The following is a 57,671-nucleotide window of genomic DNA, read 5'->3' as shown; positions in this document are numbered from 1 at the left end:
TGGAACTTTTCCCGGTCCTCGTACGGGACGCCGAGCAGTTCGCAGATCACCAGCGACGGCACCGGCAGCGCGAACTCCTTGACCAGGTCGACCGGCGGGACCAGCGCGGCCATCGCGTCCAGGTGCCGTTCGGTGATCTCGACGATGTGGTCTTCGAGCTGCTTCATCCGTTTGACGGTGAAAGCGCCGGTGAGCCGCTTGCGCAACCGGCCGTGGTCCGGCGGGTCCATGGCGACGAACATGCCCGGCATCGGCGGGGAGGGCTCGGTCGGGGTGGGCATCCCCGGGGTCTCGTACGGCGCGTGGAGGATGCCGATGTCCTGGCGCGAGCTGAACCGGGTGTCGGCCATCAGCTGCCGGGCCTCGTCGTAGCCGGTGACGAGCCAGCCCTCGTGGCCGTCGGGGAAGACCATGGGACTCACCGGGCGGGCCTCGCGCAGCCGGGTGATCTCGCTGGGCGGGTCGAAGGGGCCCGCGTCGCGGTCCATCGGGAGGCCCTGCGGGATGGGAACCGTCTGAGTCATCGCTTCGCCTTTCGTGGTGGTTGTGACGACCACTCTCACCGCGCGGCCTGACATCGGGCTGACACGGCACTGACACCACCCGTGTCAGCGGCGTGGCGGGGGCGTGTCAGCGCGGCCGCCCAAAGTGGTGACCATGAACGACACAGCGATCGCGGTCTCCGGACTGCGGAAGACCTTCGGCGACAAGGTCGTACTCGAAGGTATAGACCTTGAGGTCCCCTCCGGCACCATTTTCTCCCTGCTCGGGCCGAACGGGGCGGGGAAGACGACGACGGTGAACCTGCTGACCACCTTGATGAAGGCCGACGGCGGGACGGCGAAGGTCGCCGGCCACGACATCGTCACCGAAGCCAAGGCGGTGCGCGCGGCGATCGGGGTCACCGGCCAGTTCGCCGCGGTGGACGAACTGCTGACGGGCCAGGAGAACCTCCAGCTGATGGTGGACCTGAGCAGGGGCACCGCCGGCAAGCGGGTCGTCGGCGACCTCCTGGAACGCTTCGACCTGGTGGAATCGGCACGGAAACCGGCGTCGACCTACTCCGGCGGCATGCGCCGGAAACTGGATCTGGCGATGACGCTCGTCGGCGATCCGCGGATCATCTTCCTCGACGAGCCCACCACAGGGCTGGACCCGCGCAGCCGTCGCACGATGTGGTCGATCATCCGCGAGCTGGTGGCGGGCGGCGTGACCGTCTTCCTCACCACCCAGTACCTCGAGGAAGCCGATCAGCTCGCCGACCGGATCGCGGTCCTCGACCAGGGCCGCCTGGTCGCCGACGGCACTCCCGACCAACTCAAGCGGCAGATGCCCGGCACGCACGTCCGGCTCCGGTTCACCACCGTCGCCGAACTCGACGCGGCGGCGCGGATCTTCCCCGGGGCCACCCGGGACGACGAGGCGCTCGCGCTGCGGGTCCCCAGTGACGGCGGGACGAAATCCCTGCGCTCGCTGCTGGACCGGCTCGACGAGTACGCGGTCAGCGCCGAAGAGTTCTCCGTCCACACCCCTGATCTCGATGACGTTTTCCTCGCCCTGACGGGCCACAACACGGAGGCAGTGCAGTGAAATCCCCCTCGACGGTGATGTTGCGCCGTAACTTCAAGCACCTCGTCCGGAACCCGACCTCGGTGTTCAACGCGATCCTGATGCCGGTCGTGATGATGCTGATGTTCGTGTACGTGTTCGGTGACGCGTTCAGCGTCGGCGTCGACTACATCGACTACGCGACACCGGGATTGATGCTGCTGGCCGTCTGCTACGGGCTCGGCGCGACCGCGACGGCGGTGAACTCCGACATGACCAAGGGCATCATCAACCGGTTCAAGGTCATGGACGTCTCCCGCGGCGCGGTGCTGAACGGGCATGTCGTCGCCAGCGTGCTGACCAACCTGATCGCCATCGCGGCGCTCACCGGCGTGGCCTTCCTGCTCGGCTTCTCCCCGGCGGCGGGATTCCTCGACTGGCTGGGCGTGGTCGGGATCGTCGTGCTGCTCGGTTTCGCGGCGGCCTGGCTCACCGTCGCGCTGGGCCTGGCGGCGAAATCCCCGGAGACCGCGGGGATGGCCTCGGTGCCGCTGGTCATGCTGCCGTTCTTCAGCAGCGCGATCGTTCCCGCGGAGAAGATGGGCCCCGGGCTCCGGGAGTTCGCGGAGTACCAGCCGTTCACGCCGATCATCGAGACCCTGCGCGGCCTTCTCAACGGGGCACCGGCCGCGGGCGACGTGTATCTCGCTCTCGGCTGGTGCGCCGGGATCGCGCTCGCCGGATACCTGTGGGCGTCCTCGACGTTCAAGAAGCGAGCGTGACCTCGACCAGTTGCTTCCAGTCCGCCTTGGTGCCCTCCTGCGCCGCCTCCGCGAATTTCGCTTCGCCGAGGCGGCGCAGCACCGTTTCCTCGATGCGGGCCACGTCCGGACGTGACCGATCCGGCAGTCCGCGTAGTTCGTCGGCCGCCCCGAGCAGCCGTGCTGCCCGTTCGGGATCGTCCTGGCGCAGGGCCAGATCCGCGACACCGACCATCATGTGGGCGATCAGGGGCACGTGCCGCACCTCGGCCGCCGCCTGCCAAGCCGCTTCCCGGTGGGCACGGGATTTCTCGAGATCGTCCGCGAAGTAGCCCCGAAGGTCGTGGCTGATGGCACGCACGTGTCCCAGGCCCGCTTCGTCACCCATCACGGTCATCGCGAAGGTGAGTTGCTTCGCCGCTTCCTCGGATTCGCCGCGCCAGTGGGCGAGTTCCGCCTCTGAAAGGGCCATCATGCCCAACGCCCCCGGCCACGTGACCTGCTCGGCGTACCGTCGCGCTTCGGCCATGGCGGACGCGCAAGCCTTCTCGTCGTCCATCAGCCAGTACAGCTGCGCCTGCCGCGACCGCAGCCGGATGAGGTCCTCGACCGAACCGACCTCGGTCACGACCTTGACCGCCTCTTCGTAGTACTCGCAAGCGGTGGCGAACTCGCCGCGGGTGGCGATGCGGTCCGCCAATTCGGTCAGGGCGAACGAGATACCGAACCGTTCGCCGAGCGCGCGGAACTCGTCGAGCGCCCGCTCGAGATACTCGTCCGCCTCCCGGCCGGGATGGCCGAGCGTGACCCGCATCTTGCCGAGGTGCAGCCTGCCCAGCGCGCGGACCCACGGGTTTTCGTCCTCCAGCACCGGTTCCCACGCGGACAGCGCTTCGTCCCCGGCCAGCATGCGTTCCAACGGGACGACGAGCCCGAGCAGTGGATGCTTGTTCTCACTGCGAATGCCCAGCCGGTACGACTCGTGGATCCACTTCGCCGCGGTGTTCTCGTCGGCGAAACCGGAACTCACGAACAGCGAAACGAGCCCGTAGACCACGGCCGCGACTTCGTCGGACACCTCGCCGGGCGTCCTGACGGCCGCACTGACCAGTTCCATGCCTTCCGTGCGGTGCCCGCTGAGCCACCAATACCAGCCGCAGGCCGCCGCGAGCCGCATCGCCTCCGGTGCCTCGCCCGCGGTGAGCGCGCCGCGCATCGCGGAAATGATGTTGTCGTGCTCGGCATTGAGTTTGGCGAGCCATTCCAGCTGTTCGGCGCGGCGGAGCATCGGCTCCGCGTCCTCGGCGAGCTCGGTGAAACAGGCCAGATGCGCGTGGCGTGCCAGCATCGTTTCGCCGGCCTCGGCGAGCCGTTGCGCGGCGTACTCCTTGATCGTGCCGAGCATCCGGTAGCGCGGCGCTTCGTCGCCCGCCGCGACCAGCAGCGATTTTTCGGTCAGCGCGGTGAGCAACTCCAGGACTTCGTACTGCTCGACGGCCTCGCTGACGCAGACCTGTTCGGCCGCCTCCAGGCTCGCCCCGCCCGAGAACACCGAAAGCCGGCACAGGACGGTCCGTTCGGCGTCGCTCAGCAGCTCCCAGCTCCAGTCGACCATGGCACGCAACGTCCGGTGCCGGGGCAGCGCGGTCCGGCTGCCGCCGGTCAGCAGGCGGAACCGGTCGTCGAGCCGGTTCGCGAGCTGGTCGACGGACATGGTGCGCAGCCTGGCCGCGGCCAGCTCGATCGCCAGCGGCATCCCGTCCAGCACCCGGCAAACCCGCGCCATCGTGGCCAAAGTGGCTTTGTCGGCCACGAAATCCTTGCGCACGGCACTCGCCCTGTCCCGCAGCAACCGGACGGCGGGGGAGGACTCGATCTCGCCGGGGCCGGCGTGCCGGTCCGGTACGGCCAGCGGCACGACATGCCACAACGTCTCACCGGTGATGCCGAGCGGCTCCCGGCTCGTCGCCAGTATCCGCAGACGGCGGCATTCCCCGAGCACTCGATGGGCGAAGGCCGCGGCCGCCTCGATCACGTGCTCGCAGTTGTCGAGGATCAGCAGGACTTCGCGCTCGCGGATCGCGGCGATGATCCGTTCGACGGGTTCGGCGCTCGACGAGTCGCCGAGCAGCGCGTCGCGTAGGCCTAGCGCGGCGAGCGTCGCTTGAGCGACATCCCCGCCGGGGTCGATGGCCGCGAGTTCCACCAGCCACGCCCCGTCCGGCAGATCGCCGAGCAGCGTACGCGCGGTTTCCGTGGCCAGCCTGGTCTTTCCCGAACCGCCGGGCCCGATCAGCGTGGTGAGCCGGTGCTCGGCGACGAGTTCGCGGACCTTGGCGACATCGGTGTCCTTGCCGACGAAACTGGTCAGCTCGGCGCGCACGTTGGTCTTGCGGTTCTCCTCCCGGCGTCCCAGCTCGCCCCGCAGGAGCGCGACATGCACCGCGGACAGCTCGGGCGAGGGATCGACGCCCAGCGCGTCGGCCAGGGCTTCCCGGGTGCGCTGGTAAACGAGCAAAGCCTCGGTGTCGCGGCCCGTCGCCGCGAGAGCCCGCATGAGCGCGGCGACGAGCCGCTCACGCAGCGGATGCGCGGCGACCAGATCCGTCAGCTCGGTGACCAGTTTCGCGCCGTGGCCGAGGTCGAGTTCCGCGTCGAACCGATCCTCCAGCGCCGTCAGGCGAAGCCCTTCGAGCCGGGTGACCGCGGCATCGAAAGCGCCGCTTTCCTGCAGGCCGACGTCCTGCATGGCCGCGCCGCGCCACAGGCCGAGTGCCTCACGCAGCCGCTTCGGCTCCTCGTCGCCGCGGGCGCTCTCGACGAGACGCTCGAACCGCACGGCGTCGACGTCGTCGGGCGTCACCTTCAGCCGGTAGCCGTCCGTCTGGCCGTCGACGACCCCTTCCGGCAGCACCTTCCGCAGCCGGGAAACCAAGCGCTGCAACGCGTTCGTCGCGTCGGCAGGCGGCTGTTCACCCCAGATCCAGTCGACGAGCGTTGCTTTCGAAACCACCCGCCCCGGTTCGAGCGCGAGGGCGATCAGCAACCCGCGCAGCCGGGCGCCCGGCACGTCGGCGAGGCCGCCGTCGTCCGTGCGTACCTCGAAGGGGCCCAGCATCCCGATCCGCATTGGGCCGATTTTGCCACGGGTGACCAGGGGACTTACGACTCGCCGGTGATCCTCGCCGAACCGATCGAGGCCGCGGTGATCGCCCTGGCGGCGGTCTGCGTCGACGAACTGGAGTTCAGACCGGTGAGCGAAGCCCGGTCGAGGGCGTGCACGACGAACTCGTAGGTGTTCACGGTGGAGGGTGAACACGGTCCCTGGTAGCCGTAGAGGCTCGCGCTCCCGCGGTAGTAGACCTGCCTGGAACCTGCCGGAACCGGCGGGCGGTAGACGTGCTGGACGTTCTGGGGGAGCGAGGCCGTGCTCGCCGGGATGTCGTAGATGACCCAGTGGATGAGGTCGGCGTTGTCGAGGTCGCGCATGACGATCGCGTAGCTCTTGGCCGCGGCGGGAGCACCCGACCAGGCCAACGGCGGCGACTCGTTCTTCTTGGCCGGATCCTGCCCGCCGCCGCTGGTGCACTCGTGGACTTTGGGCATGAGGCCGCCGTCGGCGAACGCGGTACTGGACAGGGTGAACGCGGTCTGTGCCGTCGATGCCGACGGCGAAAGGACGGTGGCGCCGACGGCGAACAAGGCGCAGAACACGATTCTCGTTGCTCTCATCGGAGACTCCCGAGGCGTTGGTGGTTCCCGTGCGCCCGATTCAGCGTAGGCAGCCGGGAAACCCGCGGCTAGCGCACTTTCCCGGCCGATCGAGGTGTTTTCGCCGTGTGATGTCCGTCTGGACACGCGTGTCGCGCCTCTGATCACGCGAGTTACGTCTCCAATCACGCGAGTTACGGGCCTGGACACGTGAGTCGCGGCTCTGAGCACGCGAGTTCCGGAGTCAGGCGGGCTGCCGGTACATGAAGGACCCCTTCACGTACTCGGGCGACGCGTGATCCCGCACGTCACACCCGTGATTGAAGGCGTAACTCACGTGATTGGAGGCGTAACTCGCGTGAGGGGCGGGTCAGGAGCGGACGAGTACGGAGAAGTAGATCGGCTTGTTGGCGGGGAAGAGTTCCCGGTCCTGTTCGTCGACCATCTTCCAGAAGATCTTGCAGTCGACGGGGGCGGTCGGCGGGGTGCTCACGGTGACGGTCACCTGCACGTGCCCCTGCGGGGCGGTGTCGTTGACCGGGATCCGGTCCGGGGTGCGGCAGGTGCCGGGCGCGACCGGGAGGTCGGTGCGGCGCAGGTACCGTTTCCGCCACTCCACCGTGCCGGTGTTCTGGAGCTCCCACACCTTCACGAACTGGGTGCCCGGTTTGACGACGGTGTCGTCGGGGATGGTCACGTCGGCGATGAACTTGCTCGAGTCGCCGGGATGCGGCGGTCCGGCCGCGTCCTGCCCGCCGGGCAGCAGGATGACGACGACGACGACGGCGGCGACCGCGGCGACGAGCACGAGGGCGAGCGGTATCAGGACACGCTTGGACCGCCATCGCGGAGCGGGCTCCGGTTCACGGTCGGCGGCGAGCACGAGCTGGACGCCCTGCCATCTGGCGTGCCACTCCTCCTCGTCGCCGTCGCAGGCGCGGACGAATTCCCGGACCGTCTCCCACGGCTGGAGCCGTTTGCCGGTGACGGTGAGGTGCAGGGTCGCGTGGGACACCGCGCCGGACTTCGCGGCCATCTTCCGGAACGACGGCTCACCGGCCCGCGTGCGCAGCTTCCGCAGCTCGGCCATGAACGCTTCCAGCTCCGGTGCCCGTTCGTCTGTTCGCGGTTCCGGCACGCTTCCCCTCGCGATCGTGTCTGATGTGACAACGATTTTCGTCACTCTGCGCGGCCAGGTGACTATATCGCGAAGAGTGTCCGGATCGCCGCGCTGACCAGCGGTATCGGCTTGGCCGAGGCCCTGTCAAACGCTGTCAACCTGCGCTTTTTGACGTCAGACGTTCCGTACAGGCGGTTCCGGCTGACACCGCCCTGGGGCCAGTGTCGATCACAAGCCGCTCACAGGGAGCAGCACGACGAGTGAAGGAGCAGTCATGCGCAAGGTGGCAACCGCCGCGATGTTCGCCGCTCTGTCCGGAGCCGCGCTGGGGATGACGGCGGCACAGCCCGCGGTGGCCGCGCCGTCGGTGAACATGGAGGCCGTGGTCAAGGCGGCCATGTGGGATCCGTACAAGGCCGACCAGTCGATCACGCCGGGTTCCGGTGAGAGCGTCAAGGCGGTCGAGCAGGCGCTCTCCGCGAAGAACCTTCTCGACAAGAAGCAGGTCGACGGTCACTTCGGCACGTCGACGGTGACCGCGTACCAGAAGTACCAGAAGTCGCTGGGGCACAGCGGCCTCGCCGCCAGCGGGCTGCCGGGCAAGGGCTCGCTGACCGAATTGGGCAAGGGCCGCTACACCGTGACCGCGCCGATCAGCGTCGGTTCGAAGACCAGCCTCGACGGCAAGACGGTGAACAAGCGCACCGCAGACATGATCGCGGCCGCGGAGAAGAAGGCCGGGGTCAAGTTCACCATCACCCAGGGCTCGTACAACGCCGGCGGCGTCGGTGCCTCGGGTGGCACGCACGACGGCGGGGGCGCCGTCGACATCTCGGTGAACAACATCTCGAACAAGACCGCCGCGGTGAAGGCACTGCGCGAGGTCGGCTTCGCCGCATGGCACCGCACCCCCAGCCAGGGCAACTGGGCCGAGCACATCCACGGGATCGCGATCAGCGACACCGACATGTCGCCGCAGGCGCAGGCACAGGCCGGTGACTACTTCAAGGGGCTCAACGGTCTGGCGAGCCACGCCAAGGACGACGGTCCCAAGGTGAAGAAGGTGACCTGGGAGGAATTCAAGCGCGGGTGACCCACCGCGTTCCGGACAGGGCGGGCGGCTTCGGCCGCTCGCCCTGCCGCGTCCGGTACGTCACCGCGGGCTCGTCCGCCGCCAGTGTTCGGCCGCCTCGCTCATGTCCTTGTGCAGATGCCGGAAGAACCGGCTGGTGGCGTCCAGCCGCGCACCCGCCGGGCCGTCGATCAGCCCGGCGCCCCGCCGGGTGACCTCCGCCCATTGGGTCATCGCTTCGAGGCTGGCCTGCCAGGCGCGATAGCCGAAGTCGTCTTCGATGACGTACCGCTGCCGTCTGCCTTCGCGTTCGCGGCCGATCAGGCCGCGTTGTTCGAGCCAGCCGACGGCTTTGGACACCGACGCGGGGCTGACCTCCAGCCGGGCGACCAGTTCGGCGGCGGTACTGCCGCCGGTGTCCGCGGTGAACAGGCAGGCCAGCACCCTGGCCATCATCGCCGGGACGCCGGTCGCTGCCATCGTCTCGGCGAATTCGGTTTCGAAGTCTCCCAACGTTTCCGGGGTCCGCGTGGTGACGGGCGGCGGGCCGGGTTTGCGGCGGCGTGCCCGCCATCGCGTGGCCTGTTGCGCTTGGCTCGCCCGGTAGCCGTGGGCGCCGCCGTTGCGCGCCACCTCGCGGATCACCGTCGATTTGGGGCGTTCCAGCCGACGGGCGATTTCGGCGTAGGTGAGGCCCGCGGCCAGTCCCGAGGCGATCTGCCCGCGCTCGTCGTGGGTCAGGCGGTTTCCCGGCACCCGTCCTCCGGTCCTGGTGCATTCAGCTCCATGGTCATTGCATCGATTGTAGGCCTTCCACCTCGATTAACCGTTAACTCGTGTTGCGGGAGCTCGAAAAGCGGTCCTAATGTTTCGTCGAGAGTGAAGAAAGGGGGACGCGGGATGACGGCCAAGGTATGCCTGGTCACCGGCGCTTCGTCAGGGATCGGCCACGCCACCGCGCTGGAGCTCCTGCGCGCCGGGCACAGCGTTTACGGCGCCGCGAGGCGCGTGGAGAAAATGGACGACCTCCGCGCGGCGGGCGGCCATCCGCTGAAGATGGACGCCAGGAGCGAGGACGATCTCCGCCGCGCGGTCGACACCGTTCTCGAGGAGCAGCAACGGATCGACGTCCTGGTCAACAACGCGGGCACCGTTCTGCACGGCGCCGTAGAGGACGTGCCGCTCGGCAGCGCGCGCGATCAGCTCGAAGTCAACCTCCTCGCACCCGCGAGGTTGGTCCAGCTCGTTCTGCCAGCCATGCGGGCCCAGCGGTCCGGCACGATCGTCAACGTCTCGTCGATCGGCGGCGAGATCGCTTTGCCGTTCGGTGCCTGGTACTACGCGTCGAAGCACGCACTGGAAGCCTTCTCCGACACGCTTCGCATGGAGGTCGAGCCCTTCGGCATCGACGTCGTGATCATCCAGCCGGGCATCATCAAGACCGAGTTCGAAGACCAGACGGCCGCGCAGCTCCGCGAGAATTCGGGCGGCGGGGCGTACCGGGAGATGGCGGAAGCCATGGCACGCCACGGCGAAACCGGGCTCAGTGACGGCTCAGACCCCTCCGTCGTCGTGGACGCCATCCGCCGTGCGATCGAGGCCGAGAAGCCGGAAACGCGCTACGCGGTCGGCCACCTCGCCGAGAAACTCCTCGAGCTCAACAGGACCCTGCCGGATCGCGAGTTCGACCAGCTGGCCATGCGCGCGACGAAGTAGCTCAACCGCGCGGCTCCTTCTGGACGACCTTGCGGCGGCGGGTGCGGGCGACGCCGATCCACAGCAGTACCGAAACGACGGCGCTCGGCGCCGCCGTCAGATACACCGGCCACGCGCGGAAGCCCGACAGCCACAGCATCGTGGCCAGGCCAAGGGTGATCAACGTCCAGATCAGGGCGATGCTGCCTCCTTTCCGCCTCCAATGGGCGGCAAGGCCATGCATCCTGTCCCTTACTCGGCTCACGCTGGTGAATACCCGCTCTTCGCCTGGTCAACCCAGGAAAATCACGCCCGGAGATAGCCGGTGATCATCGCCACGAGCTCGTTCTCGAGCCGGGTGACGTCGATGGAGCCGGGCGCGGCGATGAGCTGGTGCACGGTCAGTTCCACGGTGGACGCCACGAGCCTGGCCGCCGTGTCCTTGTCCTGTACGCGGACTTCGGGATGGCCGTCGAGGAGTTCCCGCAGGTCACCGATCATCTCCCATTCGAGCCGGGTGACCCGTTCCAGCAGTTCGCCGGAGCGGGGCGCCTGCTCCAGCATGATCTGCAGCAGCCGCGGATCGTCGAGATGGTTGTCGATCACCGTGCGCACGAACTCCCGGACGATGGTCTCGAGCGGTTCCGGCGACTGCTTGTACCGGCGGAGCGTCTCGGTGGCCCGGTCGCCGTCGAGGTGGCGGGTCAGCAACTCGGCCAGGATCGCGTCCTTGTTCGGGTAGTACTGGTACAGCGAGCCGATCGAGATCCGGGCCCGCTCGGCGATCCGGTTCGTGGTCCCCGCGGCGTACCCGTACTCGGCGAAAATGTGAGCAGCGGCGGTGAGGATGCGCTGCCTGGTCAGCTCCGCCCGCACCTGGCGCGGCCGTTTACGTGGCTGGATCCGTCGTTCCTCCGACGTCATGACACTCCCGGTGAAGCGGCGTGAAAGCGAGTAGCGAGCAGGCTGAGTAATTGCTCATAATTGTGCCATGACCAGCAGTGATCTCGCCAACGAGACGCGTCCGCGCCGGCTTTCGCCCGAGGAGGTGCGCGCCCGGCTCGGCGAACCCGAGGCCATGATCAAGGCCAAGGTCCACGACCGGGTCGACCGGCACGGCCGCCGGTTCATCGCCCATTCCCCGTTCGCGGCGATGGCGACGTCCGACGCGACGGGCCTGCCCGACTGCTCACCGCGTGGCGACTACCCGGGTTTCGTCAAGGTGCTCGACGAGCGCACCCTGGCGATCCCCGACCGGCCGGGCAACAAGCTCGCCGACTCGTTCCGCAATCTCGCCGAGAACGACGGGATCGGGTTGATGTTCGTGGTCCCCGGCGTGCGGGAAGTGTTCCGGGTCAACGGTCGCGCCTATCCCACCGACGAACCGGACGTCCTCGCCAGGATGCGCACCGAAGGCAAACCGGCGGAACTGGCGATCATCGTCGAGGTCGTGGAGACGTTCTTCCACTGCGGCCGCGCGCTGGTCCGGTCCCGGCTATGGGATCCCGCGAGCCAGGCACTGGCGGACGAGTTGCCGTCCGCCGGCGAGATGGCCGGCGAACAGATGGGGCTCGACGTCGATCCGGCGGTACTGGAGAACATGCTCGAAACCGCCTATCGGCAGTTGTACTGAGGTGATTTCGTTGATGCAACGGACCGTTCTCGACCGCGTGGAACCGGTCGCCGAGGGCACCGTCTCGCTCGTCCTGCGCGGCGCCGAGGGACCGCTGGCGCCCTGGGAGCCGGGCGCGCACGTCGATCTGGCGCTGCCGAACTGGCTGACCCGGCAGTATTCGCTGTGCGGCGACCCGGCCGATCTCGGCGGCTACCGGGTCGCCGTCCGGTACGACCCGCTGAGCCGGGGCGGCTCGGAGTACATCCATCTGTTCCTGCGCGAGGGTCGCACACTCGATGTTTCGTTGCCGCGCAACAACTTCCCGTTGCTGCCCGCGCCGGAATACCTGTTCATCGCCGGCGGCATCGGCATCACGCCGATGCTGCCGATGCTGGCGGCGGCGGGTCCTTCGGCCAGGCTGGTGTACGTGGGCAGGTCGGCGGCCACCATGCCGTTCGCCGCCGAACTCAAGGCAACGTACGGCGATCGGGTGAGTCTCTGCTTCACCGCCGAGCACGGCAGGCCCGATTTCGCCGCGCTGGCGGCCGGGCTCGGTCCGCGAGCACTGGTCTACTGCTGCGGCCCTGCCTCGATGCTCGACGCGGCCGAAGCGGCGTTCCCCGCGCAGCGGCTGCACCTCGAGCGTTTCCGGCCGGTGGCCAAGGAATTCGCGCCCGACGAACCATTCGAGGTGCACTGTGTCCGATCAGGACGGACGGTGCCGGTCGCGGCCGAAGAGTCCATGTTGGACGCTTTGCGCCACGCGGGGTACCCGATCCAGTCCGGCTGCCGCGAAGGGGTTTGCGGCAGTTGCGAGATCACCGTCGTCGGCGGCCGGCCGGAGCACCGCGACGACATCGGCGCGCCACCGGGACGCATGTACTGCTGTGTCTCCCGAGCGTCTTCGCGGCTTGAGGTCGACCTCTGATCGGACGTGAAGGAATTTCCCCGAATTGCCGGGGGAACGGGGCGGTGTAACCCTGGTCATACCGAACGACACCACCACCACGAAATACAGGAGTCGTTATGACCACCACCGAAATGCCCGCTGTCCACGAATGCACGGTCAGTGGCTGCTCGTACAACCACGACGGCTGTCACGCTTTCGCCATCACGGTCGGTGGCGGCAACGGATCGGCCGATTGCGGAACGTTCGTCCCGCTCAACACCAAAGGCGGACTCGATCGAGTGACCGCTCAGGTGGGCGCCTGTTCCCGGACCGACTGTCGTCACAATTCCGCGCTGGAATGCACCGCATCGAGTGTCCGGGTGGGACCGGGCGAGGGTGACCACGCCGCCAACTGCCTGACCTACGCCCCGTAGCCGTAGTCACGCGTGAAGGCCCCCTTCCCTCGGCGGTTTCGCGAGGGGGTCGTGAGTGATCTTTGTTGTTCTAACCCTCATTGCCACTCACGACCCTCCGCAGAACCGTGCATAGCGGCATCAATCAGACACTCAATCGCCTCGCGGTGTCCCTTGTGGACACTGAAGCCCGCCGGCGCCCAGAATCAGACCTGCCCACCTCGGCTCGCCCTTGATCAACGGAAGACCAGGGACGTTGAGTGTCCCCGATCTTCCGTCGATCAAGCAGGAATAGTCGCCTGACCTGCAGATCTCGACTTTGCCGGGACCCTGGGCTCAGCAGGGGGAAGGGGCCTTCACGCGCGATCAGCTTCCGGTCTGGGCGCAGCTCGCGGCGTCGGTGCCCAGTACCGGGTCGGTCACCGGGCGGGAGGTGATCGGAATGGTCTTCTGGGTGGTCAACGCGCCGTCGCGAAGGGTGTGAACGGTGCGCGTGCCCGAGTAGGTGAGCGGGTCGGCGCCGACGTCGTCGGCTTCGGCGGCGACGGTCTCGAAGGTGCGGCCGCCGCCGTCGAGCGGGGTGCACTGGTAACCCAGGTGGGCGGCGACGCCGCCACCTTCGGCGACCGACAGTGGCTTGCTGTCATTGCCGACGACCTGGCGGAGGTTGCGGCCGTCGTAGTGCAGTGCGGTGAAGAAGGTGGTGTTGGCGCCGACGGACTGGGTGACGATCAGTTCGGCGCGGCCGTCGCCGTTGAGGTCGGTGACGCGCGGGGCGTCGAGCGGGACGGAGCTGTCGGCGCCGAGGTGGATCGAGGTGAAGGTGCCGTGCACGGTGGCGGAGATGACCTGGTCGTTCTCGCCGGTGAGCTGGGCGGTGACGGTCTCGATCTCGCCGTCGCCGTCGAGATCGGCGACCGTGCTGACCGGGTCGGTGGACCGCGCTGCCAGGGGGCTTGCCAGCGCAGGCACGACGGCGGCCAGGCTCAGCGCCGCGGCGACGCCGGTGATGGTGGCGGTGCGGATGATGCCGTTGTGGTTCATGATGCTCTCCCTCCGACGCTTCCGGTGAACTCTTCACCGAAAGTGCTCTCATCAAGGGAGACGGTCGCGGATCATGGACGTGCAGTGAGAGTGTGATGGGCCACACGAACGCAACCCGGCGGCCCGCCCCCGAAGGAGCGGGCCGCTCGAGTCAGCCGATCTTCCACAACTGGAGCGCGGAGCCCGTGTCGGCCCGTTGCGTGACGGCGGCACCGTCCGAAGTGGACGCTGTCGTCAGCAGAAGACCGGAGCGGACGCTCGCGATCTTGTAGCTGCCGTCGGCCTGTTTCGCGGCTGTCCAGCGCTGATTGGCCCCGCCCGTGCACGTCCACTGGATGACGCGCGCGCCCGCGGCGGTGGCGCCGCCTTCGACGTCGGCGCACAGGTTCGAATGCGTGTTCGTCAGGGTGTACGAACCGTCGGACTGCCTGGTGAACAGCCATTTCTGGTTGGCGCCCTCGTTCGGCGTCCACGTGACGAGAGGGGTGCCCGCGGTCGTCGAGGAGTCCGGGTCGTCGAGGTTCTTGCCGGCCGCGGCCAGCGTGTGGACCCCGCCGAGAGTGCCGGCGCCGGCGTCGGTGAACTTCAGCGTCTGCTCGGCCGCGGTCCGGCCGCCGCCGACGGCGTTCCCGGTGGTGTCGGTCCACGAGCGTAGTGGTGTGGTCTCGGCCAGACGCGACGCCTTGCCGGACAGGCCGAGCACGAGCCCGCTGTAGCGGTTCACCAGCCGGAACGTTCCCTTGTCCACAGTGGACGGGATGATGAACCACTGCTGCCCGGTCGTCGAGGACGAGGTCACCGTGGGTTTCGCGCCCCACGCCCGGCCCGCCTGCACGGCGTCGACGCCGAGGAGCTGTCCGGTGGCGGCGTTGGTGACGCGGTACGAGCCGTCGCCGTCGGACGAGAATTGCCAGGCTTCACGGTCGGATCCGGTCGTGCTCGCGACCGACGTCGTCGCGGTTCCGGTGCCCTGCGCGAGAACCCGGCCGTCGCCGAGGCCGATGCGGTACTTCCGCGAAGTGTCCACAGGGGACGGTGCGGGTGCGGACGACGTGATGGTCTGGGTGGTGTACTCACCGCCCGCGTTGTTCGAACACGCCACCGCGCAGTACGACCGGAACTGCTTGCCGATGATGGTCGAGTTCGTCTTGTTCGCGGCGTCGACGAACCAGCGGTACCAGGATTGGTTCGTGTAGCTCCCGGTGTCGCCGATCAGCCGCCATTTCTGCGTCGTCAGATCGTCGGTCACGTAATAACGCTGGGGGACGACGCTGTCCACGGCTTCCGGCGCGCCGATGTAGAGACCGAGATGCGCGTTGTAGGCGATGTTCATGATGAACAGATCCGATTTGCGCGGCAGCTGTCCCGCGGCGATCTGCTGGCTGACGTTGCCGGTGTTGGCCGGGTCGTAGTCGTCCACGACGGGTGTGTAGCCGGTGTCGCCGGAAGCGGAGACGGGAACCATGTTGCTCTCGCGGCCGCCGACGCCGGGCTGGGTCCAGCCGCCGTTGAACCACTTCTGCCACGTGCCGGACGCCATCTTGCCCGAGATCGGCGCGCGGGCGACGTGCGCCAGCCCGGCCATCGGGCCGCCGGCGCCCGCCTTCGGCACGATGCGCGAGCCGTAGTAGACATAGAAGTAGCCGGAAGCGGTATCGACGAAAAGGCGCGGATCGCCGTCGCCGTAGTCGAACGTCTGATGCGGGAAGGCCGCCGTGTCCCCGCGTTTCGTGCTGTAGGGCGAGGTGATCGCGTGGTCCTTGATGGCCCAGGTCTTTCCCTGGTCCTTCGACACGGCCATGTCGATCGCGTCGTAATGGGAGAACGAATACGCGCCGAACGGCTCTGGCGTGAACTCGTTGTGGATCAGGCCGTACCAGTCGCCGGTGTCCGGGTCGACCCAGGTGCCGACGAGATCGCAGAAGTTGCGCTGCGAATAACCTGATCCGGCCGGTGGATCCGTGGATTCCTTGCCGGTGGGGCTGTTGTTGCAGCGCCAGGTGGTGTCGTCGTTGCGGTCGGCGGGATTGGCCGGGTTCACCGCGCTGCTGATGGGATTCTTGGTGAAGCTGTCGAAATCGCGTCCGCTGTAGAAGTCCCATTCGCGCGGCTGGTCCGCGCCGTAGAGCGCGGCCGCCTGCTGGAAGTAGAACGTGCCGTCCTTGTCGACATAGGTACTCGCCGGGGTGTCGGTGGTCGGGCTGAACGACTTCTTGGCGTCGACCGTGATGGTGTACGTCGCGTCCGGCGGTGCGGCGTCGGACGACACCGGTACCACCGTGGTCGCCGCCACGGCCAAGGCCGCGGCGCCGAGAAGAGGCAGGGTCCGCATGACTCTCTCCCAAGGGTGACCCGCACCACAGTTGGCGGGGCGGTCGCCGATGTTATGAATGTTCTTGCGCGTAAGTCAACGATTTCGCTCAACTTCACGCGTCGGTCATGCACTTATTGCGCGGAAAGTCCAAGCGGGGCCGTGCGGAAGTCCAAGCTCAGTCCGTCGGCACCAGCGGCGGGTCGTCGGGAGGGGGGACGCGCGAACTCCAGCCGCCAGGGACGGCCTGGACGCGTGACTCGCGGAAGCGGCCGGGGGAGATCCCGACGCGGCGAGTGAAAACCCTGCTGAAGTAGGCGGCGTCCTCGTAGCCGATCGCTTGGGCCACCTCCTGCACCGGCATCCGCGTGGTGGCCAAGAGTTCCTTCGCGCGATTCAGGCGAAGAGTCAGCAGGTGGTCCTTCAGCCCGGTCTCGGTGCTGCGGCGCACGGCCGTGCGCAGTTCGGGCAGCGTCATACCGCGGCGGGCCGCGATCTCCGCGACGCTGATCGGCAGCAGCGCGTCGTGCGCCAGCGCCTCCAGCAGGGAACCGCCGCTGGGTGTGCTGCCGGCGGCGGCCCGGCGCAGCGCGACCAGCAGATGGTGCACCGCCGCGGACGCGTCGACCTGGGCCAGCGGGCTGCCGCCTCGCGCGCAGCGCACGATCCGGCTCACGATGTCGCGGACGGCCTCGACGTCGCCCAGCGGCACCACCGGAGTCTCCGGCGTGACGTAACCGAGTTCCACGTAGGCGTCCACGGCACTGCCGTCGAAATCGACGAAACACTCTTCCCAGCCGTGTGCGGGATCGGGTGCGTAATGGTGCCCGACCCCGGGAACGAGCCACAGCAGCGCGGGCGCGACGACCTCCTGTCGTTCCCCGCCCGCGACGGCGAACCACCCGCGTCCCTTGGACACCACGACGGCCACGTAATGGTCGAGCACGCGTGGCCCCACGACGGGAAGCGCGCCGTGCTGAAGCCCGACACCGAGGCACACCAAGCCCAGCCGTCGGTGCACGGCGGACGGTGTGAAGTACCGCATCCAGGTCCGGTAACCCATCCCCGCATCCTTGCAGCAAGGTGTCCTCCGAATTCGTAACCCTCGAACGCCATTCCCGCTGATTCCTCAGCCACCGTGCCGGTGCCCGCGCCGTGGACGGAAGTTCCGGTATACGTGGAAGGGACAGCACCGTCGGGGAGACGGCATGGTGCGTCACGCAAGGGGGAAATAAATGTTCGACGAACGTATTGTCGCCGATCAAGTCAGTCCGGTCGCCAAGCCGAAGATCAGAATCCTGTTCTACACGGACCTGGTCGGATTCACCGGTAACGGCGGCTTCTCATTGGGGATCGTCCGCGATCTGCTCTTGGCGAATCAGCCTTTCTTCGCCGAGTTCGAGATCGATTTGATCAATCGGCACGAAGGCGGGCACGCCGCCAAGAAACTCACTCCGGAGGTTCTCGGCGGATACGAGCAGGTGTGGTTCTTCGGCATCCTGCCGTGCAATATGCCGGGAGAGCCGGAAAACGAACTCGTGGACGCGGAGGTCGCGGCGCTGCGGGCCTGGATGGACGCCGGTGGTGGCGTGCTCATCTCCGGTGACCACTCGAATCCGCGCCCGCCGGGAGCGGATCCGTCACTGCCCGAATACCTGAACCTCGGGCGGGCGCTGGGACACCGGGTCCCGCGCGCGGGTGAGCTGCGGGTGTGGAACGACCGGCCGGACGCGAGTATCGAGTTCAGCCACAACACCCACCAGCCGGATCCGTGGGGCAGCGACATCGACAACCCGATCCCGAACGATCTCGACCCGTACCCGCAGGAACTGATCCTGCGGAAGCGGTTCGGCAGACCGCATCCGTTGTTCCAGGGCAGACGGGGACCGATCACCGTCTTCCCCGACCACATGCACGAGGGGCAACTGCTCATTCCCGAGCGATTCCCGTCGGACGTGTGGCCGTCGGGGCCCGTCGGCCAGCCGAAGCCCGAGATCGTCGCGCACGGCACCGACAAACGCAACGGACAGGTCTACGGCGTGTCCAGTGTGTACGACGGTGCGGCCGCCGGGGTCGGGCGAATCGTCGCCGACGCCACGTGGCACCACTATTTCGACCTCAACCTGTGGGGTTTCGAGAAAGGCGGTGAGGTGCTCGACCGCCTCACCGAGTTCTACGTGAACCTCACGCTGTGGTTGACGCCGAAACCGGTCAAGGTTGAGGTGAACGCGCAGCTGCTGCATTGGCTTTCCCGCAACATGAGCGTCCGCGCGGTGTTGCCGGAGGGCTTCCGGGTGCCGGGGATCACCGCGGCGGGCCTGGTCCGCGAGGTCGGCGGGCAGGCAGTGCTCGACGACCTCGTCTGGCCGCTGGAAGGAACGCCGGTGGTGCCGCCGGAGCTGCTGCTGGGGGCCGTCGTGAAGGAGTCCGTCGCCGCGTTGAGCGGTGGCGACTTCGAGGCGTTCGACACCGTGGGCGTCCTTGAACGGGGTCTGCGCGCCGGGGCCGAAGAGTACGCCGCCGAGCTGCGAGCAGCGCTCGGCGACGTCGAAGGTCTTGGCGAGCTGATTTCGCAGGGGCTCCGCTGACCTAGCTGGCGGATCGTGAAGTACATGAAGGACTCCTTCATTGCGCTTAGCGCCGTGAAGGGGTCCTTCATGTACTTGGGCGACGCGTGATCCCGCACGTCACACACGTGATTGGGGGCGTAACTCGCGTGATTGGGGGCGTAACTCACCCTCAAGGGGCCCTTCACGGACCGGCGGGCACGTCCGACTGGTCGTCGGGCTTGAGGCCGAGCGCGAGGTGGAGCTGGCGTGCCCACCAGCGCACCTGGGCGGCCGAATCGTCCGCCGCGGCGCCGGCGATTCCGGCGCTGCGCCGGAAATCGCTTCCGTACAGGGTCTCCGTGGCCATCGCCTGGTGCAGGGCGGCGACGGCGAGGCGGGTGTCGTCGAGCGGGCTGCCGGGCGGCCGAAGACGGTGGAGGGCGTCGACGACCGGGTCGAGCATTCCGCTGCCCGGGTCGCGCCAGCCCGCCGAATGCAGTGCCACCGCGAGCTCGCCGTAGCCGTGCCGGTACAGAGCGTGGAGGGCTTCGACGAATTCGAGCAGGTCGGCGTCGTGGTCCAGCCAGCTCGCGAGGAGATCGCGAAGCGCGCCGCGAAGGCGGCGGCCGCCGTGGCGGAGGAGTTCGGCGAGCAGTTTTTCGCGGTTGCCGAAGTGGTGGGCGACGCCGGCGTCGGTCATGCCGACCCGTGCGGCCACGGCGCGCATCTGGACGGCGGCGACGCCGGACTCGCTGAGCAGCGAAGCCGCGGCGTCGAGGATCAGCCGCCGGGCCTCCTCGGGTGACCGTCTTGCTCGGGGTGTCGTCACGATCGGCATCGTACCTTGATATGCCAAGGTAGCTGCGTTACCTTGAGAGGCCAAGGTAACTGGGGAGGCTGCCATGACTCGGTTCGTGACCACCGAAATCCGTCTTGACCTGGGTGAAGTGACCCTGCGGGGCACGGCGACCGGCGTCGGCCCGACGGTCCTGCTGCTCCACGCGGGCGGCGAACGTCGTGAGGTCTGGGTGCCGGTCGCGGCGGTGCTGGCCCGGCGCGGCTTCCGGTCGGTGGCCTTCGACCTGCGCGGTCACGGGGACAGTTCCGGCCAGGCGACCACGCTCCGGGCCCTGGCCGACGACGTGGCCGAGATGGTCCAGAGCCAGCCTGCGCCGATCGTCCTCGTGGGTGCCTCGGTCGGTGGGCTGGCAGCCATCGCCGCCCTCGCGGATCCCGCCGTCGCGAAGCGAGCGGGCGGACTCGTGCTCGTGGATGTCGTGCCCGACCTCGAACCGGCCAGGGCGCGTTCGTGGCTCGATTTCCACGGGCTCGCCGACCGCTACACCCGGATCGTGGAGGACGTCCTCGGATCGGGATCCGCCCTGCTCGCCACGGCCGGGGCCCTGGACATGCCTATCCTGGTGGTGCGCGGCGGTCAGGGATCGCCCCTCGGCGAAGCCGATGTGCGCCGTCTTCGCGCGGCCAACCGGCGGGTCACCGTCGTCCGCGTTCCGGCGGCGGGTCACCTCGTCGCCAGGGACGCTCCGGAGGAGCTCGCGGACCTCGTCTCGGAGTGGCTCTGTGGCATCCGTCACGGGACGGTTTCGGCACCCGTGCCGGGCGGGCAAGATCTGCGGTAGAGCGGTCGCGGCGCAGGTGAACGACAAGTCGTGCACTCGGCGCTACCAGTTGGTAACTTATTGTCGGGCCATCGAAAACCCCATAAGAGAGCGCCTCATCGCGCTGCCTACAATGTCGGGCATGACCTACAGCGAACCAGCGCGATCAGCTGCCCCCCGCACCGGATCGCTGGCGTCCGCCTCCTCCTCGGCCGTGTTGGCGAGGGGAATCACCATTTATGGATGCGGACAGGACGAGGCCGCCTTGTTCCGGGAGATGGCTCCTCGTTTCGGCATAATGCCGACCATTGTCGAGGAACCGGTATCCGAGGCCAATATCGGGCTGGTCTCCGGAAACAGGTGCATCAGCATCGGTCACAAGACCAAGGTCACGAATTCCATTCTTCTCGCGCTCGGCGAAGCGGGCGTGAAATACATCTCCACGCGGAGCATCGGCTTCAACCACATCGATGTGGAATACGCGGCGAGCGTCGGTATCACCGTCGGCAACGTCGCCTACTCGCCCGACAGCGTCGCCGACTTCACGCTCATGCTGATGCTGATGGCCGTGCGGAACGCCAAGTCCATCGTCCTCCGCACCGACGTCCACGACTACCGGCTGGACGAGGTGCGCGGGAAAGAGCTGCGCGATCTGACCGTCGGGGTGGTCGGAACCGGGCGAATCGGGGTCGCGGTCCTCGACCGGCTGCGTGGTTTCGGCTGCCGGGTGCTGGCCTACGACACGGTCCTCACCGCGTCGGCCGATTACGTCCCGCTCGACGAATTGCTGGAGCAGAGCGATATCGTGACGCTCCATGTGCCGCTCAACACGGATACCTATCATCTTCTCGACCGGAAGAACATCGGTCGGATGAAGGACGGCGCGTACATCATCAACACCGGACGTGGTCCGCTCATCGAAACCGAAGCCCTCATTTCGGCATTGGAAAGCGGCAAACTGGGCGGCGCGGCGCTGGATGTCCTCGAAGGCGAGGAGGGGATCTTCTACGCCGACTGCCGGAACAAGCCCATAGAGAGCAAGACGTTGCTGCGGTTGGAAAAACTGTCGAACGTGCTCATCAGCCCGCATACCGCCTATTACACGGACCATGCGCTGAGCGACACCATCGAAAACTCCATCATCAATTGTCTCCAATTCGAAAGCGGGAAGTAGCATGGATAGGTTGAAAATCGGAATTCTGTTCGGCGGTCTTTCCGAAGAGCATCCTATCTCCATCAAATCTGCGCGTGAGGTCCAGAAGCAGCTCGACCTCGAGAAGTACGAGCCGTTCTACATCGGGATCACCCAGAGCGGTTCCTGGATGCTGTGCGACGGCCCCGCCGAGGATTGGGAGAGCGGGAACGTCCGCCCGGCCGTGCTGTCGCCGGACCGCGGTACGCACGGGCTGCTCGTCCTGGACGAGGGCAAGTACGAGACGATCGCCCTCGACGTGGTGCTGCCGGTACTGCACGGCAAGTTCGGCGAAGACGGTGCGGTGCAGGGCCTGCTGGAGTACTCCGGCATCCCCTACGTCGGCTGCGACGTCCCGAGCTCGGTCATGTGCATCGACAAGGCCCTCACCTACTCCGTCGTCCGCGGCGCGGGGATCGCGACGCCGACCTTCTACATCGTCACCCCGGACAACGACGTCGACCCGGACCAGCTGAACTACCCGGTCTTCGTGAAGCCCGCCCGCTCCGGCTCGTCGTTCGGCGTCAGCAAGGTCTCCGCGAAGGAAGAGCTGCCCGCCGCGCTGGCGGAGGCGCGCCAGTACGACGCGAAGGTCCTGATCGAAGAGGCCGTCGTCGGCAGCGAGATCGGCTGCTCGATCCTCGGCGACGGCGAGGACCTGTTCGCGGGCGAGGTCGACCGGGTCGCGCTGACCCACGGCTTCTTCAAGATCCACCAGGAGGAGAGCCCCGAGACCGGCTCCGAGAACTCCAGCTTCATCGTTCCCGCGGACATCCCGGACGAGTCGCGTGACCTTGTCCAGGAGACCGCGAAGGTCATCTACCGCGCGCTGGGCTGCAGCGGCCTCGCGCGGGTGGACCTGTTCCTCAAGGAGGACGGGAGCGTGGTGCTCAACGAGGTCAACACCCTGCCCGGCCTGACCTCGTACAGCCGTTACCCGCGCATGATGGCCGCAGCCGGCCTCTCGCTCGGTGACGTGATCGACCGGCTGGTGAAGCTGACCCTCGCGGGTCGTGCCGGATGAAGGATGATTTCGTCTTCGTGGACGAGGTCGTCTCCGGAATCCGCTGGGACGCCAAGTACGCCACGTGGGACAACTTCACCGGCAAACCGGTGGACGGGTACCTGGTGAACCGCATCGCCGGCACGCGTGCGTTCTGCGCGGCGCTGGAAAAGGCGCGGGACAGGGCCGGGGAGCTCGGCTTCGGCCTGCTCCTTTGGGACGGCTACCGTCCGCAGCGCGCCGTGGACCGTTTCATGCGCTGGGCGGAAGAGTCCGAAGACGGCCGGAAGAAGTCCAGGCACTACCCGAACATCGAGCGGCCCCAGATGTTCGAGCAGGGTTACGTGGCCACCAAGTCCGGCCACAGCCGGGGCAGCACGGTGGATCTGACGCTGTACCACCTGGACACCGGTGAGCTCGCCGAGATGGGTGGCGACCACGACCTGATGGACGTCGTCTCGCATCACGGGGCAGCGGGAGTCACGGAAGAAGCGACGAAGAACCGTGGACACCTCCGCGCTGTCATGGAGGGTTCGGGCTTCAACGCGTACGAGTACGAGTGGTGGCACTACAGTCTGAAGGACGAGCCTTACCCGGACACGTATTTCGATTTCCCCATCGAGTAGCCGGACTCGCGCCGCCCTCCGTCGGCGCGAGCCGGACGATCGCGATGCCGCGGGTGCCCTATGGCGCCCGCGGCATTCTTCTTTCCGGAGTTCCCTCGTGACTCGGGATCGGCTTCATTCCAGCCCGTATCGGCGTGTGCGCCCGGCACATTCTCGCTCACGTAGCGTATCTTCCTTGCGAGTGCGGCAGCGATCATGCGGGAAGCCAGACTCCGCCATTCGTGTGAACAAGTGACAAAGAACGGGACGCGGCCGACGCGTGCTGTGATCATCCTACGAATAGCGGCGGTCCCGCGAATGGCGTAGCAATTTCCGCGAACAGCCCAGCTATCGGCCCCTTGGCCGGTATGGGCCGGAGTGCTGTAGCCGTGGCGGGCGACCGAGTCAATACCGAGTGCGGACGACGAATATTGATCTTGCATGGTGCTCGCACTGCGGAAATCACACTATTCGTCAATTGCACGCCAAGGATTGACCGTGCCATGCTGATCTCGTGCGGACTCACTGGGGCTGACATGGTTCGCACTACTGGGGATCGAGGGGGATCGAGGGGGGGCGACGTTGTCTCGCGAGCACGAGGCTGTCATGGGTTCCGGTCGGTGACCGCTGATCTAAGCTGGAGCCGGGAACGCTAGATCGGAAATACGTCCCGAGACCTCGCGCTGCGGCAGGTATCGGCTTTTGTCGGGCTGCCCGGGTGCGGCCTTGCCGATCGATGTCGTCGAGCGGATGTCTTGTGGACAGCACAGTGCCACCGGTCGTCTGGGAGGCCGTGGCGGCCCGCGTATCCGGGTCCGCCGGTGGTGTTCGAGGGATCCTCACCGTCGAGGAGACCCGCCGTGTCACCGAAGTCGACGCTGGACGGGATCGCGATGTCCAACCATCGATGCTGAGCGGTTGGACGGTGAGGCTCCGTGTCATGTCTGAAAATTGACGAATAAGAGATTCAATGGGGGCTAGGTGGATCCGACGAGAGTTGACCTATCTGCTCTCCCGGTCGTCGAAATCGAGCTGTCGAGACTGTCTTCCGTGTACTCGCCGAGAACTTCGGGCGAGGATCCGGAGCATGTCGAAATGCTCTTGTCGGCAGAGTGGGAGCTTCCGCCTATTCTTGTTCACCGATCAACGATGCAGGTGGTCGATGGCCTGCATCGATTGACGGCGGCACGAGTTCGCGGTGATACGAAAATTCTGGCAAAGTTCATCGAAGGGACGGAATCCGACGCCTTCGTCTTGGCCGTGGAAGCGAATATCCGGCATGGCCTGCCGCTTTCGCTCGCGGACCGCAAACGGGCGGCCGTCCGGATCATCGGGACTCATTCGCAATGGTCCGACCGGCGGGTGGCCTCGGTGACCGGCATCTCCGCCGGCACGGTGGCGGACCTGCGCAAGCGTGGCGGCGAGGGGGGAAACGACGCCAGGATCGGCCGGGACGGACGTATCCGCCCCGTCGACAGTTCGGAGAGGCGAAGACTCGCGGCCGACCTCATTCGCAATGACCCTGGCCTTTCGCTCAGGCAGGTCGCCAAACAGGTCGGCATCTCCCCGGAGACGGTTCGCGATGTGCGGGGCCGGTTGGAGCGCGGTGAGAGCCCGACCCCGGACGGGAGCAGGAAAATGCGGACCAAACCGCATTCACTGAGCCTGACCGAATCCGATCTGGGGCAGTCCCTTGATCGAGAGCGAATCGCCGTGCTGGAGCGGCTCAAGGCCGATCCCGCCCTGCGGCTGAGCGAAGTCGGCCGGATCCTGTTGCGCATGCTCGCCATGCATTCCATCGACGGGCAGGAATGGGAAAGAATCCTGCGCGGTGTCCCGCCGCATCTGTATGGGGTGGTCGCCGGGTTCGCCAGGGACCACGCTCGGGTCTGGGCGGGTTTCGCGGATCACCTGGAGAGCCGGGCGACCGATCTGGCCGCCAGGTGATCGTTCGACGGTGAGCGACTTGCGGTGGGGGCTTTCTCCGTGCGTCAGGCGGAGAAAGTCCCCTTTCGCGATCTTCGGCGAGGCGGTGCGGACACGGTGGTCATAGTGGACAGTCTTCGTCCGCTTCGGCGGTGCCAAGGCCGGTCGCTCGACAGCGCTCGTCGTGCGGCTTAAGAAGTAGTGGTGACCATCGAGAAGGCGCTCGTAGTCGGTACCGGGTTGATCGGCACCTCGGTCGCGCTGGCCCTGCGTGACAAGGGCGTGGCGGTCCGCCTCACCGACGTCGACGTGCTCGCCCTCCGGCTGGCTGTGGAGCTCGGAGCCGGTGAGGTGTGGACCGGCGAGAAAGTGGACCTCGCGGTGATCGCCGTGCCGCCGCAACTCGTGGGGGAGCGGCTGGCGGACCTCCAGAAGCAGGAGGTCGCGCGGGCGTACACCGACGTGGCCAGTGTCAAGGCGGGCCCGATCGCCGACGCGGTGCGGCTCGGCTGCGACCAGACCTCCTATGTGCCGGGACATCCGCTCGCCGGCCGGGAGCGATCCGGCCCGGCCGCGGCCCGTGCCTGCCTTTTCTCGGGCCGTCCTTGGGCGCTTTGCCCCGGCAGCGAGACAGAAGCGGACGCTGTGCGGCTCGTCCGTGACCTGGTGTCGATGTGCGGGGCGAAGGCGGTGACCGTGAGCGCGGGCGAACACGACACGGCGGTGGCGCTGGTGTCGCACGCGCCGCACGTGGTGGCCTCGGCGGTGGCGGCGAGCCTGTCCGCCGGTGACGACGTCACGCTGGGCCTTGCGGGGCAGGGGCTGCGCGACGTGACCCGCATCGCCGCCGGGAATCCCCTGCTGTGGCGGATGATCCTCGCCGGGAACGCGGTGCCGGTGGCAGACGTGCTCGAACGGATCGCGGCGGAACTCGTCACGGCGGCTTCGGCGCTGCGGTCCGGTGATCTCGACGAGCTGACGGAGCTGCTGCGGCGCGGGGTGTCCGGCCACGCCAGGATTCCCGGAACACCGGTTTCGCCGGGGTAGTCCCTTGTGGACGGTGCGGGGACGAGCGGCGATCCCGGTGCCGCGGATGTTCGCCTGCGCCCACTCGTGGACAACGACACGATTCAGCACGATTGAGATCGCCGACTTCGCGTGTGAGAGGGGTGCCTGGATGGACGTAGTGATGCGCTTCGGGGGGGTGAAGAAGAGCGATGACGACCCCGACCCTTGGCAGACCAGGATCCGGCCGGGGACCCTGCGCAGGGTGCTCTCGTACTTCCGGCCGCATATCGGCAAGGTGGCGCTCTTCTTCCTCGTCGCCGCACTGGAGTCGTTGATCATCGTCGCGACCCCCTTGCTGCTGAAGGAACTGGTCGACGGCGGCATTCTCGAGAACGACCTCGGGACCGTGGTCTCGATGGCCGCACTGGCCGCCGGACTCGCCGTGGCAGGCGCGCTGCTGGCACTGGTGTCGGGCTACATTTCCGGGCGGATCGGGCAAGGGGTCACCTACGACCTCCGGGTTCAGGCGATCGACCATGTCCGGCGCCTGCCGATCGCGTTCTTCACCCGTACCCAGACCGGCGTGCTGGTCGGCAGGCTGCACACGGAACTGGTCATGGCGCAGCAGGCGTTCAGTTCCGTGCTGATGGCGGCGACCAGCGCGGTCACGATCGTGCTGGTGCTGGCCTCGATGTTCTACCTTTCGTGGCTCGTCGCCCTCGTCTCGCTGGTGCTGATCCCGGTCTTCCTCGTGCCATGGGTCTACGGGGGCAGGCTGATCCAGCGGCACACCCGGCGGCTGATGGAGGCGAACTCCTCTCTGGGCGGGCTTCTGCAGGAGCGGTTCAACGTTCAGGGGGCGATGCTCTCCAAGCTCTTCGGCCGTCCGGCGGAGGAGAAGGCCGATTACGAAGCCCGTGCCGAGCGGATCCGCGGGATCGGTGTCCGCCTGTCGGTGTACGGCCGGATGGCTTTCGTCATCATGGCGCTGATGGCCTCGCTCGCCACGGCGCTCGTCTACGGGGTCGGCGGTGGGCTCGTGATCGCCGGGGTATTCCAGCTCGGCACGCTGGTCGCCATCGCGACCCTGCTGGGACGGTTGTTCGGGCCGATCACCCAGCTGTCCGGGATGCAGGAGTCCGCGCTGACCGTGGTGGTGGCCTTTTCCCGGGTCTTCGAGCTGCTCGACCTGAAGCCGCTGATCAAGGAAAGCCCCGACGCGGTCGCGCTCGCCGGGAACAGGGCACCGGACGTCCGATTCGACGACGTGTCGTTCCGCTATCCCACCGCGGACGAGGTTTCCCTGTCGTCGCTGGAGCACGTGCGGGCCGAACGGGAAAGCGGGCAAAGGACGGCGGAGGTCCTGCGCGGCGTCAGCTTCCACGTGCCTGCCGGGACCCTCACCGCGCTCGTCGGCCCTTCCGGGGCGGGGAAGAGCACCCTCACCCACTTGGTGTCCCGGCTGTACGACCCGACTTCCGGGGTCGTCCGCGTCGGTGACCACGACCTGCGGGATCTCACCTTCGATTCGCTCCGTGAAACCGTGGGGGTGGTCAGCCAGGACACTTATCTCTTCCACGACTCCATCCGGGAGAACCTGCTCTACGCTCGCCCCACCGCGACCGAGGACGAGTTGATCGAGGCGTGTGAAGGTGCCCAGATCTGGGACTTGATCAAATCCCTCCCCAGCGGGTTGGACACCATCACCGGCGATCACGGCTACCGCTTGTCCGGTGGGGAAAAGCAACGACTGGCCATCGCCCGCTTGCTGCTGAAGGCGCCCGCGATCGTCGTGCTCGACGAAGCGACCGCTCATCTGGACTCCGAGTCGGAGGCCGCTGTCCAACGGGCATTGAAGACCGCTCTGCGCGACCGTACCTCGCTGGTGATCGCCCACCGGCTCTCCACGATCCGTGAGGCCGATCAGATCCTCGTGATCGACGGCGGGCTGGTCCGGGAGCGCGGTACACACGAGGAATTGCTGGCCGAGGGCGGTCTTTACGCGGAGCTGTATCACACGCAGTTCGCCAGGCCGGACCGGAACGGAGCCCGGCCGGAAAGTGACGGGGCCGGGCTCGACGACGAGCCCGAGCCGGTGCATCACGCGGTTCGTGGGGGATGACGATGAGTTCCGCAGCGCAGGCCGCATCGACGGTGCCGGCTCTCTTCGCCAGGCAGGTGGGCCGGGCACCCGGCGCGGTGGCCGTGGTCGACGGGGAGCGGATCCTCACGTACCGGGAACTCGACGACCTCGCGGGCAGGCTGGCCGCGCGGTTGATCGGCCGGGGCGCCGGCCTCGGCGGACGGGTCGCGGTCATGCTGGACCGCTCGGCGGATCTGCTGGTGGCGCTGCTCGCCGTCTGGAAGGCGGGCGCGGCGTACGTACCGGTGGACGCTTCGTATCCCGCGCCGCGCGTGGCGTTCATGGCGGCGGATTCGGGCGCGTCGCTGATGGTGTGCTCGGCCGCGACACGCGATCGCGTTCCGGAAGGCACGGAGTCGCTTGCCGTCACGGACGAAGCGGGCGACGTCGCGGTCATCCCGGCGAGCCCGGAAGACCTGGCGTACGTGATGTACACGTCCGGTTCGACGGGCACTCCGAAGGGTGTCGCGGTCCCGCATTCCAGCGTCGCGGAGCTGGTGGGGAACCCCGGCTGGGGAATGGAACCCGACGACGCGGTGCTCATGCACGCGCCGCATTCCTTCGACGCGTCCCTGTGCGAGATCTGGGTGCCGCTGGTGTCGGGTGCCCGGGTGGTGATCGCCGAGCCGGGGCCCGTGGACGCGCGGCGGCTGCGGGAGGCGGTCGTGGCCGGGGTGACGCGGGCGCATCTGACCGCGGGCAGTTTCCGTGCGGTGGCGGAGGAAGCGCCGGAATCGTTCGCGGGGCTGCGCGAGATCCTGACCGGTGGGGATCTGGTGCCCGCGCACGCGGTGGAGCGCGTCCGGAAGGCCGCGCCCGGCGCGCGGATCCGGCATCTGTACGGGCCGACGGAAACGACGCTGTGCGCCACGTGGCACGTGCTCGAACCACACGACGAGCCGGTTTCGGTGCTGCCGATCGGCCGCCCGCTGCCCGGCCGCGAGGCCTGGGTGCTCGACGAAACGCTGCGGCCGGTGGCGCCGGATGTGGTCGGCGACCTCTACCTCTCCGGTGCCGGTCTGGCCGACGGTTATCTCGACCGCCCGGGGCTGACGGCGGAGCGATTCGTGGCGGATCCGTTCGCGCCCGGCAAGAGGATGTACCGGACCGGTGATCTGGCGAAATGGACACCGGACGGCGAATTGCTCTTCGCGGGCCGCGTCGACGATCAGGTGAAGATCCGCGGGTTCCGCATCGAACCCGGCGAGGTCGAAGCCGCGATGACCGCGCAGCCGGACGTCCACGAGGCCGTCGTGGTGCCGATCGACGGCCGCCTGATCGGTTACGTGGTGGCGGAGGTGGACCCGGCTCTCGTTCGCGAACGGCTCGCGGCGGTACTGCCCGAACACCTGGTCCCGGCCGTGGTGATGACGGTGGACGCGTTGCCGCTGACCGGCAACGGCAAGGTGGACCGGGCGGCGTTGCCCGCCCCCGGCTTCACCGCGAAGGCCGACGGCCGCGAGCCCGCCACCGAGGCGGAGCGTGTCCTCTGTGGACTGTTCGCCGAGGTGCTCGGCACGGAGCGGGCCGGGGTCGACGACGGTTTCTTCGAACTGGGCGGGGACTCGATCCTCGCGGTGCGCGTGGCGGCCCGTGCGGCCAAAGCCGGCCTGCTGGTGACGCCTGCCCAGATCTTCGGGGAGCAGACCCCCGCGCGGCTGGCCGCTGTGGCTGGCGCCGTCCAAGCCGAGAAGCCCGCGGACGGCCCCCTGATCGAGCTGACCCCGGAAGACGAGGCGGAACTGGCGGCCGTGGTCCCGGACGCCACGGAGGTCTGGCCGCTGGCGCCGCTCCAGGCGGGACTGCTCTTCCAGACGACCCTCGACGACCAGGGCCCCGACATCTATCAGACCCAGTGGATCGTGGAGCTGACCGGTCCGCTGGACGTGGCCAGGCTGCGATCGGTGTGGGAGGCGGTCTTCGCCCGGCACGCCGAACTTCGGCTCACCTTCCACCGGCTCGCGTCGGGCAAGGCGGTGCAGGCCGTCGCCGGACACGTCGAGCTGCCGTGGCGCGAGGTCGATCTGACCGGTGCGAGCGATGTCGAAGAGGCCATGAAGGCGCTGTCCGCGGCGGAACAGCGCGACAGGTTCGATCTCGCCAAGGCACCGTTGTTCCGGCTCGTGCTGATCCGGGTCGGCGAAGACCGGCACCGGCTGCTGGTCGTCAACCACCACATCCTCACCGACGGCTGGTCGGTGGCGGTGATCCTCAACGAGGTCTCGGCGGCCTACACCGCCGGTGGATTCCCGGGCCGGACGGCCGCCTCGTATCGCGACTATCTGGCTTGGTTGGACAGGCAGGACAAGGACTCGGCTCGCGAGGCCTGGCAAGCGGAACTGTCCGACATCGACGCGCCCGGGCTGGTCGCCAAGTCGGACACCGCGACGGAATACGACTACCGCGTCACCCATCTCTCGCCGGAGCTCTATACCCGGCTGACCGAGTTCGCCCGTGACCACGGGCTGACGCTGAACACGGTGGTGCAGGGCGCGTGGGCGCTCGTACTGGCGCGGCTCGCGCGGCGGACCGACGTGGTGTTCGGCACCACGGTCGCCTGCCGTCCCGCCGAACTCCCCGGCGTCGAATCGATGCCGGGGCTCATGATGAACACGATCCCGGTGCGGGTCTCGCTGGACGGCGGGCAACCGGTCGTGGACATGCTCGCCACGCTCCAGCGCCGTCAGGTGGCCTTGATGCCGCATCAGCATCTGGGGCTGACGGAGATCCAGAAGACGGCCGGACCCGGCGCGATGTTCGACACGCTGCTGGTGTTCGAGAACTATCCGCGGGACTTCGCCGACCAGTTCACGTATCTGGGCACGGTCGAAGGAACCCACTACCCGGTGACCGTCGGCGTCATCCCGGGAGAGCGGTTCCGGATCCAGCTCGCCTACTGGCGCGGGCAGATCGACGAAGCCGTCGCCGACGGGATGTTGGACTGGTTCGTCGGCGCCCTCGGTGAGGTCGTCGAGGACCCATCCGCTCTCGTCGGGCGGACCGATCTGGGCGAGATCCCGTTGCCGCGCTGGGAACCCGCGTTGCTCGACGGCGAGCCGTTGCCGTCGCTGATCGGGCGGATGGCGGCCGAACGGCCGGACGCCGTGGCGGTCTCCGACGGCGAGGGCGACCTGACCTACGCGGAACTGTGGGAGCGGGCGACGAAGTTCGGCGCCGTCCTGCGGGCGGCCGGGGTCGAGCGTGAGCGCCGGGTCGGGCTGGTGGCCGGGCGGTCCGCGTGGTGGCTGGTCGGGATGCTGGGCGTGTCACTGGCGGGCGGCGTCTTCGTCCCGGTGGACCCCGCGTACCCGGCCGAGCGCGTGAAGCTGATCTTCGACAGCGCGGATCCGATGCTGGTGGTGTGCCAGGGAAAGACCCGCGGAGCGGTGCCGGAGGAGTTCGCGGACCGGGTCGTCGTGCTCGACGAACTGGATCTGGCGGACGCTTCGAGCGCGGTCCTGCCGCGTGTCGGCATGCGCGACGCGGCGTACGTGATCTACACGTCGGGATCGACGGGAACGCCGAAGGGCGTCATCGTCACGTACTCGGGCCTGGGCAACCTGGCGATGGCGCATATCGAACGCCTCGCCGTGACGCCGTCGTCCCGCGTCCTGCAGTTCGCGGCGCTCGGCTTCGACACCATCGTCTCCGAGGTGATGATGGCGTTGCTTTCGGGGGCGACGCTGGTGATGCCGCCGGACGAGGATCTGCCGCCGCAGGCTTCGCTGAGCGACACGCTGGAACGGTGGGAAGTCACGCATGTGAAGGCCCCGCCGTCCGTGCTGGCCACCGTCGACGTGTTCCCGGACGGGGTCGAAACGGTGACCGCGGCGGGTGAACTGTGCCCACCGGGCCTGGTGGACCGGCTGTCGGCCGACCGCCGGATGCTCAACGCCTACGGGCCCACCGAGACCACGATCTGCGCGACCGTGAGCATGCCGCTCGCGCCGCACGGAGAGGTGATCCCGTTCGGCGGGCCGATCGCGGGTGTTCGCGGCTATCTGCTGGACGCGTTCCTGCGCCCGTTGCCACATGGGGTCGTCGGTGAGCTGTATCTGGCCGGGATCGGGGTGGCGAGGGGCTATCTGGGCCGCGCCGCGCTGACGTCCGAGCGCTTCGTCGCCGATCCGTTCGTCGCCGGTGAGCGCATGTACCGGACGGGTGATCTGGCGTACTGGACGGATCAGGGTGAGCTGGTGTCCGCCGGCCGGGCCGACGACCAGGTCAAGATCCGCGGGTTCCGCGTCGAGCCGCGTGAGATCGAGTTCGCGCTGTCCAACCATTCTCGGGTCACCCAGGCCACGGTGACCGTCCGCGAGGGGCGGTTGGTGGCCTACGTGTCGCCGGGTGACGTCGATCCGGAGGAGCTCCGGAAGGGTCTCGCGGAGCGGATGCCCGCGTACATGGTGCCCGCGGCCGTGATGGCGCTGGACGTCCTGCCGCTGACGCCGCACGGCAAGATCGACCGGAAGGCGTTGCCCGAACCGGACTTCTCGTCGAAGACGGTCGGCAGGGCGCCCGCCACCGACGCCGAGCGGATCCTGTGCGAGGTGTTCGCCGAGGTCCTCGGGCTGGCGCGGGTCGGGGTCGAGGACAGCTTCTTCGAGCTGGGCGGGGATTCGATCTCGTCGATGCAGGTCGCTTCCCGCGCGCGCCGCGACGGTCTCTCGCTGACCCCGCGGCAGGTGTTCGAGCACCGGACCCCCGAACGGCTCGCGCAGCTGGTGGCGCTGGTTCCCCAGCAGGATCCGGGCAGGGCCACCGATGGCATCGGCGAAGTGGCGTTGACGCCGGTGATGCGGCTGTTCGGCGACGGTGTCGCGGCGCCGCGCTTCGCGCAGTGGATGGTGCTGGGCGCGCCCGCGGACCTGACGGAAGAGACGTTGAGCGCAGGCTTGGCGGCGGTGCTGGACACGCACGACATGCTGCGGGCACGGGTTGCCGACGGGCGGCTGGTGGTCGGCGAGCGCGGCTCGGCCGGGATCTTCACCCGCGTGAAGGTCGAAGGCGGCTCGCTGGACGCAGCCGCCGGCGAAGCGGCGCGGGAAGCCGTCGAACGGCTGGATCCGGCCGCGGGCGTGGTCGTCCAAATTGTGTGGTTGGACGCCGGACCGGACCGCGTGGGCCGGTTGGTCGTGGCGGCGCACCACCTCGTCGTCGACGGGGTTTCGTGGCGAGTCCTGGCGTCCGACCTGCGAGCGGCGTGCGAAGCGGTGGCGGCGGGGCGGGAACCGGAACTGGAGCCGGTGGGCGTGTCGTTCCGCCGGTGGGCGGGCCTGCTGGAGGAGTGGGCGGTCTCCGCCGAGCGGGTCGCGGAACTGCCTGCGTGGCAAGCGATCCTCGGCCAAGAGGAGCAGCCTGAGCGGGCACCGGCGGGGAAGGTGCGGTCGCGGTCGTGGGTGGTGCCCTCGGCCGAGACGTCGGTGCTGGTAGGGCGGGCCCCGGTGGTCTTCCACTGCGGGGTGCACGAGGTCCTGCTCGCCGGGCTCGCGGGAGCGGTGGCCCGATGGGGCGAGCGCGACACGGTACTGGTGGACGTCGAAGGCCATGGTCGTCATCCAGCCGAGGGAATGGACCTGTCCAGGACGGTCGGCTGGTTCACCAGCACGCATCCCGTGCGCCTCGACGTCTCCGGGATCGACCTCGCCGGTGTGGTGGCCGGTGACTCGTCGGCCGGGACGTTGTTGAAGGTGGTCAAGGAACAGTCGCGCGCGGTGCCCGGCGACGGGCTCGGCTACGGATTGCTGCGTCATCTCAACGGCGAGACCGAGCCGGTCCTGGCGGCGCTGCCGTCGGCGCGGATCGGGTTCAACTACCTCGGCCGGTTCGTCGCCGGTGACGAGAGCGACGTCCGGGCTTGGCAGCAGGCGGGGGAGATCGGCGGCTCGATGGACGCGAACACGCCGGTGCCGCACGGCCTGGACGTCAACGCGATCGTCCAGGATCTGCCGGACGGGCCGGAACTGATCCTCATGCTCGAATGGCCGGACGAGTCGTTCGACGAAGCCGCGATCGAACGATTCGTCCGCGAACTGCTGGATGTGTTGTCCGGACTGGCTTCCCAGGCGGAAGACCCCGCGGCGGGCGGGCACACCGCATCCGATTTCGGTCTCCTCGAATTGGACCAGGACGAGATCGAGAGCTTCGAAGCACTAGCAGCGGAACTCAGCGAAGGCCGGGCATCGTGAACACTTCGACCACCTCTTCAGGATCGGCCCCTTCTGGATCGGCACTGGCGGAAGTCTGGCCGCTCTCACCCATGCAGGCGGGAATGCTCTATCACGCCTCCTTGGACGACGAGGCGCCTGACATCCACCTCATCCAGCAGACGCAGATCATCGACGGACCCCTGGACACGGAACGCTTCCGGAGATCCTGGGAGATCGTCGTCAGCAGGCACGCGGCGCTGCGGGCGAGCTTCCAGCGGCGGAAGAACGGCGAGACGATCCAGCTCATTCCCCGGGACGTCAAGCTTCCCTGGGCCGAACGCGATCTGTCCGACCTCTCCGAGGAAGACGCGCTGGCCGAGGCGAGCGTGATCGCGGAGAAGGAACGCGCCACGCGGTTCGACCTCACGCGGCCACCGCTGCTGCGGCTGGTGCTGATCCGGCTCGGCCCGGACGAACACTGCCTGGTGACCACGAGCCATCACCTGCTCATCGACGGATGGTCGCGGGCGATCATCGAGGCGGATCTCCTCGAGATCTACGCGGCGGGTGGCGTCGGGACGCGGCTGCGGCCCCCGGGTTCGTACGGGAACTACCTGGCCTGGCTGGGAAAACAGGACAAGGGGGCCGCCAAGGCGGCGTGGCGCGCGGAACTGGACGGCGCCGACGGATCGGCGCTCGGACTGCCCGAAACCCCCGGCAGGACCCCGGGGCTGCCCGCGAGCGAAGTGGTCCGCCACTCGCCGGAGTTCACCTCCGCGCTGGCCGATTTCGCCCGCGGCCACGGGCTGACGTTCAACACGCTCATCCAAGGGGCGTGGTCACTGGTGCTGGCGAGGCTGGCACGCCGTCGTGACGTGGTGTTCGGCGCGGTCGTCTCCGGGCGGCCCGCCGAGTTGCCGGGCGCGGAACAGACCGTGGGGCTGTTCATCAACACCGTGCCCGTGCGGGTGCGGTTGGACGCCTGCCAGTCCGTTCTCGGGATGCTGACGGATTTGCAGGGCAGGCAGTCCGAGATGATGGCGCACCACCATCTCGGCCTGCCGGAGATCCAGAAGCTGGGCGAGGCGGGATTCGACACGATCGTCGTGTTCGAGAACTACGCCGACCGGGCGACTGACTCGCCGTCCGAGCTCAGCCTGACTTTGCGGGACTTCAACCAGGCGACGCCGTACGCGATCACGCTGGGTGTCATGCCGGGCGAGAGCCTCGAAATCGAACTGCAGTATCACGCGGACGTCGTCGCCGATTCCGTCGCCAAGTCGGCGCTGGCCGGGCTCACCCTGGTGCTGGAGCGGATGATCGCGGAGCCGGGGACGGCCGTCGGCAGGCTGGACGTGCTGGACGACGCCGGCCGCGCGCTGGTGGTCGAGCGCTGGAACGAAACGGACGACCCGGTGGACGCGCCGTCGGCCGTGGAACTGTTCCGCCGTCAGGTGGAACGGACGCCGCACGCGACGGCGTTGACGGACGGGAGCCGGAGCTGGTCGTTCGGTGAGCTCGACGAGTGGTCCGGTCGGCTGGCGACGGCGCTGAGGGCACAGGGCGTACGGCGCGGCGACCGCGTCGGGGTGATGCTGGAGCGGTCGGCGGAGGTGCCGGCGGCCTGGCTCGCGGTTTGGAAGGCGGGAGCGGCCTTCATCCCCGTCGATCCCGGCTACCCCGCTGACCGGGTGGCCTACATGCTGGCCGACTCCGCCGTCGCGGTGGTGATGTGCCGAGCGGAGACCTCGGGTGCGGTGCCCGCCGGGTATCGGCGGATCATCGTGGACGACGCTCTCGGCCACGAGACCTCCGTTGTCCCGATCGGGGCGGACGATCCGGCGTATGTGATGTACACGTCCGGATCGACCGGTGCCCCGAAGGGCGCGGTGATCTCACACGGAGGCGTGGCGGCGCTGGCCGGGGATCCCGGGTGGGGCGTCCATGCCGGTGGCGCGGTGCTGATGCACGCTCCGCACACCTTCGACGCGTCGTTGTACGACGTGTGGGTGCCGCTCGTATCGGGTGCGCGGGTGATCGTCACCGAGCCGGGCGTGGTCGACGCGGAGCGGCTGTCCGCCCATGTGGCGGACGGTCTCACCGCGGTGAACTTCACCGCGGGGCAGTTCCGCGCGCTGGTGCAGGAGGCGCCGGAATCCTTCCTTGGCCTGCGCGACGTGGCGGTCGGTGGCGACGTGGTGCCGCTCGACGTGGTGGAGCGGGTCCGGCGATCCTGCCCACGGCTGCGTGTCCTGCATACGTACGGCCCGACGGAAACCACGCTGTGCGCGACCTGGAAACCGATCGAACCCGGTGAACGGACAGGGCCGTTGCTGCCCATCGGACGGCCACTGCCCGGACGGCGGCTGTACGTACTCGATGTCTTCCTGCGCCCGGCGGCGCCGGGAGTCGCGGGCGACCTGTACATCGCGGGCGCCGGGGTGGCACAGGGTTATCTGGGGCGTACGGCGTTGACGGCGGAGCGGTTCGTCGCCGATCCGTTCGCGCCGGGTGAACGGATGTATCGCACCGGGGACGTGGCGTACCGGACCGGCGAAGGCGAGCTGGTCTTCGCCGGGCGGGCCGACGACCAGGTCAAGATCCGCGGCTACCGAGTGGAACCGGGGGAGATCGAAGGGGTACTGGCGGATCAGCCGGGCGTCGATCAGGCCGTGGTGGTGGCACGCGACGGACGGTTGATCGGGTACGTCGTGTCCGATCAGGAGGTGCATCCGGGACGGCTGCGAGAGCAGGTCGCCCGGGTGTTGCCGGATCACCTGGTGCCGGCGGCGGTGATCGTGCTGGACGCGTGGCCGGTGACGGCGAACGGGAAGATCGATCGAGAGGCGCTGCCCGCGCCCGACTTCGGTGAACGCGTTTCCGGCCGGGAGCCGGTCACGGAAATCGAGCGGGTGTTGTGCGGGCTCTTCGCCGGCGTGCTCGGGCTGGAACGGGTCGGCGCGGACGACGGATTCTTCGAGCTGGGCGGCGATTCGATCACTTCGATGCAGCTGGCGGCGCGGGCCCGTCGCGAAGGAATGGCCTTCGGCGCGCGGGAGGTGTTCGAGTACCGGACACCGGCGGGACTCGCGTCGTTCGTCGAACTGGGGGAGGAACCGGACGAGGTCCCCGCGGCCCGCCGTCCCGCCGCAGACTTCGAACTGGTCGACATGGGGCGGGACGAGATCGAGGAATTCGAGTCCGAGTTCGACCCGGTGTAGGTGCGGTCGCTTTGGGGTCGTGAGTGGCAAAGAGGGTTAGAACGACCATTGCCACTCACGACCCCTTTCGCTGCGTCTGATGTGGTGATGGACGCCTTCGGACCTGGTTGGACGCGGGTCATGACGCGTACGACGACTCTTCACGACCCGTTTGGCTTTCCGGTGGCGCTTGGGCAACGTCTTCGGCCAGGCGCGCCAGGAAAGAGCCGTGCTGTGGTGACGTTGGGTAAGAGGTGTGTGGGAACAGGGACACTCAACGTCCCTGTTCCCGCACACCTCTCGCCGCAGTCCCTTTCAGCGCAGAAAAACGCGCCCGTTGGACATGTTGTTCGTGCAGACCCTTCGGGTGACGATTCTGCGGGGGGACATGCCGTATTCGACGTCGGCGCCTCGGCTTCGCGCAGGGGAACCCGAGCTTGGTTCGCCGAAGAACTTCGTTGATCGAGGGAGATATTGATGGCTCAGTCGCGGATCGAGGACATCTGGCCGCTGTCGCCGTTGCAGGCAGGGCTGGTCTTCCACGCGGTCTACGACGGTGACGGGCTCGACGTCTACATTGGACACTGGGTCCTGGAGCTCGACGGCCCGGTGGACGCGGCGAGGCTCCGCGCGGCGTGGGAGGCCTTGCTGGCCCGCCATGCTTCGCTGCGGGCTTGTTTCCGGCAGCGCAAATCGGGTGAGACCGTACAGATCATCGCGCGGCAGGTGGAACTGCCGTGGCGCGAGATCGATCTGTCCCATCTCGACGACACCGAAGCGGCTGTGCGGGAGCTGGCCGAGGAGGACCGGACGAAGCGGTTCGACCTCGCGACGGCACCGTTGCTGCGGCTGACGTTGATCCGGCTCGGCGACGACAGTCACCGGCTGGTGGTCACCTGCCATCACGCGATCATGGACGCCTGGTCGCTGCCCATCGTGTTCGACGAGTTGTCGGCGCTGTACGCGGCGGCGGGGCTGCCGGAAGTGACGCCGTACCGCGAATACCTCGCGTGGCTGAGCCGCCAGGACAAGACCAAGGCGCTTTCGGCCTGGACAAAGGAACTGGGGGACCTGGAGGCGCAGACCTTGGTGGCGCCCGCCGATCCGGGACGCGCGCCCGGTATCCCCGAGAGTGTCACGGTCGAGCTTCCCGCGGATCTCACGCGATCGCTGGAGGAGCTGGCCCGCGGTAACGGCCTGACGCTGAACACGGTGGTGCAGGGCGCGTGGGCGCTGGTGCTGGCGCAGCTGACCGGCCGGACGGACGTCGTGTTCGGCGCGGTCGTCTCGGCGCGTCCGCCGGATCTGCCCGGCGTGGAGGGGATGGTGGGGCTGTTCCTCAACACCGTCCCGGTGCGCGCGCGGCTGCGTGGGGTGGCGCCGGTCGTCGAGATGCTGGCGGAGTTGCAGAAACGGCAGTCGGCGCTGATTCCCGGCCAGTTCGTCGGGCTGGCGGACATCCAGCAGGCGGCCGGACCCGGCGCGAGCTTTGACACCTTGATCGTCTTCGAGAACTTCCCCCGTGAGCTCGGCGGACCGGATTCCGCCGCTCCCTTCGGCATTCGCGTCAACCAGGGCCAGGAAGCCGCCCACTATCCGCTGACGCTGGTCGCCGTCCCCGGCGAGTCGATGCTCGTCAAACTCGACTACCTCACGGATCTTTACGATGAGGCCGCCGCGCTCGCCATCGTCGAGCGGTTCACCGGTGTGCTGCGCCGGCTGTCGGCCGATCTCACCGTCGCCGACATCGACGTGACGAGCGCGGCCGAGCGCGAAAGGGTCGGGCAGTGGGGTGTCTCGGCCGAGCCGACACCGGACGTCCTGGCGCCGGATCTGTTCTCGCGCCAGATCGAAAGCGCGGTCGCGGTCGTCGCCGGTGACGAGACGCTGTCGTACGGCGAGCTGGCCGAACGCGCCGAGCGGCTCGCGGGTTACTTGAGCGGCAAGGGAGTCCGGCGCGGCGACCGGGTCGCCGTGGTGATGGACCGGTCACCCGACCTGATCGCGACGCTGCTCGCGGTGTGGAAGGCGGGCGCGGCGTACATCCCGCTGGACCCCGCGTATCCGGCGGAACGCGTGAAGTTCATGCTGGCGGACGCGGAGCCGGCCGCGGTGGTGTGCACGGAAGCGCACCGGGACGCCGTGCTGGACGGCGGTCTCGCACCGATCGTCCTCGACGATCCGGAGACCCGCCGGGCGGTCGCGGAGTCGGCCCGGCTGTCGATCGGTGCGACGGCACAGGATGTCGCGTACGTGATGTACACGTCGGGCTCGACCGGCACGCCGAAGGGTGTCGCGGTGTCGCACGGCAACGTCGCGGCGCTGGTCGGCGAACCGGGCTGGGATGTCGGTCCGGACGACGCTGTGCTGATGCACGCCTCGCACGCTTTCGACATCTCCCTGTTCGAGATGTGGGTGCCGTTGCTGTCGGGCGCGCGGCTGGTGCTCGCCGGCTCGGGTGTCGTGGACGGCGAGGCGCTGGCCGGTCACGTCGCGGCCGGGGTCACGGCCGCGCACCTGACGGCCGGGAGTTTCCGGGTGCTGGCCGAGGAAGCACCGGAGTCGGTCGCGGGCCTGCGCGAGGTGCTGACCGGCGGCGACGCGGTGCCGCCCGCGGCGGTCGAGCGGGTGCGGCGGACGTGCCCGGACGTGCGGGTGCGGCATCTCTACGGGCCCACCGAGGCCACGCTGTGCGCGACGTGGTGGCTGCTCGAACCCGGTGACGACATGGGGTCGGTGCTGCCGATCGGCCGTCCGCTCGCGGGACGGCGGGTCTACGTCCTCGACGCGTTCCTGCGGCCGGTGCCCGCGGGGCTGCCCGGCGAGCTGTACGTCGCCGGAGCCGGTGTGGCGCAAGGCTATCTGGGTCGCTCGGTGCTGACGGCCGAGCGGTTCGTGGCCGATCCCTTCGCTCCCGGCGAGCGCATGTACCGGACCGGGGATCTGGCGTACTGGACGGACGAAGGCGCGCTGGCGTTCGCCGGTCGCGCCGACGACCAGGTGAAGATCCGCGGCTACCGCGTGGAGCCCGGGGAGATCGAGGTGGCGCTCGCCGCGCTGCCCGGCGTCGCGCAGGCCGTGGTGCTCGCCCGTGATGAGCACCTGATCGGTTACGTGGTCGCCGAAGCGGGACAGGACGTCGATGCCGAGCAGCTGCGCGGGAAGCTCGCCGACACGCTGCCCGAGTTCATGATCCCGGCCGCGATGCTGGTGCTGGACGATCTGCCGCTGACCGTCAACGGCAAGGTGGATCGCCAGGCGCTGCCCGAACCGGACTTCTCCTCGAAGGCCGCCGGCCGCGAACCGTTGACCGAAGACGAACGAGTCCTTTGTGGAGTGTTCGCCGAGGTGCTCGGGCTGGAGCGGGTCGGCGTCGAGGACAGTTTCTTCGAACTGGGCGGCGACTCGATCTCGTCGATGCAGGTGGCCGCCCGCGCCCGGCGTGAAGGGATCTCCCTGACGCCGCGGCTGGTGTTCGAGCACCGCACTCCCGAGCGGCTGGCGGCGCTGGCCAAGGAGGACCGGCCGACACCCTCCACAGTGGACAGTAGTGTCGGCGGGGTCGGCGAGATCCCGATGACGCCGGTGATGCTCGCCCTCGGCGAGAACGCCGTGCGAGCCGGCTTCGCGCAGGCCAGGGTCCTCGTGACCCCGCCGGGATTCGACCAGGACGCGCTGGTGAAAGCCCTGCAAGCCGTGCTGGACACCCACGATCTGCTGCGGGCACGAGTGGAATCGGGACAGCTGATCGTGCCCGGGCCGGGTGCGGTGGACGCGGCCACCCTCGTGACGCGGGTGGTGGCCGAGAATCTGGACGAGGCCGCCGAACTTGCGGTCCGGACGGCGACGGGCACCCTGGACCCCGCAGCCGGGACCATGCTGCGCGCGGTGTGGATCGACTCCCCGGAGACCGGTCAGGGCCGATTGGCGCTGGTGGCGCATCACCTGGCCGTCGACGCGGTTTCGTGGGGGATCATCCTGCCGGATCTGCGCTCGGCCTACGAAGACGCCACCTCCGCTCTCGAGCCCGTGACGACGTCGTACCGGCAGTGGGCGCGGAGGCTGGCCGAGCAGGCCCGCGACGAGCGCACCGTGGCCGAAACCGAACAGTGGATCGCCCTTCTCGACGGTGCCGAACCGGCCGTGGAACTGAGCCCGGGGAAGACGCACTCGTGGTCTTCGACGCTGTCCGGCGACGTGGTGAACGACCTGCTGACCCGGCTGCCCGGAGCCTTCCACTGCGGGATCCAAGACGTCCTGCTGGCGGGTCTCGCCGGTGCGGTGACGCGGCTGCGCGGGACCGGCGGCGCGCTGCTGGTGGACGTCGAAGGCCACGGCCGCGAGGCCGCCGACGGCGAGGACCTGCTGCGTACCGTGGGCTGGTTCACCAGCGTGCACCCGGTCCGCTTCGAGGTCGGATCGGGACAGCTGCTGAAGACCGCCAAGGAACAGATCCGCGCCGTCCCCGGCGACGGACTCGGCTACGGGCTGCTGCGCTACCTCAACCCCGACACCGGCGCCAGGCTGGCCGCTTTGCCGTCCGCGCAGATCGGCTTCAACTATCTCGGCAGGACAAGCCTTTCCGCCAAGGACCGGGCGTGGCAGCCGTCGGGCGAAGGGCCGCTCGGCGGTGGCCCGGACCTGATCCTGGCCCACCCCGTGGAGGTCGGCGCGGAGGTACAGGACACGCCGGACGGGCCCCGGCTGGGGCTCGCCGTCGACGGCCGGGATCTCGACCCCGCCACGGTGGAACGTCTCGGCGAGGCCTGGCTGGAGGCGCTGGCCGGCCTCGCCGCCGATCCCGCCGCCGGCGGGCACACGCCGTCCGACTTCGCTCTCGTCGAGCTGGCACAGCAGGACGTGACCGAGCTGGAGGCCGCGACGCCGGGGCTGACCGAGATTTGGCCGCTTTCGCCGCTCCAGGAAGGCATGCTGTTCGAACGAGCCGTCGCCGATGGCGGCGTCGACGTCTACCAGAGCCAGCGGATCTTCGACCTCGACGGGCCGCTTGACGCGGGACGGCTGCGGGCAGCGTGGAACCAGGTGGTCGCCCGGCACGATTCGCTGCGGACGAGTTTCCACCAGCCTGCTTCCGGCGAGCCGGTGCAGGTCGTCACCGCCGAGGCGGAAATCCCTTGGCGCACGGTCGATCTGTCGGAGGCCGGTGAGTCGGCCGCGGCCGCGGAGACCGAACGCCTGCTCGCCGAGGACCAGGCGGAGCGGTTCGACGTGACCAAGGCGCCGCTGCTCCGGCTGATGCTGATCAAGCTCAGCCCGGTGCGGCACCGGTTCGTGCTGACGTCGCATCACGTTCTCCTCGACGGCTGGTCCACGCCGCTCGTCCTTGGCGAGGTCTCGACCGCGTACGCGGGTGGGCAGGGCCCGTCGAGGCCACCGTCCTATCGGGACTATCTGACGTGGCTGAGCCGCCAGGACGAGCAGGCGACCCAGGCGGCGTGGCTGGCCGAACTCGCCGGTTCGGACGAGCCGACCGTGGTGGACGCCGACGCGGACAAGACGATGGTCGTGCCGGGTGAGCACACCGAATGGCTGCCCGAGGCGGCGACACGGAACCTCACCGGCTTCGCCCGCGGTCACGGCCTGACGGTGAGCACGATCGTGCAGGGCGCGTGGGCGCTGGTGCTGTCGCGGCTGGCGGGCCGGACGGACGTCGTCTTCGGGACGGTCGTGTCCGGTCGTCCGGCGGAGGTGCCGGACGTGGAACGGATGGTGGGGATGTTCATCAACACCGTCCCGGTCCGCGTGCGCCTCGACGGCGATCTGCCGGTGCTGAAAATGCTCCAGGATCTGCAAGCCCGGCAGTCCGCGTTGACCGAGCACCAGTATCTGGGGCTGTCGCGGGTGCAGCGGGCGGCAGGGGCGGGCGCGCTCTTCGACACCATCGTGATGGTCGAGAACTACCCGCACGACGCCGCCGGTCTCGGCGACGACGGCGGTGTTTCGATCAGCTCGGTCGTGACCAGGACCGGCACCGGTTATCCGCTGACCATGAGCGTTTCCCCCGGGAAGAGCCTGCAGATCCGCGTGGCCTACCGGCCCGACCGCATCGGCGAGGGAACGGCGGCCGAGGTCGCCAGGCAGGTCGTGCGAGTACTGGAGCGCGTCTCGACGGAGGCGTCGCTTCCCGTGGGCCGCCTCGGCGTAACGAGCGAATCGGCGCGTGCTTCCGTGGTGGAGCGCTGGAATTCGACGGGCGAGGCGACGTCCGGGACCACGGTGCCGGAGCTGTTCCGGCGGCAGGCCGGGAAAGCCCCGGACGCGGTGGCCGTCGTCGACGGGGAACGCACGCTGTCCTATGCCGAGCTGGACCGCGAATCGGACCGGCTGGCCGGGTACCTGGCCGCGCGGGGCGTGCGGCGTGGTGATCGCGTCGGTGTCGTGCTGGAACGCGGCGCGGAGCTGCTCGTCGCGCTGCTCGCGGTCTGGAAGGCCGGTGCGGCACAGGTTCCGGTGAACGTGGACTACCCCGCGGAACGGATCGAGCGGATGCTGGCCGATTCCGGTGCGGCGCTGGCGATCTGCGTGGCGGCGAGCCGCGACTCGGTGCCGGAGGGCGTCGAGCCGGTGGCCATGGACTCGGGGCCTTCGCACGAGGCGCCGTTGGTCTCTGTCGGCGTGCACGACACGGCCTACGTGATGTACACGTCGGGATCGACCGGCGTGCCCAAGGGGGTCGCGGTGCCGCACGGCAGTGTCGCGGCGCTGGCGGGTGACCCGGGTTGGTCGCAGGGCCCCGGCGATCGCGTACTGCTGCACGCTTCCCACGCTTTCGACGCGTCACTGGTCGAGATCTGGGTACCGCTGGTGAGCGGGGCCACCGTGATGGTCGCGGAACCGGGCGCGGTCGACGCGCAGCGGGTGCGGGAGGCGGTCGCACGTGGCGTCACCACCGTCCACCTGACGGCCGGGACTTTCCGTGTGGTGGCCGAGGAAGCACCGGAATCCTTCACCGGCCTGCGGGAGATCCTGACCGGCGGGGACGCGGTGCCGCTCGCCTCCGTCGAGCGGATGCGCCGCGCCTGCCCGGACGTGCGGTTCCGTCAGCTGTACGGCCCCACCGAGATCACCCTGTGCGCCACCTGGCTCGTCCTCGAACCCGGCGCCGAAACGGGCAGTGTCCTGCCGATCGGCGGACCGCTGGCCGGCAGGAAGGCGTACCTGCTCGACGCGTTCCTCCAGCCGGTGGCGCCGGGCGTGACCGGCGAGCTGTACCTCGCCGGTGCCGGTCTGGCGCACGGCTATCTGGGCGCCCCGAGCGCGACTGCGCAGCGATTCGTCGCGAGCCCGTTCGCGGCCGGTGAGCGCCTGTATCGCACCGGAGACCTCGCGCGCTGGACGGACGACGGCGAGCTGCTGTTCGGCGGCCGGGCCGACTCCCAGGTGAAGATCCGCGGCTACCGCGTCGAACCGGGGGAGATCGAGGCGGCGCTGACCGACGTGCCCGACGTCGCGCAGGCGGTCGTGGTGGCGCGGGAAGAACGTCCCGGCGAGAAGCGGCTGATCGCGTACGTCACCGCGGAATCGGGACAGGCACTGGAATCCGACGACGTCCGAGCGCGGATCGCGGAGCGGCTGCCGGAGTTCATGGTGCCCGCCGTGGTGCTCGTGCTGGACACCTTCCCGTTGACGCTCAACGGAAAGATCGACCGCGCGGCCCTGCCCGCCCCCGAATTCGCCGGGAAACCCGCCGGTCGCGAGCCGCGGACCGAGGCCGAACGGGTGCTGACCGGCCTGTTCGCCGAGATCCTCGGCCTGGACCGGGTCGGCGCGGACGACAGCTTCTTCGAACTGGGCGGCGACTCGATCCTTTCGATGCGGCTGGCCGCCCGCGCCCGGCGCGAGGACTTCGTCTTCGGGGCGAAGCAGGTCTTCGAGCAGAAGACCCCCGCGGGGATCGCGGCGGTCGCCGAACGCGGCGTGCGCCAGGCCGAGGTCGCCGACGGCGTCGGCGAGGTGCCGTGGACGCCCGTCGTGCGGGCGCTGCTCGAGCGCGATCCCGGTGCGATGGCGCGGGGCGCGCTGGCGCAGTGGGTGACCGCGGGTGTGCCCGGCGACCTGTCGATCGAGGCGCTGACGGCCGGTCTGGACGCGCTGATCGACACCCATGATCTGCTGCGGAGCCGGGTGATCGATTCTCGCTTGGTCGTGGCCGAACGCGGGACCGTGGACGCGGCGGCGCTGCTTCAGCGGGTCGAGGTGGGCGACGGTGACCTCGACGAGATCGCGGAGCGCCACGCGCACGAGGCCGCCGGACGGCTCGACCCCGTCGCGGGCGTGATGTTCCAGGCCGTTTGGGTGGTTGCGGGATCCGAGGGGCGGCTCGTGCTGGCCGCCCATCACCTCGCGGTCGACGTCGTGTCGTGGCGTGTCCTGCTGGCGGATCTGCAAGCGGCCTGCGAGAAACCGGTGCTCGATCCGCCGCCCGTCTCGTTCCGGCGCTGGGCGCGGACGCTGGCAGGCCAGGCGGCGTCGCGGACCGGGGAACTGGAGACCTGGAAGGAGATCCTCGACGGCGCGCAGGCGCGGATCGGCGAGCTCGACCCCCGGCGCGACACCATCGCGACCTCGGGACGCCGGTCGTGGACCTTGCCTCGGGACCGCGCGAGTGTGCTCGTCGAGAAGGCCACCACGGCCTTCCACTGCGGTGTCCACGAGGTCCTGCTGGCGACGCTGGCAGGGGCGGTGACCCAGTGGCGCGGTGGTACCGCCGTCGTGGTGGACGTCGAAGGCCACGGCCGTCAGCCGCTCGACGACATGGACCTTTCGCGGACGCTCGGCTGGTTCACCGATGTCCATCCGCTCAGGTTGGACACCGCCGGGATCGACTCCGCCGAGGCGGACGCACCTGGTCGGTTGCTGAAGCAGGTCAAGGAGAACGTGCGAGCGGTGCCCGACGGCGGGCTCGGCTACGGGATCCTGCGGTATCTCGACGACGAGACCGGGAAGGCACTGGCGGCGCTGCCGTCGCCGGAGATCGGGTTCAACTACCTCGGCCGGTTCTCGCCCCGGCCCGACGGCGACGCGGAACCCTGGCAGCTGGCCGGGACCATCGGCGGCACGGCGGAGGACGACCTGCCGCTGCGGCACGCCGTCGAGATCGACGCGGTCGTGCTGGACGGTGCGGCCGGACCGGAGTTCACGCTGACCGTGACCTGGGCGGAGCGGCTGCTCGGGGAGGCCGACGCGGAGTCGCTGGCCCAGGCATGGCTGGACATGCTGACCGGCCTCGCCGCCTACGTCGGCACCGACGAGAGCGCCGGGGGACATACGCCGTCGGACTTCCCGCTCATCACGCTGACGTGGCAGGAAGTGGCGGAGGTCGAGGATCTCGTCCCGAACGTGGACGACATCTGGCCGCTTTCCCCCCTCCAGGAAGGGTTGCTGTTCCACGCGGTCGACGAGCGCGGCCCGGACGTCTACGCGGGCATGCGGACGCTCGCTCTCGACGGCCCGTTGGACGTCGCCCGGTTCCGGGCGTCATGGCAGACCCTGCTCGACCGGCATCCCGCCCTGCGGGCGAGCTTCCATCAGCTCGGGTCGGGAACGGCCGTCCAGGCGGTCGCCCGCGAGGTGGCGTTGCCCTGGCAGGAGACCGATCTGTCCCACCTGCCGGAAGACGAGGCGCTGGCGGAGTTCGAGCGGATCGAGGCGGAGTCCTATTCCGCGCGATTCGAGCTGACCCGAGCACCGCTGGTCCACCTGCACCTCGTGCGGTTCACCGAACGAAGGCACCGGCTCGTGCTCAGGTCGCACCACATCTCGGCCGACGGCTGGTCGCTTCCGGTCTTCCTCGGCGAGGTGATGGCGGCGTACGAAGCCGGCGGCGACGGCCGGACGCTGCCCGCCCCGACTTCGTACCGGGAGTACCTGTCCTGGCTCGCCCGCCAGGACAAGGCGGCCGCCAGGGAGGCGTGGCAGACCGCGCTCGCCGGGCTCGACGAAGCGACCCACGTCGTGCCACCGGACACGATCACCACGCCCATCGAACCCGACCGCGTGCGTTTCGACCTCGACGCCGAGCTGAGCCGGCGCCTGGTGGAGTTCACCCGCGGGCACGGCGTGACGATGAACACCCTCTTCCAAGGGGTCTGGGCGCTGCTGCTGGCCCGGTTGACGGGACGCGACGACGTGGTCTTCGGGACCACGGTGGCCGGACGCCCGCCCGAGATCCCCGGCGTCGAATCCGCGGTCGGCCTGTTCATGAACATGCTGCCGGTCCGGGCCCGCCTCATCGGCGCGGAGCCGTTCCTCGACATGCTGTCGGACCTGCAGGACCGTCAGGTCGCGTCGATGTCGCACCAGCACATCGGGCTGGCCGAGATCAACCAGCTCGTCGGTCCGGGTGCGGCGTTCGACACGATCGTGGTGTTCGAGAACTACCCGCCCCCGCCGCCGCCGTCCGACGACCCGGACGTCCTCGCGTTGCGACCCGCCGGAATCCCGGACGACACCGGGCACTACCCGCTGTCCATCCGCGCGTCCGAAGGAGGCGGCGTCCACGGCGAGATCATCTTCCGCCCCGACGTGTTCGACCGGACACGGGTCGAGGAGATCCTCGCGTCGATCGTCCGGGCTTTCGAACAGGTCGTTGCCGACCCTCGGATCGCGGTGGGGCGCGTCGAGCTGATCGGTCCGGAGCAGCGTCACCTGGTGGTGAGGGAATGGAACCGGACGGACGAGGCGCTCGCCGCCGAGACACTGCCCGCCCTGTTCCGTGCCAAGGCCGGGCGGACACCGGACGCGACGGCCGTGGAGGACGGGGCGCGGAGCCTGTCGTTCGGCGGGCTGCTCGCCGAGGTGGAAACACTGGCGCGCGTGCTCGTGGGGCTGGGCGTGCGGCGCGAAACCCGGGTCGGCGTACTGGTCGAGCGTTCGGTCGAACTGGTGGTCGCCCTCATGGGCGTCACGTTCGCGGGCGGGGCTTTCGTACCGGTCGATCCGGACTATCCCCGTGAGCGCGTCGAATTCATGCTGGCGAACTCGGCACCCGAAGTGCTGGTGTGCACCGAGGCGACCCGGGCGGTCGTGCCTGCCGGGTTCGCGGGCACGGTGCTGGTGCTGGACGAACCGCCCGCCGCCGAGCCGGACGTGGCCTTGCCGCCGGTGGCCGCCGAAGACGCGGCCTACGTCATCTACACGTCCGGGTCGACCGGAGTGCCCAAGGGCGTTGTGGTCCCCCATTCCGGCCTCGTCAACCTGGGCCACGCGCATATCGAGCGGATGGCCGTGACTTCGTCCTCGCGGATCTTGCAGTTGTCCGCGATCGGATTCGACGCCATCGTCTCCGAGCTCTACATGTCCCTGCTCGCCGGCGCGACCTTGGTGCTGCCCGATTCGGCGAACATGCCGCCCAGGGTGACGTTGGGCGACGCGATCCGCCGGGCGCGTATCACCCACCTGACCGTTTCGCCGAGTGTGCTGGCAAGCGAGGACGATCTGCCCGGCACGCTGCGGACCGTGCTGACCGGCGGCGAGGCCCTGTCCGCCGCGCTCGTGGACCGCTGGTCTCCCGGCCGCCGGATGATCCAGGCCTACGGGCCGACGGAGACGACCATCTGCTCGACGATGAGTGCCCCGTTGGCTCCGGGGCACGATGTCGTCCCGCTCGGCGGGCCGATCCGGAACGTGCGGCACTACGTGCTCGACGCCTTCCTTCAGCCGGTGCCGCCCGGGGTGGCGGGCGAGCTCTACATCGCGGGAGTCGGGCTCGCCCGCGGTTACCTCGGACGTCCGGGGCTGACCTCGGAACGGTTCGTCGCCGACCCGTTCTCACCCGGCGGCCGTATGTACCGCTCCGGCGACCGGTTCCGCTGGGGTTCCGACGGCAGGCTGTACTTCGTCGGCCGCGCCGACGCGCAGGTCAAGGTGCGCGGCTACCGGGTCGAACCCGCCGAGATCGAGGCCGTGCTGGCGGAACATGCGTGGGCCGCCCAGGTGGCGGTCGCCGTCCACCGGGACGGCCCGGGCGACAAGCAGCTGGTGGCGTACTTCGTGCCCTCGGCCGATGCCCCCGCCAGGGGCGGCACGACGGCTTCCGCGTTGCGCGAACTGGCGGCCGAACGCCTGCCGGAGTACATGATGCCCGCGGCGTTCGTGGCGCTGGAGAAGATGCCGCTCACCCCGAACGGCAAGCTCGACCACCGGGCGCTCCAGGCGCCGGACTTCGCCGGGATGACCTCCGGGCGGAACCCGCGCACGGCCTTGGAGGCGAAGCTGTGCGGACTGTTCGCGGAGGTACTCGGGCTGGAGCGGGTGGGTGCCGACGACAGCTTCTTCGAACTCGGCGGCGACTCGATCACCTCGATGCAGCTGTCGGCCCGGGCCCGCCGCAACGGGCTGGAACTGAGCCCGTGGCAGGTGTTCGAAGAGAAGACACCGGAACGGCTGGCGACGCTCGTCAAGGAGATCCCGGCCGAAGGCGAGACCACCCCGGAGCCGGAGCCCGCCGGGGGCTCGCTCGTCGCCCTTTCCCCAGACCAGCTGGACCAGCTCGAGGCCGGATTCTCGTGATCAGACACGGAACTCATGTGCTTGGAGCCGTAACTCACGTGCTTGGAGGCGTAACTCGCATATACGGCTCCGATCACGCGAGTTACGGCTCTGATCACGCGAGTTACGCCCTCAAGCACGCGAGTTCGCCCCACCCGCCCAACGCGAACGCGAGTTCACTCACCCACCCAGCAAGGAGCAGATCGTGACCGTTGACGACACTCGCGCGAAGCCACGTTCCAGCGTGGAGGACGTCTGGCCTCTTTCCCCGCTGCAGGAGGGAATGCTCTACCACACCGTCCTCGACGGCGAGGGGCCCGACACCTACACCGTGCAGACCGTCTACGGCATCGACGGCCCGCTGGACGCCGCGTTGCTGAGGGCGACGTGGCAGGCGCTGGTCGACCGGCATGCCGCGCTGCGGGCCTGTTTCCGTTACGTCAGCGGCGCGCAGATGGTGCAGGTCATCACGCGGGACGCGCAGATCCCTTGGCGCGAAACGGATCTCACCGGGCTGCCGGAGGACATCCTCGACAGCGAGGTAGACCGGCTGGCCGCGGACGAGCTGGCCGAGCGGCTCCGGATCGAGGTGGCGCCGCTGATGAAGCTGCACCTGATCCGGCTCGGCCCGGACCGCCACCGGCTCGTGCACACGCTCCACCACGTGCTGACCGACGGCTGGTCGATGCCGATCATCCACCGCGAGCTGGCCGCGATCTACGCGGCGGGCGGGGACGCGTCCGGGCTGCCGCCCACAGTGTCCTATCGGGACTATCTCGCCTGGCTCGGCAAGCAGGACAAGGAAATCGCGCGCGCGGCCTGGCGGGAGGAGTTCGCCGGGCTGGACACGCCCACCGCGGTCGCCCCGGCCGATCCTGGCCGCGTGCCGGAAATCGACACGACGATCGTCGAGCTCTCCACGGAGCTGACGGACGGGCTCGCCAAGCTGGCGCGCGGCCACGACCTCACGCTGAACACCGTCGTGCAGGGCGCGTGGGCCGTCGTGCTGTCGCAGCTCGCCGGCCGGACCGACGTGGTGTTCGGCGCGACCGCTTCGGGGCGTCCCGCCGAACTGGCCGGTGTGGAGTCGATGGTCGGCCAGCTGCTCAACACCCTGCCGGTGCGGGTCCGGCTCGACGGCGCGCGGCGGGCCGTCGACCTGTTCGCCGAACTGCAGCGCGACCAGTCCGCCCTCATGGCCCACCAGCACCTCGGCCTCCAGGACGTACAGGCCGTCGTCGGACCCGGCGCGGTCTTCGACACGCTCGTCATCTACGAGAACTTCCCCCGCAAGGGACTCGGGCAGGCGCACGACGGTCTGACCCTGCGTCCGGTCAAGCGCGGGCGCAACTCGTCGCACTACCCGTTCACCCTGATCACCGGTCCCGGTGAGCAGATGCCGCTGATCCTCGACTACGACCGCGGTCTGTTCGACGAGACGGTCGCCGGATCGGTCGTCGGCGCGCTGGCCCGTGTGCTGGAGCGCCTGGTCGCCGAGCCCGACGTCCTCGTCGGCCGTCTGACGCTGTTGAGCGAGACCGAACGCGCGCTGGTGGTGGACGAATTCAACGCGACCGCGGGCCCGGTGCCGGGAGACTCCGTCGTCGAGCTGTTCGCGCGGCGGGTCGCCGAAGCGCCCGACGCGGTGGCGATCACCGACGCCGCGGGCGCGGACCTCACCTACGCCGAGGTCGACCAGGCGTCGAACCGGCTGGCGGCGCACCTCGCCGCCCGTGGTGTCGGCCGCGGTGACCGCGTCGGGGTGGCGATGGAGCGGTCACTGGACCTGCTGATCGCGTTCCTGGCGATCTGGAAGGCAGGCGCCGCATACGTTCCGGTGGACGTCGAGTACCCGGCCGAGCGGATCTCCTTCATCCTCGGCGATTCCAAGGTCTCGGTCGTTCTGTGCACCCAGGCCACCAGCGGCGTCGCCCCGGCGGACGCGATCGTCCTCGACGCGCCGGAAACGCGGGCCACCATCGACGCTTTCGCCGCCACAGCACCGGAATTCCGGCCGAGCGCGGAAGACCTGGCGTACGTCATGTACACCTCCGGATCCACTGGTCTGCCCAAGGGCGTGGGCATTCCGCACGGCGCTGTGGCGGGCCTGGCGGGTGACCAGGGCTGGCAGATCGGCCCCGGCGACGGCGTGCTGATGCACGCGACGCACGTCTTCGACCCTTCGCTCTACGCGATGTGGGTGCCCCTTTCGACGGGTGCCCGCGTCCTGCTCACCGAGCCGGGCGTACTCGACGCGGCCGGAGTGCGGCAGGCCGTCTCACGCGGCGCGAACTACGTCCACCTCACCGCCGGTACTTTCCGCGCACTGGCGGAAACGTCGCCGGAGTGCTTCGAGGGCCTGGTCGAAATCGGCACCGGCGGGGACATCGTTCCCGCGCAGTCCGTGGAGAACCTGCGGCGGGCCCAGCCAGGTCTGCGGGTGCGCAACACCTACGGCCCGACCGAGACCACGCTGTGCGCGACGTGGCTCCCGATCGAACCCGGTGACGTGGTCGACCGGGAACTGCCGATCGGTCACCCCATGACGAACCGCCGGATCCACCTCCTCGACGCCTTCCTGCGGCCGGTCGCGCCGGGTGTGGCCGGCGAGCTGTACATCGCGGGTACGGGGCTGGCACGCGGATACCTCGACAGCCCGGGCCTCACGTCCGAGCGGTTCGTGGCGTGCCCGTTCGTCCCGGGCGAGCGGATGTACCGCACCGGTGATCTGGCGCGCTGGACCCGCGACGGCGAGATCGTGTTCCTCGAACGCGCCGACGACCAGGTGAAGATCCGCGGCTACCGCGTCGAACTGGGCGAGGTCGAGTCCGTGCTGGCCGCCCAGCCGGGCGTGGTCGAGGCCGTCGTCATGGCACGTGAGGACCAGCCGGGCGAAAAGCGGCTGGTGGGGTACTTCGTCTCCGACGGCGGGGACGCGGGGCCGGAGGAGATCCGGCGCCAGATGGGCTTGGTGCTGCCCGCGTACATGGTTCCGATGGCCGTCGTCGCGCTGCCCGGTCTGCCCGTCACGCCCAACGGCAAGGTGGACCGCCGTGCCCTGCCCGCCCCGGATCTCGCGGGCCGCGCGTCGGAAAAGGCGCCGGAGAGCGAATCCGAAAAGGTCCTCTGCGAACTGTTCTCGGAGATCCTCGGCGTCGACAACGTGGGTGTCGACGACGCCTTCCACGATCTCGGCGGCAGTTCGGCGCTGGCCATGCGGCTCATCGCGCGGATCCGCGAGGTGATCGGCGTGGATCTGCCCATCCGGCAGCTGTTCTCCTCGCCGACGCCCGCCGGGGTCGCCAGGGCGCTCGCCGCGAAGTCCCGTCCCGCGCTGGAACCCGTCGAGCGGCCGGAGCGGCTCCCGCTCACCGCACGGCAGCTCCGCGCGTGGCTGCTGGCCAGCCCCGGCGAGGAGACCGCGGGCCTGCACATCTCGGTCGCGCTGCGACTGCGCGGCAGGCTCGACGTGCCCGCGCTGGCGGCGGCGCTCGGCGACGTCGCGACCCGGCACGAGGTGCTCCGCACGACATTCCCGGGCGACGCGCAGAGCGTCCGGCAGGACGTCCACGAGGCCGCGGCCATCGAGTTGTCCCCGGTCCCGGCCACGGAGGAGGAACTGCCCGGCCTGCTCGCCGGGCTGCGCGCGTCGGTCTTCGACCTCACGCGCGAAGTGCCGTGGCGCTGCGACCTTTTCGCGCTGTCGGAAAAGGAACACGTGCTGCATCTGCGAGTGCACCGGATCCTGGCCGACGACGACTCGATGGACGTGTTCTTCCGCGACCTGGCTGCCGCGTACGGCGCGCGGCGTTCGGGCCGGGTCCCGGAGCGTGCGCCGCTGGCACTGCAGTTCGCCGACTACGCGATCTGGGAACAGCGGCTCCTCACGGACGAGGACGACCAGGGCAGCCTGATCAACGAGCAGGTCGTCTTCTGGCGGGACACCCTCACCGGGATCGACGGGGAGACGGTGCTCCCGTTCGACCGGCCGCGGCCCGCGGTCCCGTCGCGCGAGGCGGGCACGGTCGCGCTGCGGCTGGACGCCGAGCCGTACAACCGGCTGACCGAAGCGGTGCAACGGCTCGGCGCGGACACGATCCACGTCGTGCACGCCGCGCTCGCCGTGCTGCTGACCAAATACGGCGCCGGGCACGACCTCGTGATCGGCACGACGCTGGCGCGCGACGAGGACCTCATCGACCTCGAACCGATGATCGGGCCGTTCGCCCGGCCCTTCGCCCTGCGCACGGATCTCTCCGGCGACCCGACGTTCCTCGAGGTCGTCACCCGGGTGCAGGAGGCCGTCCGGGCCGCGCGTCAGCATCTGGACGTTCCCTTCGAGCGGATCGTCGAACTGCTGGACCTGCCCGCCTCACTCTCCCGCCACCCCGTGTTCCAGGTGGGCCTGGAGGTGGACGAGGAGGACATCGGCGCGTGGGACGCGGCGGAACTGCCCGCGCTGCGCACCAGTGTCGTACCCGGCGGGACGGAGGCCACGGAGCTGGATCTCGCGTTCAAGCTCACCGAACGGCTCGACGAGGACGACAACGAGGACGGTCTCGAAGGCACCCTTCGCTACGCCGCCGACTTGTTCGACGAAGCGACGGCGGAATCGGTCGCCCGGCGGCTGGTGCGAGTGCTGGACCAGGTCGCGGAGGATCCCGAGCGGCGGATCGGAGACCTCGACATCTTCCTCGACGACACCGAACGCGGCCGTCCGGCGATCGCGCCGGCGCGGTGGGCCGGGGAGGCGCCCTCGGTGGTCGCGGAACTGGGCCCGCTCGGCGCGCTCGTGCTCGACGACCAGCGTCGTCCCGTCGCCCCGGGCGCCGTCGGCGATCTGTACGTCACCGGTCCGGCGGTCGACGAGGGCAAGTCGGGTGAACCGTGCCCGTTCGGCGAACCGGGACACCGGATGCTGAACACCGGCCTGCTCGCCCGCAAGACCGCGGCCAAAACCCTGATCGTGGTGGGGGAGCGGCGGCGGTCGAGCACCGCGGTGAAGACCGGCGATTACGAGATCCTCTTGCCGCTGCAGGCAGGCGGCGACCGCCCGCCGCTGTTCTGCGTGCACGCGAGCGGCGGGTTGAGCTGGAACTACGGGCCGCTGCTGCGGCATCTTCCCGCGAACCAGCCGGTGTACGGCGTCCAGGCGCGCGGCCTCGCGCGTACCGAACGCTTGCCCGAGAGTGTCGAAGAGATGGCGGCGGATTACCTCGCGCACATCCGTGCCGTGCAGCCGACCGGGCCGTATCACCTGCTCGGCTGGTCGCTCGGCGGCCGGATCGCACAGGCGATGGCCGCGATGCTCGAAGCCGAAGGGGAAGAACTCGGCCTGCTGGCCCTGCTCGACGCTTATCCCGTCTACATGGGACGGAACGCGACCGGCACGGTGACCGAAGAGGCCGCGCGTGACGAAGACGGCCTCCAGAAACGAAAAGAACAGGATTTGGAACTCGCCGGAGGCATGGTCCAGGGGCCCGGCGCGCGGGAGCGGCTGGAAGCCGTGATGCGCAACCTTTGGAAGGTCGGGCCCCAGCACACCGCCTCGCCGTTCAACGGCGACATCCTGCTTTTCGTCGCTGCCGAGGACAGGCCTGCCCATCTGCCGGTTTCGGAAGCCGTCGCCGGCTGGAAGGACTTCACCAGCGGCGCCATCGAACACCACGAGATCCCGACCAACCATTACGACATGGTGCAACCCGCGGCGTTGGTCCAGATTGGATCCATCGTCGCCGAGAAGCTCCGGCCGCGGCCGGGCGCCTGAAAGGAAAGATCATGACCAATCCGTTCGACAACGAAGACGGTTCCTTTTTCGTGCTGGTCAACGACGAGGGGCAGCACTCCCTCTGGCCGACCTTCGCGGAGGTGCCCGCCGGCTGGACCCGCGTCCACGGTGAGGCCTCGCGCCAGGAATGCCTCGCCTACGTCGAGGAGAACTGGACGGACCTGCGGCCGAAGAGCCTGATCGCCGAGGTCAACGGCTGAACCTGAGGTGTCCAGCCGCTCAATCCGGGCGGTTGGACGTGCTCGGCGCCCGCTTGCGGTCGTGAGTGGCGTTTCGGGTTCTAACCCGAAACGCCACTCACGACCCGCCCCTATCGCTCCCCGGAACCCGGCGACCGTGTCGCGAAAGCCACTTTCGGGACGCCAGCCGTCGCGAAAGTGGCTATCGCGACACGCTCCGGCGCGAGTAGCCGGGCGCGACCCACCAGCCGTTGAGACGAAAGGATCTGCCGTGTTCGAAGAGCTCAACGTCGTCCGGGGCTTGGAAATCCACCGGAGGGACCGGTTCGACCCGGGGGCGGAGCTCCTCTCGCTGATGGCCGACGGGCCCCTTTCCGCACTGGGCACCGAGGAAGACGGCGAACGACGGACAGCGTGGCTCGCCACCGGATACGACGAGGTCCGCCAGGTCCTCAGCTCGGACAAGTTCAGCGCCCGGCTGATCTACGGCGGGACGGCGGCGGGTATCGCCTGGCCCGGTTTCCTCACGCACTACGACCCGCCGGACCACACGCGCCTGCGACGGCTGGTGACGCCGCCGTTCGCCATCCGGCGGATGCGGGGGTTCGAGCCCCACGTCGAGCGGATCGTCGAAGACGCCTTGGACACCATCGAGGACATGGGTGGTCCGGTGGATTTCGTCCCGCACTTCGGCTGGGCCGTCGCCACCACGGCGACCTGCGACTTCCTGGGCATCCCGCGTGACGACCAGGCCGACCTGTCGCGCACCCTGCACGCCAGCCGCACCGAACGGACGGACAAGCGGCGCAACGCGGCGGGCAACAAGTTCATGCAGTACATGAACAAGGCGGTCGCCCGGGTGCGCCGCGATCCCGGTGACGACCTGTTCGGTGTCGTCGTGCGCGAACACGGTGACGAGATCACCGACGCGGAACTGGCCGGGGTGGCCGCGTTCATCATGGGCGCCGGCGGCGATCAGGTGGCCCGTTTCCTCGCGGCCGGCGCGTTGCTGATGGTCGATTTCCCGGAGCAGTTCGACCTTCTCCGGGAAAAGCCGGACACGATCCCGGACTGGCTGGAGGAGTTGAACCGGTATCTCACCACCGACGAGAAACTCCACCCGCGCATCGCGAAGGAGGACATCGAGATCGGTGGCCGCCTCGTCAAGGCGGGCGACACCGTCACCTGTTCCCTGCTGGGGGCGAACCGCGCGAACTTCCCCGCGCGAGAGGACGAATTCGACATCACCCGGGAAAAGTCGCCGCATGTCTCGTTCGGGCACGGGATCCACCACTGCCTCGGCAGGCCGCTGGCGGAGATGGTGTTCCGGGTGGCGATTCCCGCGCTGGCCCGGCGGTTTCCCAAGCTGAGACTCGCCGAACCCGACCGCAAGCTCAAGTTCGGTCCACCACCGTTCGACGTGGAAGCCCTGCTGCTCGACTGGTAGCGCCAGAAAGCCTGAGGAGAGTCATGGTAGTTCCCTTACCGCATCAGCGGATCCGGCTCGATCCGGCGCCGGAGCTCTGCGCGTTGCGACAGAAGGGCCCGCTGCACGAGTACGACACCGAGGCGGGGCTGGACGGCCGACGGCAATGGCTGGTCACCGGATACGACGAAGTGC

General features: G+C 69.0%; 31 protein-coding genes and 1 pseudogene (2 of these 32 running past the window's edge). 21 read left to right on the top strand and 11 right to left on the bottom strand.

Going from position 1 to position 57,671, the window contains the following annotated elements:
• Positions 1–524, bottom strand: partial view of a cytochrome P450 gene (locus tag ACLJO0_RS32935; RefSeq protein WP_410582855.1) — the start only. Its footprint begins 694 nt before the window's first position; 524 of the gene's 1,218 nt are visible here — the first part of the coding sequence; the start codon lies at positions 522–524; the stop codon falls past the left edge of the window.
• A gap of 133 nt (positions 525–657) precedes the next feature.
• Here ACLJO0_RS32935 and ACLJO0_RS32930 point away from each other — a divergent pair, with 133 nt between their 5' ends.
• Together ACLJO0_RS32930 and ACLJO0_RS32925 are read left to right on the top strand one after the other, a co-directional pair.
• The gene (locus tag ACLJO0_RS32930; RefSeq protein ID WP_410582854.1) at positions 658–1,590 is read left to right on the top strand and encodes an ATP-binding cassette domain-containing protein; all 933 of its coding nucleotides are present in this window, start codon (positions 658–660) and stop codon (positions 1,588–1,590) included.
• A gap of 17 nt (positions 1,591–1,607) precedes the next feature.
• On the top strand, positions 1,608–2,330 hold the full coding sequence (locus tag ACLJO0_RS32925) for an ABC transporter permease (protein WP_396559272.1): 723 nt from the start codon (positions 1,608–1,610) through the stop codon (positions 2,328–2,330).
• Here ACLJO0_RS32925 and ACLJO0_RS32920 read toward each other — a convergent pair.
• The 3 genes from ACLJO0_RS32920 to ACLJO0_RS32910 all read right to left on the bottom strand — a co-directional run bounded on the left by ACLJO0_RS32920 (position 2,314) and on the right by ACLJO0_RS32910 (position 7,158).
• Positions 2,314–5,439 (bottom strand): BTAD domain-containing putative transcriptional regulator, encoded by a 3,126-nt coding sequence (locus ACLJO0_RS32920; RefSeq protein WP_410582853.1) that lies wholly within the window; start codon positions 5,437–5,439, stop codon positions 2,314–2,316. The two genes, ACLJO0_RS32925 and ACLJO0_RS32920, sit on opposite strands and share 17 nt — an antisense overlap.
• Before the next feature lie 32 nt (positions 5,440–5,471).
• Entirely contained in the window at positions 5,472–6,041 is a 570-nt protein-coding gene (locus ACLJO0_RS32915) for a YbhB/YbcL family Raf kinase inhibitor-like protein (RefSeq protein WP_410582852.1), read from the bottom strand.
• Positions 6,042–6,390: 349 nt separating this feature from the next.
• A complete protein-coding gene (locus ACLJO0_RS32910; protein WP_410582850.1) occupies positions 6,391–7,158 on the bottom strand; it encodes an NBR1-Ig-like domain-containing protein in 768 nt (255 codons plus the stop codon).
• A 256-nt stretch (positions 7,159–7,414) separates the two neighbouring features.
• Between ACLJO0_RS32910 and ACLJO0_RS32905 the strand changes: the two genes are divergently transcribed.
• A complete protein-coding gene (locus ACLJO0_RS32905; RefSeq protein WP_410582849.1) occupies positions 7,415–8,233 on the top strand; it encodes a peptidoglycan-binding domain-containing protein in 819 nt (272 codons plus the stop codon).
• A 60-nt stretch (positions 8,234–8,293) separates the two neighbouring features.
• Here ACLJO0_RS32905 and ACLJO0_RS32900 read toward each other — a convergent pair whose 3' ends face one another.
• Positions 8,294–8,968: a helix-turn-helix domain-containing protein gene (locus ACLJO0_RS32900; RefSeq protein ID WP_410582848.1), complete on the bottom strand. Its 675-nt coding sequence runs from the start codon at positions 8,966–8,968 to the stop codon at positions 8,294–8,296.
• Between the two features lie 144 nt (positions 8,969–9,112).
• Between ACLJO0_RS32900 and ACLJO0_RS32895 the strand changes: the two genes are divergently transcribed.
• Positions 9,113–9,928 (top strand): oxidoreductase, encoded by an 816-nt coding sequence (locus tag ACLJO0_RS32895; protein ID WP_410582847.1) that lies wholly within the window; start codon positions 9,113–9,115, stop codon positions 9,926–9,928.
• 1 nt (position 9,929) lies between these two features.
• Here ACLJO0_RS32895 and ACLJO0_RS32890 read toward each other — a convergent pair whose 3' ends face one another.
• Positions 9,930–10,091, bottom strand: a complete 162-nt coding sequence (locus ACLJO0_RS32890; protein ID WP_410582846.1) for a hypothetical protein — start codon at positions 10,089–10,091, stop codon at positions 9,930–9,932.
• Positions 10,092–10,213: 122 nt separating this feature from the next.
• The gene (locus ACLJO0_RS32885; RefSeq protein ID WP_125796222.1) at positions 10,214–10,831 is read right to left on the bottom strand and encodes a TetR/AcrR family transcriptional regulator; all 618 of its coding nucleotides are present in this window, start codon (positions 10,829–10,831) and stop codon (positions 10,214–10,216) included.
• Positions 10,832–10,898: 67 nt separating this feature from the next.
• Between ACLJO0_RS32885 and ACLJO0_RS32880 the strand changes: the two genes are divergently transcribed.
• From ACLJO0_RS32880 to ACLJO0_RS32870, 3 genes are all read left to right on the top strand, one after another.
• Positions 10,899–11,540, top strand: coding sequence for an MSMEG_1061 family FMN-dependent PPOX-type flavoprotein (locus ACLJO0_RS32880; RefSeq protein ID WP_410582845.1), 642 nt, complete (start codon positions 10,899–10,901; stop codon positions 11,538–11,540).
• A gap of 13 nt (positions 11,541–11,553) precedes the next feature.
• Positions 11,554–12,450: a PDR/VanB family oxidoreductase gene (locus tag ACLJO0_RS32875; protein ID WP_410582844.1), complete on the top strand. Its 897-nt coding sequence runs from the start codon at positions 11,554–11,556 to the stop codon at positions 12,448–12,450.
• A gap of 98 nt (positions 12,451–12,548) precedes the next feature.
• The gene (locus ACLJO0_RS32870) at positions 12,549–12,845 is read left to right on the top strand and encodes a DUF1540 domain-containing protein (protein ID WP_037310991.1); all 297 of its coding nucleotides are present in this window, start codon (positions 12,549–12,551) and stop codon (positions 12,843–12,845) included.
• Positions 12,846–13,190: 345 nt separating this feature from the next.
• On the opposite strand, the gene ACLJO0_RS32865 is transcribed toward ACLJO0_RS32870, so the two are convergent.
• The 3 genes from ACLJO0_RS32865 to ACLJO0_RS32855 form a co-directional block, all read right to left on the bottom strand.
• Entirely contained in the window at positions 13,191–13,868 is a 678-nt protein-coding gene (locus tag ACLJO0_RS32865; RefSeq protein ID WP_410582843.1) for a VCBS repeat-containing protein, read from the bottom strand.
• A 151-nt stretch (positions 13,869–14,019) separates the two neighbouring features.
• Positions 14,020–16,200 carry an RICIN domain-containing protein gene (locus ACLJO0_RS32860; RefSeq protein WP_410582842.1) on the bottom strand — a complete coding sequence of 727 codons (2,181 nt, stop codon included), beginning with the start codon at positions 16,198–16,200 and terminating at the stop codon, positions 14,020–14,022.
• Between the two features lie 157 nt (positions 16,201–16,357).
• Positions 16,358–17,242: a helix-turn-helix domain-containing protein gene (locus ACLJO0_RS32855; RefSeq protein ID WP_410582841.1), complete on the bottom strand. Its 885-nt coding sequence runs from the start codon at positions 17,240–17,242 to the stop codon at positions 16,358–16,360.
• Between the two features lie 172 nt (positions 17,243–17,414).
• Between ACLJO0_RS32855 and ACLJO0_RS32850 the strand changes: the two genes are divergently transcribed.
• The gene (locus ACLJO0_RS32850; protein ID WP_410582840.1) at positions 17,415–18,767 is read left to right on the top strand and encodes a hypothetical protein; all 1,353 of its coding nucleotides are present in this window, start codon (positions 17,415–17,417) and stop codon (positions 18,765–18,767) included.
• A 163-nt stretch (positions 18,768–18,930) separates the two neighbouring features.
• Here ACLJO0_RS32850 and ACLJO0_RS32845 read toward each other — a convergent pair whose 3' ends face one another.
• The gene (locus ACLJO0_RS32845) at positions 18,931–19,557 is read right to left on the bottom strand and encodes a TetR/AcrR family transcriptional regulator (protein ID WP_410582839.1); all 627 of its coding nucleotides are present in this window, start codon (positions 19,555–19,557) and stop codon (positions 18,931–18,933) included.
• A gap of 73 nt (positions 19,558–19,630) precedes the next feature.
• Between ACLJO0_RS32845 and ACLJO0_RS32840 the strand changes: the two genes are divergently transcribed.
• From ACLJO0_RS32840 to ACLJO0_RS32780, 13 genes and pseudogenes are all read left to right on the top strand, one after another.
• Positions 19,631–20,368 carry an alpha/beta fold hydrolase gene (locus ACLJO0_RS32840; RefSeq protein ID WP_410582838.1) on the top strand — a complete coding sequence of 246 codons (738 nt, stop codon included), beginning with the start codon at positions 19,631–19,633 and terminating at the stop codon, positions 20,366–20,368.
• A gap of 121 nt (positions 20,369–20,489) precedes the next feature.
• On the top strand, positions 20,490–21,521 hold the full coding sequence (gene vanH / locus ACLJO0_RS32835; RefSeq protein WP_410582836.1) for a VanH-AOV family D-lactate dehydrogenase: 1,032 nt from the start codon (positions 20,490–20,492) through the stop codon (positions 21,519–21,521).
• A gap of 1 nt (position 21,522) precedes the next feature.
• Positions 21,523–22,563 (top strand): D-alanine--(R)-lactate ligase VanA-Ao2, encoded by a 1,041-nt coding sequence (vanA-Ao2, locus tag ACLJO0_RS32830; RefSeq protein WP_410582835.1) that lies wholly within the window; start codon positions 21,523–21,525, stop codon positions 22,561–22,563.
• Positions 22,560–23,168, top strand: a complete 609-nt coding sequence (gene vanX / locus ACLJO0_RS32825; RefSeq protein WP_410582834.1) for a D-Ala-D-Ala dipeptidase VanX — start codon at positions 22,560–22,562, stop codon at positions 23,166–23,168. The genes vanA-Ao2 and vanX overlap by 4 nt, the downstream gene beginning before the upstream one ends.
• Positions 23,169–24,128: 960 nt before the next feature.
• Positions 24,129–25,094, top strand: a complete 966-nt coding sequence (locus tag ACLJO0_RS32820) for a ParB/RepB/Spo0J family partition protein (protein ID WP_410582833.1) — start codon at positions 24,129–24,131, stop codon at positions 25,092–25,094.
• Between the two features lie 183 nt (positions 25,095–25,277).
• Entirely contained in the window at positions 25,278–26,120 is an 843-nt protein-coding gene (locus tag ACLJO0_RS32815) for a prephenate dehydrogenase (protein WP_410582831.1), read from the top strand.
• A 130-nt stretch (positions 26,121–26,250) separates the two neighbouring features.
• Positions 26,251–28,203, top strand: coding sequence for an ABC transporter ATP-binding protein (locus ACLJO0_RS32810; RefSeq protein ID WP_410582830.1), 1,953 nt, complete (start codon positions 26,251–26,253; stop codon positions 28,201–28,203).
• Positions 28,204–28,235: 32 nt separating this feature from the next.
• A pseudogene (locus ACLJO0_RS32805) lies at positions 28,236–37,594 on the top strand (amino acid adenylation domain-containing protein).
• A 456-nt stretch (positions 37,595–38,050) separates the two neighbouring features.
• The gene (locus tag ACLJO0_RS32800) at positions 38,051–50,104 is read left to right on the top strand and encodes an amino acid adenylation domain-containing protein (RefSeq protein ID WP_410582829.1); all 12,054 of its coding nucleotides are present in this window, start codon (positions 38,051–38,053) and stop codon (positions 50,102–50,104) included.
• A 184-nt stretch (positions 50,105–50,288) separates the two neighbouring features.
• Entirely contained in the window at positions 50,289–55,850 is a 5,562-nt protein-coding gene (locus ACLJO0_RS32795) for an amino acid adenylation domain-containing protein (RefSeq protein ID WP_410582828.1), read from the top strand.
• A gap of 11 nt (positions 55,851–55,861) precedes the next feature.
• Complete coding sequence (locus ACLJO0_RS32790) at positions 55,862–56,071, top strand: MbtH family protein (RefSeq protein WP_125789836.1); 210 nt, start codon at positions 55,862–55,864, stop codon at positions 56,069–56,071.
• 250 nt (positions 56,072–56,321) lie between these two features.
• The gene (locus tag ACLJO0_RS32785; protein WP_410582827.1) at positions 56,322–57,497 is read left to right on the top strand and encodes a cytochrome P450; all 1,176 of its coding nucleotides are present in this window, start codon (positions 56,322–56,324) and stop codon (positions 57,495–57,497) included.
• A gap of 23 nt (positions 57,498–57,520) precedes the next feature.
• Positions 57,521–57,671, top strand: partial view of a cytochrome P450 gene (locus tag ACLJO0_RS32780; RefSeq protein ID WP_410582826.1) — the start only. It continues 1,007 nt past the right edge of the window; only the first 151 of its 1,158 coding nucleotides appear in the window; it begins with the start codon at positions 57,521–57,523; the stop codon falls past the right edge of the window.

The organism is Amycolatopsis sp. lyj-108, assembly GCF_046549005.1.
In the GTDB taxonomy this organism is placed as follows: domain Bacteria; phylum Actinomycetota; class Actinomycetes; order Mycobacteriales; family Pseudonocardiaceae; genus Amycolatopsis.
This window is presented reverse-complemented; position numbering and strand designations above follow the sequence as displayed.

What these genes read in the sequence shown, in the direction of transcription:
- ACLJO0_RS32930 (WP_410582854.1), top strand. Translation starts at nt 658, where the DNA reads ATGAACGACACAGCGATCGCGGTCTCCGGACTGCGGAAGACCTTCGGC.
- ACLJO0_RS32925 (WP_396559272.1), top strand. Translation starts at nt 1,608, where the DNA reads ATGTTGCGCCGTAACTTCAAGCACCTCGTCCGGAACCCGACCTCGGTG.
- ACLJO0_RS32920 (WP_410582853.1), bottom strand. Translation starts at nt 5,439, where the DNA reads ATGCGGATCGGGATGCTGGGCCCCTTCGAGGTACGCACGGACGACGGC.
- ACLJO0_RS32915 (WP_410582852.1), bottom strand. Translation starts at nt 6,041, where the DNA reads ATGAGAGCAACGAGAATCGTGTTCTGCGCCTTGTTCGCCGTCGGCGCC.
- ACLJO0_RS32905 (WP_410582849.1), top strand. Translation starts at nt 7,415, where the DNA reads ATGCGCAAGGTGGCAACCGCCGCGATGTTCGCCGCTCTGTCCGGAGCC.
- ACLJO0_RS32895 (WP_410582847.1), top strand. Translation starts at nt 9,113, where the DNA reads ATGACGGCCAAGGTATGCCTGGTCACCGGCGCTTCGTCAGGGATCGGC.
- ACLJO0_RS32885 (WP_125796222.1), bottom strand. Translation starts at nt 10,831, where the DNA reads ATGACGTCGGAGGAACGACGGATCCAGCCACGTAAACGGCCGCGCCAG.
- ACLJO0_RS32880 (WP_410582845.1), top strand. Translation starts at nt 10,899, where the DNA reads ATGACCAGCAGTGATCTCGCCAACGAGACGCGTCCGCGCCGGCTTTCG.
- ACLJO0_RS32875 (WP_410582844.1), top strand. Translation starts at nt 11,554, where the DNA reads ATGCAACGGACCGTTCTCGACCGCGTGGAACCGGTCGCCGAGGGCACC.
- ACLJO0_RS32870 (WP_037310991.1), top strand. Translation starts at nt 12,549, where the DNA reads ATGACCACCACCGAAATGCCCGCTGTCCACGAATGCACGGTCAGTGGC.
- ACLJO0_RS32865 (WP_410582843.1), bottom strand. Translation starts at nt 13,868, where the DNA reads ATGAACCACAACGGCATCATCCGCACCGCCACCATCACCGGCGTCGCC.
- ACLJO0_RS32860 (WP_410582842.1), bottom strand. Translation starts at nt 16,200, where the DNA reads ATGCGGACCCTGCCTCTTCTCGGCGCCGCGGCCTTGGCCGTGGCGGCG.
- ACLJO0_RS32855 (WP_410582841.1), bottom strand. Translation starts at nt 17,242, where the DNA reads ATGGGTTACCGGACCTGGATGCGGTACTTCACACCGTCCGCCGTGCAC.
- ACLJO0_RS32850 (WP_410582840.1), top strand. Translation starts at nt 17,415, where the DNA reads ATGTTCGACGAACGTATTGTCGCCGATCAAGTCAGTCCGGTCGCCAAG.
- ACLJO0_RS32840 (WP_410582838.1), top strand. Translation starts at nt 19,631, where the DNA reads ATGACTCGGTTCGTGACCACCGAAATCCGTCTTGACCTGGGTGAAGTG.
- vanH (WP_410582836.1), top strand. Translation starts at nt 20,490, where the DNA reads ATGACCTACAGCGAACCAGCGCGATCAGCTGCCCCCCGCACCGGATCG.
- vanA-Ao2 (WP_410582835.1), top strand. Translation starts at nt 21,523, where the DNA reads ATGGATAGGTTGAAAATCGGAATTCTGTTCGGCGGTCTTTCCGAAGAG.
- vanX (WP_410582834.1), top strand. Translation starts at nt 22,560, where the DNA reads ATGAAGGATGATTTCGTCTTCGTGGACGAGGTCGTCTCCGGAATCCGC.
- ACLJO0_RS32810 (WP_410582830.1), top strand. Translation starts at nt 26,251, where the DNA reads ATGGACGTAGTGATGCGCTTCGGGGGGGTGAAGAAGAGCGATGACGAC.
- ACLJO0_RS32800 (WP_410582829.1), top strand. Translation starts at nt 38,051, where the DNA reads ATGGCTCAGTCGCGGATCGAGGACATCTGGCCGCTGTCGCCGTTGCAG.
- ACLJO0_RS32790 (WP_125789836.1), top strand. Translation starts at nt 55,862, where the DNA reads ATGACCAATCCGTTCGACAACGAAGACGGTTCCTTTTTCGTGCTGGTC.